This window comes from Rathayibacter sp. VKM Ac-2801 (assembly GCF_009834245.1).
Taxonomy (GTDB): Bacteria; Actinomycetota; Actinomycetes; order Actinomycetales; family Microbacteriaceae; genus Rathayibacter.
On record NZ_CP047183.1, the window covers coordinates 3,273,512 to 3,329,189 of the forward strand.

Genomic DNA, 55,678 nt, shown 5'->3' on the forward strand with positions numbered 1-55,678 from the left:
CCTCGGGCACCTCACCGAGTCGTACGCCCGGACCCTGACGCCCTACCTCAGGGAGGCGCTGGACCCGCTGGTCGGCTGAGCGCGCTCGCGCTCGCCCGCGGACGCATGCAAGACTGTTTATACGAACAGGGATCGGAGGAGCCGATGGGCCACTCTCACGGCGTTCCGGCCGGCTCCGCCGCCGCGCGGCACCGGCGTCCGCTCGTGGCCGCCTTCGTTCTGACCGCGGCGTTCATGGTCGTCGAGTTCGCGGTCGGAGTCGCGACGGGCTCGCTCGCGCTGCTCTCGGACGCCGCGCACATGGGCACCGACGTCCTGGCGCTCGGGATGTCGATCGCCGCGATCTCGCTCGCCGCCCGCCCCGCCGCGAAGGGCCGCACCTACGGGTCCTACCGCCTCGAAGTGCTGGCCGCCCTCGCCAACGGCCTGCTCCTGTTCGCGGTCGCCGCGTTCGTGATCGTCGAGGCCGTCCGCCGCTTCGCCGAGCCGCCCGCGGTGCCCGGCGGCCCCCTCCTCATCACGGCCGTCGTGGGCCTGGCGGTCAACCTCGTGAGCCTGCGCCTGCTGTCAGCCGGTGCGAAGGAGAGCATCACCCTCCGCGGAGCCTCCCTCGAGGTGCTCGGCGACGCGCTGGGCTCGATCGGCGTGATCGTGGCGGCGATCGTGCTGCTCACCACCGGCTGGGCGTGGGCGGACCCGATCGTCGGTGTGCTGATCGGGCTGCTGATCCTGCCGCGCACCTGGTCGCTGACGCGGCAGGCGCTGGGGATCCTGATGGAGTCGGCGCCCGCGCACGTCGACCTCGCGGCGCTCGAGCGCGACGTCTGCGCCGTCCCCGGCGTGCTGGCGCTGCACGACCTGCACGTGTGGACGATCACCTCCGGCATGGAGAGCGCCACCGGCCACGTGGTCGTCGCCCCCGACGCCGACTACCGCACCGCGCTCTCGCGGGTGCTCGCCGTCCTCCGCGAGCGCCACGGCATCGACCACGCGACCATCCAGTGCGAGCCCGAGGCCTTCCCGGAGACGACGCACCGCGTCTGAGCGCGGCGCCGCCGCGCGCGGCCGCCTACGCGCCGACACCGACGCCCGCGCCCACCCCCGCGCCCGCGCCCACGCCTACGCCTACGCCTACGCCTGTCCAAAAGTTGTCGCACTCGGCGTCGACTGCGACAACTCCTGGCACCTCGCGAGCCCGAGCCCGAGCCCGAGCCCGAGCCGTCCGCCCGGCCGCCACTCTCCAGAAGTCGTCGCACTCGGCGTCGACTGCGACAACTCCTGGCTTCTCGCCGGCGCGAGTCCGCCTCGGGCAGCCGATAGGGCGGACGATCCCCCAGCTCACCACCACTCTCCAGAAGTCGCCGTCGTCGCTCGCGAGCACCGCGACTTCTGCATCCTCGGCCCGCCCGCCCTGAGCACCTTCCGATTGTTGACGTGAACATGTACAGTCGGCCGTCAGGGCGCGTTCACGTGAACATGCCCGCATTTCGATGGCGAAAGAGAGACCGCATCAATGTCGATGTCCTTCAGAAGGGTCGCCGCGCTCGCCACGAGCGCCGCCCTGGCCACAGGAGCACTGTTGGCGATCCCCGCCGCAGCGGCCCCCGCTCAGGCCGCGGACGCGTTCCGCATCACGCCGAACCCCGCCGCCGCCGGCGAGGCGTTCGAGGGCTGGGGCACCAGCCTCGTCTGGTTCGCGAACGCGACGGGCAATTACCCCGAGGCCCTCCGCGAAGACCTCTACCAGAAGGTCTTCGGCGACAGCGGCCTCGACCTCAACATCGCCCGCTACAACATCGGCGGCGGCAACGCCTCCGACGTGAAGGACTACCTCCGCCCGGGCGGCGCCGTCGAGGGCTGGTGGAAGCCGAACCCGGCCGGCGACGCGTCGACCTACGGCGGCACCTCCACGAAGCTCGCCGACCGCGACGCGCTCCAGGCGAAGTGGAACGCGGACGACCCCGCCTCCTACGACTGGACCGCCGACGAGACGCAGCGCTGGTGGGTCGAGAGGCTGGCAGAGGAGAAGCAGATCTCGCACTGGGAGGCGTTCTCCAACTCCGCCCCGTACTTCATGACCGAGAGCGGCTACGTCTCGGGCGGCTTCGACGCGAACAGCGAGCAGCTGAAGCCCGCCGCCGAGGAGCAGTTCGCGAAGTACCTCGTGAAGGTCACCGAGCACATGGAGGACGAGTACGGCATCGAGTTCGACACGCTCGACCCCTTCAACGAGCCGAACACGAACTACTGGGGCACGCAGCTCTCCAACGGCGTCCCGACCGGCGGACGCCAGGAGGGCATGCACGTCGGCCCGACGCGCCAGGCGGGTCTGATCCCCGACGTCACCGCCGCGCTCGACGCCTCGACCACCGAGGCCGGCCTCGCCGCGATGGACGAGACCAACCCCGACATCTTCGCCACGAACTGGGCCGCCTACTCCGCCGCGATCCGCGCCGAGGTCGACCGGATGAACGTCCACACCTACGGCACCTCGGGCCGCCTCAAGGTCCGCGACCTCGCGAAGCAGGCCGACACCGACCTGTGGATGAGCGAGATCGAGGGCAACTGGGTCACCGGCTTCGACCCCACCAACATGGAGAACGGCCTCGGCATCGCCGGCCGCATCAACGACGACCTGCGCGAGCTCGAGCCCAAGGCGTGGGTGCTCTGGCAGCCCGTCGAGGACTACTACAACATGCAGCAGCCCAAGCCCAAGGGCGAGAACCTCAACTGGGGCTCCGTCTACATCGACCTGGACTGCAAGCCGTACCAGGAGAACGGGACCGAGGTCTGGAAGTCGGTCCGCCGCGTCGCCGACGCCGGTGGCGACTCCACCAAGGCCCCGGTCTGCGGCGTCGAGACGAACTCGAAGTTCAACACCATCCGGAACTTCACCAAGTTCATCCACGAGGGCGACCACCTGATGCCCTCGAACGACACCTCCTCCACCGCCGCCGTCCGCGGCGACGGCTCGGGCGCGACCGTCGTGCACACCAACAGCACCGCGGCCGAGAAGACCGTCGTGCTCGACCTCTCCCGCTTCGGCACCATCGCCGACACCGCGACGGTCACCCCCTACGTCACCACGAAGGCCTCCTCGGCCGCCGCTCCCACGAGCAACGCCCTGGTCGCGAAGACCCCGGTGGCCGTCGACCGCATCTCGCGCACCGCCACGATCACCGTGCCCGCGAAGTCGGTCACGAGCTTCTCGATCGACGGAGTCTCGGGAGTCGCCGACTCCGCCCCCGCCCTGCGCGACGGCCACCGCTACCAGCTGGTCGGCACCCAGAGCGGCAAGGCCCTGACCGGCAACCCCTCGGGCGCCGCGACCACGATCACCGGTCTCGCCACCGACTCCGCCACGGCCGCCAAGCAGACCTGGACCGTCCGCGAGGTCGCCGCAGGCGAGCGCGAGGCCACCCGCCGTGTCGTCCTCGTCAACGGCGACGGACGCGTGCTCGGAGCCACGACCGCCGGCACCGACCTGCGCTCGCTGACCGTCGACGCGGCGAAGACGACCGCCGCGACCCGCTGGATCGTCAACACCACCGACGGGGTGAACGTCTCGCTCGTCAACGAGTCGATCGCCCAGTCGCTCGACGTGAACGGCGGCTCCAGCGCCGACAACGCGTCGGTCGGCGTCTACACCTCCAACGGCGGAGCGAACCAGTCGTGGTCCCTCCGCGACCTCGCTCCGGCCGCCGGCCAGACGATCGCGATCCGCACCACCGCGGGCGTCGCTCCGACCCTGCCCGCGAGCATCACCCCGCAGTACTCCTGGGGAGCCGGCGCACCGCTCGCCGTCACCTGGCAGCGCCCCGCCGACTCGGCGTACGGCGCGACCGGCCGCGTCGAGGTGCCCGGCACCGCGACCGACCTCTACGGCCAGACGATCACGGTCACCGCGCTCGTCGACGTCGGCGGGCTGACCGCGACCGACCCCGTGTCGGTCACGGCCGCCGCAGGCGCCTCGGTCGCCGGGGTGAAGGCCTCGGCCCCGACCACGGTCCCCGCCCGCGTGGGCGCCTCGGCCAGCACCTTCCCGGTGCCGGTCGTCTGGGACTGGACGCCGCTCACCACCGCCTCCCTCGCCCAGCCCGGGCAGGTGACGGTGTCGGGAACGGCGACCGCCGACGGCGCGACGCTCCCCGCCACGCTCACGGTGCTCGTCACCCAGGGCACGCTCCGCAACTTCAACCCGGACGCCGGCATCGTCGCGACCGCGTCGTCGTCGGAGTCGGGCTACGGACCGGAGCGCACCCGCAACGGAGTCGACGGCGACAAGGGCTGGTCGAACTGGACCAGCGGCACCAAGGCCGCGCAGAGCTCGCTGACCTACACCTTCCCCTCGACCCACCAGGTCGAGAAGGTGTCGGTGCAGTTCCTCGCCGACGGCGGAACCAGCTGGGCGAAGACCTACCAGCTGCAGTACCAGGCCGCCGACAGCACGACCTGGACCGCGGTCCCCGGCTACGAGTCGGCCGTGGCCCTCGCGTCGCCGGCCGGCGGCACGGCTCCGACCCTGGTCGCGTCGTTCGCACCCGTCACGGCGAAGGCCTTCCGCGTCGTGATGAACGCCTACGACAACACGCACCTGATCGTGGCCGAGACCAAGCTCTACGAGTCAGTCGCCTCGCCCGCCGCGGTCGCCACCCTGGGCGCACTGCGCGTCGGCGGAGTCGGCATCGCCGGGTTCGACCCGGCCCGCACCTCCTATGCGGTCACCGTCGAGGGCACGGCGATGCCCGCGATCCAGGCGGTGGCGACCGACTCGGCGGCGACCGTGCGGATCACCCAGCCGACGACGGCCAACGGCGGAGTCGCGACCATCGCGGTCCGCGCGGCCGACGGCTCCGTCACCTCGACCACGACGGTGACGGTGACCCTGAAGGCGCCCGTCGCCCTCGCGGTCGCGGTCACGGCGGCCACCCGCTGCACCGCCGGCACGGTGACGCTCACCGTCGCGGCGAAGAACCAGTCCGGCGTGCCGGTCTCGATGACCATCGCGACGCCCTCCGGGTCGAAGCAGGTCACCGGAGTCGCCCCCGGCGCGAGCGGCAGCGCCGCGTTCACCACGCGCGCGGCCTCGGTGCCGGCCGGCCAGGCCACCGTCACCGCGACGGGCACGGTCGACGGCAAGCAGGTCACCTCGGTGGCGACGGGAGCGTACGCGGCCCGCAGCTGCTGACGTTCCCTCCGACACGGACCGCCTCCGCCCCTCCGGGGACGGGGGCGGTCCGTCGTCCACCGTGGGAGCTGCGCTGCGTGGGCCGCTCGGACGGGGGCCGTGCGTCGCGGGATCTCGATACGCCCGCTGCGCGGGCTACTCGATCAGCAAGAACCTGCGGCTCCCCTGACGGCCGGTCAGCCGCACACCCCTGCCGGTCGAGCAGCCGCGGCACGCGGCGTATCGAGACCCACCGGCTCCGAACAGATCGAGACGCCGCCCATGCCCCTGCCGGTCGGGCAGCCGCCACCCATGCTGGTCGAGTAGCCGCGGCGTATCGAGACCCACCGACTCCGAACAGGTCGGGGCGCCGCGTACATCCGGGCAGCCGCCCACTCCTGCCGGTGGAGCAGCCGCGGCACGCGGCGTCTCGGGACCCCGCCGCTCAGGGCCGAGGCGCGTCAGTGCCCCGAGGCCGCCTTGTCGCGCGTGCGGAGGCGCGAGACGCCCATCACGACGGCCGCGATGACCAGGCCCAGCACGAGGCCGAAGATCATCGACACGAAGGTGTCGGCCAGCCACACGACGACCGGGCCCGCGCCCTCGACCGCGTGGGTGACGACATGCACGAGGTCGTACGGCCCGTGCCACACCGTCTCGGCGAGGTTCGCGACGACCAGGTGCCCGCCGACCCAGAGCATGGCGAGCGTCCCGATGATGCTGATCGCGCGGAACACGGCCGGCATCGAGGCGACGATCCTCGCTCCGGTGCGCCGCACGCCCCGGGCCGCGTTCTTCATCAGGCGCAGGCCCACGTCGTCGATCTTCACGAGCAGAGCGACGGCGCCGTAGACGAGGAGGGTCATCCCGAGCCCGATGACCAGCAGCGCGCCGAGCGTGGGCCAGATCCCGAAGTCGGGGTCGAGGCCGTCGAGCGCGATCAGCATGATCTCGGTGCTCAGGATGAGGTCGGTGCGGATGGCGCCGAAGACGAGCTTCTTCTCGTCGCGCGCCTCCGTCTCGTGGCCGCCGTGCGAGACGCCGAACCACTCCAGCACCTTCTCCGCCCCCTCGAAGCAGAGGAAGGCGCCGCCGAGGATCAGCAGGTACGGCAGCACCTGCGGCGCGAACGCCGAGAGCAGCAGCGCCAGCGGGATGATGATGACGAACTTGTTGAACAGGCTCCCCAGCGCGATCCGCCCGACGACCGGCAGCTCCCGCGCGGGCGTGAGGCCCTGCACGTACTGCGGCGTGACGGCCGCGTCGTCGATCACGACGCCCGCCGTCTTGGCGCTCGCCTTCAGGGCGGCGGTGAGGATGTCATCGACAACCGCGAGCAGGCCGACCGACATGTGCGTCTCCTTGGCTGGGGTGGGGCGCCCCCGCCGAGACGGCGATGAGCGGATTCACAGTATCGCGGCCTAGGCGCGCGGCTCCTCCGTGGCCTCGTCGTAGACGGCGAGCAGCCGGTCGAGGAACGACAGCACCGCGGCGCTCTCGGCCGGATCGAGGCTCGCGACGAGCTCCTCCACGCCCGCGATCAGCGGAGCGACGCGGGCCTGGGCGCGGGCCGCCGAGCGGTCGGTCGCGGTCACGATCAGCTTGCGCCCGTCGGAGGGGTGCCGGTCGCGGCGGACGTGCCCAGCCGCCTCCAGCCGGTTCAGCACGAGCGTCGTGGCGGCCGTCGAGATCCCGAGGCGGCGGGCGAGCTCGGTCGGCGTGAGCGGACCCGCGGCGAGCAGATGCGTCATGGCCGAGAGGCCGGGCGCGTCGACCGACAACGAGCGGCTCAGCGACTGCTCGAAGAGGCGCTGCCGCTCCGTCACCTGGCGCACGCGGGTGCGGATGCCGAGGTCACCGTCCCGGGATTCCGCTGCCATCCCCACAGGATACCGGTGTAGTTTGCCAATCTCATTGATAATCAACGATCGGAGCGACATGCGCGTCCTCATCTCCGGAGCGAGCATCGCTGGCCCGGCGCTCGCCTTCTGGCTGCACCGCTACGGCTGGGAGACCACGATCGTCGAGCGCGCCCCCGCCCTGCGCCTCGGCGGCCAGAACATCGACGTCCGCGGCGCGGGCCGCGAGGTGGCCCGCCGCATGGGTCTCGAGGACGACATCCGCGCCGCGACGACGGGCGAGGTCGGCACCCGCTTCATCGGGCGCGGCGGACGGACGCTGGCGGAGTTCCCCGCGGGCACCTCCGACTCCGGAGGCGCCACCGCCGAGCTCGAGATCCTGCGGGGCGACCTGGCAGAGCTGCTCGTCGCCCGCACGGCGGAGCACACCGAGTACCGCTTCGGCGACAGGATCACCGGCCTGGACCAGACCCGGGGAGGCGTCGTCGCATCCTTCGCGCACGCCTCCGACGAGCGCTTCGATCTGGTCGTCGCCGCCGACGGCATCGGCTCGAGCACCCGCCGACTCGTCGTCGGAGACGAGCCCGAGATCCGCTCGCTCGGCCTGGAGATCTCCTGGGCGACCATCCCGCGCACCGCTGCGGACGACGACTGGTGGCGCTGGTACGTCGCCGGGCGCGGCCGCAGCATCACCCTCCGCCCCGATCCGCACGGCACTCTGCGGGTGGCGTTCTCGTACCTGAGCGATCGGACGGTGCGCCGCGGCGTCGACGAGCAGCGGGCGCGGCTGCGCGAGGTCTTCGGCGACGCCGGCTGGGAGGCGCAGCGCGCGCTCGACGGGATCGACGCCGCCGACGACCTCTACTCCGAGGCCGTCGGGCAGGTGCGCGCCCCCCGCTGGTCGAGCGGCCGAGCAGTGCTCGTCGGCGACGCCGCCTACTGCGCGTCACCGGTGAGCGGGATGGGCACGAGCCTCTCGCTCACCGGCGCCTACGTCCTCGCCGGCGAGCTGGCGGCCCACGTCGATCCGCGCGACGGCCTCGCCGACTACGAGCGCCGCCTCCGCCCGTACGTCGACCAGGCGCAGAGCCTCCCGCCGGGCACCCCGCGACTGGCCCACCCCCGCACGCGCGCCGGAGTCGCCGTGCTCGGAGCCGGCGTGCGCCTCGCAGCGACCCCTCTCGCCGGCCGGCTCGCGGGCCGCTTCTTCACGCCCCCCGCCGAGGCGATCGACCTGCCCGACTACGGCCATCTCGAACAGGCCTGACACCGCAGGATCAGGCCGGCGCCGGTCCGGTGCTCTCGCGGACGATGAGGCGGGTCGGCACGAGCGAGACGCCGGTGCGCTCGCCCGACTCGAGCTCGCGCAGGAGGATGTCGACCGAGCGGCGGCCCGTGTCGCCGAAGAACTGGCGCACCGTCGTCAGCGGCGGCCAGAAGCTCGCCGACTCCTGCATGTCGTCGAAGCCCGCGACGCTCACCTCGCCGGGCACGGCGCGTCCGGCCTCGTGCAGTGCGCGCAGCACGCCGAGCGCCATCTGGTCGTTGGCGGCGAAGATCGCGGTGACCTCCGGATCGGCGGCGAGCCGCTTGCCGAGGCGGTAGCCGGAGTCGGTGGACCAGTCGCCGACCAGCACCTCCGGCACCGGGGCGCCGCGCTCGATCAGGGTCGACTCCCACGCCTCGTGGCGGCGCTCGGCGGAGTAGGAGCGGTCCGGGCCGGCGATGTGGTGCACGGTCCGGTGGCCGAGGCCCAGCAGGTGCTCGACGGCCTGGCGGGCGCCGGACATCTGGTCGGTGTCGACCACCGGGTGCTTCTCGCCCCCCGCGGAGTCGACGACCACCACCGGCAGGTCGGGCGGGAGGACGATGTCGGCCTCGTCGAGCAGGTGCGCCTCGACGATGATGATGACGCCGTCGACCGCCTCCTCGCTCAGCCGGTGGAACGCGACCGAGACCTCGCCCTGGGTGGGGTGGGAGACGGGGATGAGCGTGATCGAGTAGCCCGCATCGGCGGCCGCGATCGCGATGGCGTCGAGGGTGCGCATGTTGCCGAACGAGGACAGCGTGAACATGATCACGCCGATGCTGTGGAAGCGGCCCGTCCGCAACGCCCGCGCCGCGCTGTTGGGCCGGTAGCCGAGAGCGCGCATCGCCTCGAGGACCCGCTCGCGCGTCTCCCCGTCGACGTTCTGCTTGCCGTTCGAGACCCGCGAGACCGTCTGGCCCGAGACGTTCGCGCGCCGGGCCACATCCGCCATCGAGACGCCGCGCCGCGGCCGGGTGGACGGGGACGGGCGGTCGGTCTCGAGTGCCATGGGCTTCCTTTTATAGCGTGCCGCCCGTCAGCTGTGGTGCATCGTGCGCCGAACCGTGACGCAGGATCAGTCGCGGGTGGCGACGTGGACATGCTACGGTGACGATCTGCCATGTTGACGTGAACATGGCAGGCCCGCACTACTCCCCCGAACGGAATCCCATGACGACGACGTCTCCCCCCGTCCCGCTGAGCGAGGTCGCCCCTCCGGCGTCCCCCCTCGCGGCCCCGAAGTCGCGGGCGAAGAGCGAGTGGAAGGGCCTGGCGTTCGTCGCCCCCTTCCTCGTCGTCTTCCTCCTGGTCTTCATCGCCCCGGTCGTCTACTCGATCTACCTCAGCCTCTTCCGCGAGCAGCTGGTGGGCGGCAACTCCTTCGTCGGCTTCGCGAACTACGCCGCGATCTTCACCGACCCGAACTTCTGGGAGGGCTTCGGCCGCGTCCTGCTGTTCCTGGTCGTGCAGGTCCCCGTGATGCTCGTGCTGGCCCTCGTCGCGGCCCTCGCGATCGACAGCGGCCGCCTCCACGGCACCGGCTTCTTCCGCATCGTGGTCTTCCTCCCCTACGCCGTCCCCGCGGTCGTCGCGGTGCTGATGTGGGGGTTCATCTACGGCGACAACTTCGGCCTGGCCGCGAACGTCAACGACCTGCTCGGCTCCGACGTCGTCCAGCCGTTCTCACGCGACTGGATCCTCGCCTCGATCGGCAACATCGTCACGTGGGAGTTCGTGGGCTACAACATGCTCATCTTCTACTCCGCGCTGAAGACGATCCCCGGCGAGCTCTACGAGGCGGCCGAGATCGACGGCGCGGGCCCGATGCGCGTGATCCGCTCGATCAAGCTGCCCGCTCTGCGCGGCGCGATCGTCATCGCCACGATCTTCTCGATCATCGGCAGCTTCCAGCTGTTCAACGAGCCGAACATCCTCCGGACGCTGGCGCCGAACATCATCACCACCTACTTCACCCCGAACATGTACGCATACAACCTGTCCTTCGCCGGTCAGCAGTACAACGCGTCGGCCACGGTCGCCATCGTCATGGGCGTGATCACCGCGGTGATCGCCTACGTCGTGCAGCTCCGCGGCGCGCGGAAGGAGAACTGATGGCCCTCGCGACCGCTCCCCGGACGCCCGCCCGCGCCCCGAAGCGCCCGGCCGCCCGCCGCGGCTCCTCGGTGCAGCCCAAGAAGTCGATCGCCTTCACCCTGCTGATGTCGGTCTTCATCCTCTACAGCCTCGTGCCGCTGGCCTGGCTGGTCATCAACGCGACGAAGACCCAGGCCGGCCTGCTCTCGAGCTTCGGCCTCTGGTTCGACGGCGACTTCGTCTTCTTCCAGAACATCGCCGACACCCTCAGCTACCGCGACGGGATCTTCCTCCGCTGGCTCGGCAACACCCTGCTCTACGTCGTCGTCGGCGCCGGAGGAGCGACGCTCCTGGCCACGCTCGCCGGCTACGGCCTCGCGAAGTTCCGCTTCACGGGCCGCAAGGCGGTCTTCGCCGTGGTGCTCGGAGCGATCGCGGTCCCCGGCACGGCCCTCGCCGTCCCGACCTTCCTCATGTTCAGCCAGCTCGGCCTGACCAACACCCCGTGGGCGATCATCATCCCCTCGCTGATCAGCCCGTTCGGCCTGTACCTGGTGTGGGTCTACGCGGTGGAGTCGGTGCCGACCGAGCTGCTCGAAGCGGCGCGGATGGACGGGGCGGGCGAGTTCCGCACCTTCTTCACCATCTCCATCCGCCTCCTCGCCCCCGGCATCGTGACCGTGCTGCTGTTCTCGGTCGTCGCGACCTGGAACAACTACTTCCTCCCGCTGATCATGCTGAGCGACCCGACCTGGTACCCGCTCACCGTCGGCCTCAACCAGTGGAACGCGCAGGCCACCGGCGTCAGCGCGCAGCCGATCTACAACCTCGTGATCACGGGCTCGCTCCTCACGATCATCCCCATCGTCGTCGCCTTCCTCGGACTCCAGCGCTTCTGGCAGTCCGGTCTGAGCGCCGGCAGCGTCAAGGGCTGAGCCCTCCCCCTACCCATCCCCCGGCCGGAGCGTCCTGCCCCGTCCACAGCACCCGCAGCACGAAGAAGTGAAGGGAAACACCACCATGAAGATCGCCCGTTCCGCCCTCCGGCGGACCCTGACGGTCGCGGCCGTCGCGGCCCTGGCCGCCGGCTCCCTCGCGGCCTGCTCGTCCACCTCCGGTGGCGGCACGACCACGAGCGCCGGCTCCGCCGCCGACCTCGACGCGGCCCTCGAGGCCGGTGGCAAGATCACGTACTGGAGCTGGACCCCCAGCGCCGAGGCGCAGGTCGCCGCGTTCGAGGAGGCCTACCCGAAGGTCGACGTCGAGCTCGTCAACGCCGGCACCAATAAGGACGAGTACACCAAGCTCGAGAACGCGATCAAGGCCGGCTCGGGCGCCCCCGACGTCGTCCAGATCGAGTACTACGCCATGCCGCAGTTCGCCCTGTCGGACTCGCTCCTCGACCTGTCGCAGTACGGCATGGGCGACCTCGAGGACAAGTACTCGGCCTCCACCTGGGGCAGCGTCAACATCGACGGCAAGCTCGTCGGACTCCCGCAGGACTCGGGCCCCATGGCGCTGTTCTACAACAAGACGGTCTTCGACCAGTACGGCATCGCCGTCCCCGCCACCTGGGACGAGTACGTCGCCGCGGCCGAGAAGCTGCACACCGCCGACCCGTCAAAGTACATCACCGCCGACACCGGCGACGCCGGCTTCGCGACCAGCATGATCTGGCAGGCGGGCGGCGAGCCGTTCACCACCGATGGCACCGACGTGAAGATCGACCTCGCCGACGAGGGCACCGCCAAGTGGACCGGCGTCTGGAACCAGCTCGTCGAGAAGAAGCTGCTCTCGGACACCCCCGCCTGGGGCGACGAGTGGTACAAGGGCCTCGCCGACGGCTCCATCGCCTCGCTGGTGACCGGTGCCTGGATGCCCGGCGTGCTGGAGTCCAGCGTCCCCGACGCCTCCGGCGACTGGGCCGTCGCGCCGATCCCGACCTACGACGGCACCGCCGTCAGCGCCGAGAACGGCGGTGGCGGCCAGTCCGTCACCAAGCAGAGCGAGAACCCGGCGCTGGCCGCCGCGTTCCTGCGCTGGCTGAACAGCGACCAGGCCTCGGTCGACGTCTTCCTGCAGAGCGGCGGATTCCCGTCGACCACGGCCGACCTCGACAGCTCGGACTTCACCGGTCAGGAGTCGGAGTACTTCGGCGGCCAGAAGATCAACGAGGTGCTGACCCAGGCCTCGAAGGACGTCCGCTCCGGCTGGTCGTACCTGCCCTACCAGGTCTACGCGAACAGCGTCTTCGGCGACACCGTGGGCCAGGCGTACGCCAACGGCACCAGCCTCGACCAGGGCCTCGCCGACTGGCAGAGCAAGCTCGTCCAGTACGGCAACGCGCAGGGCTTCACCGTCTCGGAGTAGCACCACTGCTCGACGCGGGGCCGGCCGGATCGCTCCGGTCGGCCCCGCGTCGTTCTCACGCTCGGACACACCGGGCACCGATCCTGAGGGGGATCCAGATGACCACCGCTCCCGAGAGCCGCTTCGCCATCGGCGCCGACGACTTCGAGCTCGACGGCCGCCCGCACCGCATCCTGTCGGGGGCGCTGCACTACTTCCGCATCCACCCGGACCTCTGGGCCGACCGGATCCGCAAGGCCCGCCTGATGGGCCTGAACACCATCGAGACCTATGTCGCCTGGAACGCGCACGAGCCGCGCCGCGGCGAGTGGCGCGAGGACGCCGGTCTCGACCTGGGCCGCTTCCTCGACCTGATCGCCGCCGAGGGCATGCACGCGATCGTGCGCCCCGGCCCCTACATCTGCGCGGAGTGGGACAACGGCGCGCTCCCCGCCTGGCTCTTCCGCGACCCCGAGGTGGGCGTGCGCCGCTCGGAGCCGAACTACCTCGCCGCCGTCAGCGACTACCTGCGCCGCGTCTACTCGATCGTGGCCCCGCGCCAGATCGACGTCGGCGGGCCCGTGGTCCTCGTGCAGATCGAGAACGAGTACGGCGCGTACGGCTCCGACAAGGAGTACCTGGCCGAGCTCGTGCGGGTGACCCGCGACTCCGGCATCACGGTGCCGCTGACCACCATCGACCAGCCGACCCCGCAGATGCTCGCCGACGGCAGCCTGCCGGGGCTCCACCTCACCGGCTCGTTCGGCTCGCGGACCACCGAGCGCCTCGCGACGCTGCGCGAGTTCCAGCCCACCGGTCCGCTGATGTGCATGGAGTTCTGGTGCGGCTGGTTCGACGACTGGGGCACCCAGCACCACACGACGGACGCCGACGCCTCCGCGCAGGAGCTCGACACCCTGCTCGCGGCCGGCGGCTCGGTCAACATCTACATGTTCCACGGCGGCACCAACTTCGGCCTGACCAGCGGAGCGAACGACAAGGGCCGCTACGCCGCGATCACGACGAGCTACGACTACGACGCTCCGCTGGACGAGGGCGGCGACCCGACCGCCAAGTTCTGGGCGTTCCGCGACGTCATCGCGCGCTACGCGCCGGTGCCGGAGGAGGTGCCCGCGGTGCGCCCGCCGGCCCCCGCCCTGACCGCTCCGCTCGTCCCCGGCCCGGCGCTGCTCGGCCTCGGCCAGGCGTTCGGAACGGCCGCGCACCTCGACGCGATGGCCAGCTTCGACGACCTCGGCCACGACGACGGCTTCGTGCTCTTCACCACGACGCTCGACGGCGCCTCCGCTCCGGCCCGCCTCGTGGTGGGCGAGGAGGTGCGCGACCGCGCCTGGGTGCTGCTGGACGGCGTGCCGGTGGGCGTGCTGGCGCGCGACCACCACGAGCGGGCGCTGACGCTGCCGAGCGGACGCGGCGAGCTCGCGATCCTGGTCGAGAACCAGGGCCGGGTGAACTACGGCACGCGCATCGGCGAGCACAAGGGCCTGATCGGAGGCGTGACGCTCGACGGCGCCGAGCTGACCGGCTGGGCGGCGCGCCCCCTCGCGCTGGAGTGCCTCCCCGACCTGGCCGTCGCGGCGCCGGCGTTCTCGGCCGGGCCGCAGCTCGCCTCGGGCTCGTTCGACCTCGACGAGCAGGCCGACCTGTACGTGGACACGCTGCACTGGGGCAAGGGTCTGGTCTGGGTGAACGGCTTCCTCCTCGGGCGCTACTGGCGCCGCGGGCCGCAGCGGACGCTGATCGTCCCCTCGCCGGTCACCCGCGCCGGCCGCAACCGCGTCGTGGTGCTGGAGCTGGAGGGCATCGCCGAGCCGGAGATCCGCCTGCTCTCGGGAGCCGAGCTCGGGCACACCGAGATCTGACCTGCGGAACGGGGCCGGGAGCAGCCCGTCGGAAGCGTGCGCCGTCGGTTCGGGGGTCCGGGCCCCGCTGTGCGGGCGACGCCGGGCTGCATTCTGCAGGGGCGCCGGGCCGCCTCGGTTCTGCAGGGGGCGCCGGCCCGCCTCGATTCTGCAGGGGGCGCAGGGCCGTGTCCGTTCTGCGAGTGCCGCAGGGCCGCGTCCGTTCTGCAGGTGCAGCCGGGCCGCGACCGTTCCGCGGGTGCAGCCGGGCCGCGACCGTTCCGCGGGTGCAGCCGGGCCGCGACCGTTCCGCGGGTGCCACCGGGCTGCCTCCGGGACGCAGGGCTCTGCTAGCCTCAGGCGCCCCGGTGCGGTGCCGGCGGGCGAAGGGGGAGACATGAAGGCCAAGGCACTGCTGCGCACGACTCTGATCGGCGGCGCGCTGCTGCTCGCCCTCTCGGGCTGCGCAGGGACCGCGACGAGCGGATCGACGCTCCGGCCGTTCACTCCGACGCTGCCCTCGTCGTCGGCTGCTCCGTCCGCCACCGCGACGGCTGCCGCCCCGGCCGCCGACACCGCTCAGAAGACCGGCGACCAGGTGGCCGCCGTGCTGACCGGCGTGCAGTTCGTGCCCGGCGAGTACGCGAGCATCCAGGAGATGCTCGACTCGATCTACCCCGGCCTCACCGCGACCGACGCGAGCTGCCTCTCGCCCTTCGGCCTGGGCTGGGACACCGCGCAGCCCGCCGCCGGACTCTCGTACGGCACCAGCGCCGACCGCTCCATGACCGCCGTCGTGTCGAGCACCGGCACCGCCGACGCGGCCGCCTCGCTCCTCGCGAGCGCCACCGACGCGACCACGCGCTGCGCCTCCGGCTCGGCGCTCTTCGCCATGCAGGGCGTGCCGGTCGAGACGACCGTCGAGCGCACCGAGCAGACGCTGACCGGCGCCGACGAGACGCTCGGCTGGAAGGTGTCCGGAGCCGTGGGCGGCAAGCCGTTCTCGCTCGTGGGCATCACCGCGCGCGTCGGCGGCGACGCGGTCGCGCTCGTGGGCTGGGACCCGGCGACGAACACGTCCTACGTCCCGCGCGCGACGCAGCTCGTCGTCGACGGGCTGTAGGGCGCTCCGCGCTCTGGCGCTGGGCGCTCGGGCTCGGGGCGCTCGGGCTCTGGGCGCTCTGATCTGGCGCTCGGGCTCGGGCTCGGGCTCGGGCTCGGGCTCTGGCTCTGGGTTCTGTGCCCTGTGTTCTGCGCTCGGCCGTCCTCTCCTCCGCGAGAGCTCACGAGTTGTCGCACTCGACGCTGAGTGCGACAACTTCTGAACAGTGGGCGGAGTGGGGTCGAGCGCCGGGGCTCTGAGCCCGGAGCTCTACGCACTGCGCGTTGCTCTCTGACGTCCGCTGCTCCGCGAGACTCCAGGAGTTGTCGCACTCGACGCCGAGTGCGACGACTTCTGAGCAGTGGGCCGGGGGTCGAGCGCCCGAGCCCGCGCTCAGAGCTCCTCGTGCTGGACTACGACGTCCGTTCCTTCGCGAGAGTCCAGGAGTTGTCGTACTCGACGCTGAGTGCGACAACTCTTGAGCAGTGGGCGGAGGTCGGGGCGGAACGAGCACCCGGACCGGCCACCCGGCGCCCGAGCAGGCCTCAGGCCAGCCAGGAGAGGGTGCCGCCGTGGGCGGCCGCGCTCGCAAGAGGGACGCCGTCGGCGGCGAGGAGGAACGGCGTCGGCTCGGGAGCCGTGCGGTCCCCGCGCGCGGCGACGAGGTGCGGGAGCAGCGCCTCCGCCTCGAGCGTCACCAGGCTCGCGCCGCGATCGGCGACCGTCGCCAGCACGCTCTCGCGCGCGGCCCACGGCAGGTAGACCAGGGTCCCGAGCGAGACGACGATCGTCCGCAGCCCGCGCGGCACCGCGTCGAGCAGGGCGGGCAGCTCGACGGCCGCATCGCCCGCCACGATCGGCGGCGGGTCGTCCTGCAGAGTGTCCACGGCCGAGCGGAGCCGCGCGGTCCGCTCCGGGCGGTCGGACGGGAGCAGCGCCTCCAGCCAGGCGACGTCCTCGATCGAGCGGACGTCGAGCGGCGCCAGGTCGAGCCCCCGGCGCCACGCGACGACCGGCAGCCGCGTCGGCGCCGCGCCTCCGCTCACCGCGCACCGCAGCAGAGGCGCGCCCGACCCGAGCCGCGTCTCGCCGTCGCTCGCCGCGAAGGCGTAGGAGTACCGCTCCGGCCCCAGGCAGAGCCCCGCGGAGGCGCCGATCTCGACGAGCGCCACCGGCTCGCCCGGCTCCGTGATCCGCTCCAGCGCCGCGACCAGCGGAGCGCACCGCAGTGCCTCGTTGGTCTGCGTCCTCCGCTCGGCCGCGACCGGCGCCGCCCGCGCCCACTCGCTCCGGAGCCACGCGGCGAAGCCGGCGCCGTCGACGTCGGGCACGCCGAGCAGCCGCGCGACCGAGAAGAGCAGGGACGGCTGCCGGTGCTGCGCGGGCAGCTCGTCGATCAGGGCGAGCAGGCGCGCGTCGTCCGCGACGGCGAGCGCCCACTCCACCTGCCGCTCGGACGTCTGCGCGAGCTCGACGGCGGCGCGGCGGAATCGGTCGGCGGAGGAGGGCATGCCTCCATCCTGAGGGAGCGGCCCCGCGGCGCACGCAGGCGAGCGGAGGATCCCCCCGGTGGGCGACGATCCCGCCCGGAGATGTCGGTGGTCGCCGGTAGAACGGACTCATGTCCGACACCGCTCCGAGCCCCGCGTCCGCGCCGGTCCGCGAGCGGCGCCTGCTCGACGTCCGGCGGATCTACGCCGAGCCGGCCGCGCTCGAGCTGCCCCGCGGGCAGGAGGTCGTGGCGCGCTGGCCGGGCGCCGAGATCGTGCCCGTGGAGTCGCACTGGCTGATCCCGGAGGTGCACGGCGACGAGGCGAACGTCGCGCGCTGGGTGCGCATCAAGACGGAGGCGCTCGTGCTCGGGGTGAAGAAGTCGCTCGTCACGCGCCCGAACGGCCGCTCGGCCGACTTCATCGCCCCCTCCACCGCCAACGGCTGCGCCATGGCGTGCGTCTACTGCTACGTGCCGCGGAGGAAGGGCTACAGCAACCCGATCACGCTCTTCACGAACATCGAGCAGATCCAGCGCCACCTCGCCCGGCACATCGCGAAGCAGGGGCCCAAGACCGAGGCGAACCAGTGCGACCCGGAGGCCTGGGTCTACGACATCGGCGAGAACAGCGACTGCTCCGTCGACGCGCTGCTGAGCGAGAACGTCCGCGACCTCTGCGAGCTGTTCCGGATGTCGCCCACGGCCAAGGCGTCCTTCGCGACCAAGTACGTCAACCGCGAGCTCCTCGAGTGGGACCCGCTCGGGCGCACGCGCATCCGCTTCTCGCTGATGCCCGCCGAGACGGCGAAGGTCACCGACATCCGCACCTCGCCGATGGCCGAGCGGATCGCGGCGATCAACGACTTCGTCGACGCCGGCTACGAGGTGCACGTCAACTTCTCGCCCGTGATCCTCACCGAGACCTGGCAGCAGGACTGGGCGGAGCTCTTCGATCAGCTGGACGCGGCCCTCCACCCGCGGGCGAAGGCGCAGCTCGCGGCCGAGGTGATCCTCCTGACCCACAACGAGGGCCTGCACGAGGTGAACCTCGGCTGGCACCCGAAGGCGGAGTCGCTGCTCTGGCAGCCGGGCCGCCAGGAGCAGAAGGTCTCCGAGAACGGCGCCGTCAACATCCGCTACCGCCGCGATCTCAAGCGCGCCGCCCTCGACCGCTTCCGCGCCCTCCTCGCCGAGCGCCTCCCCTACTGCCGCGTCCGCTACGCCTTCTGAGCGTCGGTGCCCCCGGCCGAGGCGGCGGCGTGACGATCAGCTCAGGAGCGCACCCTCCCCCTCGGCCCGCACGGGCCGAGACACCGCCCGTCCGGCGACACACCGCCGCGGAGGCGGCACCTCGCGCACGAGCGCGGTGTCTCGACGCAAGAGCCCGCACCGCGCGCAGGGGCGAGCGCCCTCCCCTCCCGCCCGAGCACCCGCCGTCGGCCGCCCTGCCCGCCGAGACACCGCTCGGCATGCGTGACAGCGGCCGCGGAGGCGGCACCTCGCGCACGAGCGCGGCGTCTCGACGCCGCGGCAGGCCCTCTCGCGCGAGCGCACCGTCGCGCCTCCTCCCGCTCCGCTCGCCGAGACACCGCCCGTCCGGCGAGACACCGCCGCGGAGGCGGCGTCTCGCGCACGAGCGCGGTGTCTCGACGCCGCCGAACCGCCCACCGGAGGCACCCCGGAACCGAGCCCCGGAGCCGCCCGGCTGGGAGTCCGCCGGGCGGCCAGGGCGACCGCTTCGCATTACGGATAGCGGCACGTGCCCTCCGGATGAGGGGCGTACTTTCGGAGAACAGCCGGAGGGCCGGCCGACCGTCCGACTCCACGGGCCTGCACAGCAGGCGTCAGCGGAGATCGAAGGCTCGGCGTGACGGCATCCGGGCTCGGCAGCCCGGAGTCGGCACCCCCGGATCGACAGTCCGGGCACCCCCTCCGACTCGGCGGCACGGCACATCCCGGGTCCGCTCCCTGCTCCCCACGAACACCCCCACCATCTCGCACTCCCCCCTCCCGGCGGCACTCGCCGGGGCACCCCACCGTCGCGGCCGGCACCCGCGACACAGCACAGAACGGCGGCACGCACCATGGGCGCTCTCCTCTACGGCACTCCCCCCACCTCGCACGAGATCGACGACCGCGCGCTCGCGCACCTGCAGATCGTCATGATCAACAAGTTCCGCCGCGACGAGGCGTTCGCCTTCCAGCTCGACGCCTCGAGCGCGCACGGCACCGGACGCCAGACGCTGTGGCTGCACCCGACCATCCCCCTCCAGTTCTCCTTCCACGGCAGCCGCATGCCGGCGATCAACGCCACCTGGGTGCGCGCGCTGATGGAGGAGGCCAACAGCGGCCGGGGCCTGCGGATCGTCTCCGAGCCGGCGCAGCAGCCCGAGTCCTCCGCGCTCACGCACGCTGCCTGAGCGCGCCGTGTCCAGGCGCGACGACGACGAGCTGTTCGAGGTCACCGACTTCGTCGAGCTCGCCGGTGCGGTGCCCGACGACGCGGGCTTCGAGTGCTCCTCCACCGTCGACGGCGTGACGGGCGCGCTCTGCGTGCTGCCGGATTCGCTGATGCTGCGGAGCGCCGGCACCGGCGACTCGACCCGCGTCGGCACCCGCGACATCCGCTCCTGGCGGACCACTCCGGCCGGCGCCACCTTCTCGCTCGCCGTGGAAGCCGGAGCGCGGCACACCGTGGTGCTGCTCACGCAGTTCCAGGCGGCGACCGTCCAGGCGATGACGCGGGCCGCCGGACCCGCTACTGGTTTATCCGCTTAACGAATTCCCCGTTCGGGGCACACAGCCAGGGGCGCTCCTCGTGCGACCCTGATCGGGATGAACGAGAAGGACGAGGTCACGCGCTCCGACATCGGCGGGCGTGACATCGAGCAGGCGCGGGCCCTCTTCGAGCAGTCTTACAACGGGCACCGCTTCATCGTCGAACCCGGCGCCGACTTCTCGTACCGCTACACCTCCGTCGGCGACGGCGACGTGACCCTCCGCGGGAGCCAGTTCGCCGGCTCAGTGCAGGGCTCGATCCAGACCGAGGGTGAGTACGTCGTCTCGTGGCTGACCGCCGGGACGGGCGTCACCGATCTCGACGGCGACGCGGTGACCCTCGGATTCGGGCAGCCGGCGATCTTCGTCAACGACCGCCCCAGCCGGTTCGAGTTCCACGACTACCGCCAGAATCTCATCCACTTCGACGGCGCCTACCTCGAGGGCGTCGCGGAGGAACTCGAGGGCACGAGCGGCCCCCTCCTCTTCGATACCACCGCCCGGCCCGAGGGCGCGGCGCTGCGGCGCTGGTCGGCGACGGTCGCGACGGTCGCCCGGGTGATCTACGACGCCGACAGCTCGCCGCTGCTGCGCCGCGAGGCCGACCGCGCGGTCGCGATCGCGCTGCTCGAGACCTTCCCGCACGCGACGCTCGACACCCCCGGCGACCTCGGAGTGCCCCGCTCGGGACGCCTCCGCCAGGCTGTCGAGTACATGTACGCGCACGCCCACGAGCCGCTGCGGACCGAGCAGATCGCCGACGCGGCGGGCATGGGCCTGCGGACGCTGCAGACCGAGTTCCGGCGCGCGTTCGGTTTCACCGCCGTCGACTACCTGCGGCGGATCCGGCTGGACGGCGTGCAGAAGGAGCTGCGGGCGGGCGAGTCCGGAGTCGTCAGCGTCAGCGAGGTCGCGCGGCGCTGGGGCTTCGCGCACCTCGGCCGGTTCTCGGCCTCGTACGCCCACCGCTTCGGCGAGCGCCCCAGCACCACGCTCGACACCTGAGGCCTCAGAGGTCGTCGGTCCCGCCGTCGTCCTCGAGGGGTCGTCCTCCTGCCGTCGTCCTCGCTCCCCTCGCCCTTCGCCGCGCGGCTGCAGGGTCGGCCGAGCGGGCTTGAGCCGTCGCGTCTTCTCGCGTATCGACTCCCCCGCCTCCGGGTCGCCGAGGTCGAGGGCCGGGCCGGTGAAGAGCCGGCTGCAGTACAGCTTCTGCATCTCGCCCTCCCCTGGATCCCGGCCCGCCCCTCCGGTCGGCCCATCCCCCGACCGTGGGACGGCGCCGACCGGACGCCCCACCCCTTGGCGGGGGTGCGGCGGAGGGTGCGTGCCCGCGCCGGAGTCAGCGCCGCGCGGGCAGCCCCAGCGCGGTCGCGAGCGCCTCGACGACGCGGGTCGCACGCACGTCGTCGACCCCCTCCATCCGGTTGGTGAGGAACGCGAAGCCGACTCCCGCGTCCGGGTCGGCGAAGGCGACCTGTCCGCCCGCGCCGTCGTGCCCGAAGCCGCTCGGCGTGAGGTACCGGCGCGCGTCGGTGCCGAGCTGGAAGCCGCAGCCCCAGGCCGGCCACGGGCCCGGCACCGGCCACACCGGCGGGCCGCTGCTGAGCGGAGCGGTGGCCCGCTGGATCGTCGCGTCCTCGAGCAGCCGCACGCCCTCGGTTCCGGTGAACGCCGCCGACCAGATCGCGGCGAGCGCGCGGGCCGAGCCGACGCCGCCCGCTCCGGGGATCTCGGCGGTCTGCAGCACGGGGTCGTTGAAGCCCGTGCCCGGCCCGATGAGCTCGACGGGCAGCGCACCGCCGAGGGTCATCGCCCGCTCACCCCAGTCGACGACTCCCGGAGTGCGCGCCGCGGCCTGCGCCGCCGTGAGCTCGGCGAGGGTGGGGCCGACGAGCATCGCCGCGACGCGGCCCTGCTCGGCGGCCGGCAGACCGATCCACGCCTCCGCGCCGACCGGTCCGGCGATCCGCTCCTGAAACGCGGCGCCGACGCTCCGCCCGGTCACCCGGCGGATCACCTCGCCGATCAACCAGCCGTGCGTGATCGGGTGGTAGGCGTGGCCCGTGCCCGGCTCCCACAGGGGCTCCTGCTCGGCGAGGCGCCCGGCGAGGAGGTCCCAGTCGGCGAGGTCGGCGGTCGTGAGCGGGAGGCGGGGGGCCGAGAGCCCGGCGCGGTGGGCGAGCAGGTCCTGCACGCGCACGTCGGCCTTGCCCGCCGCAGCGAACTCGGGCCAGTACTCGGCGACCCGCGCGTCGTAGTCGAGCAGCCCCTCCTGCACGAGGCGGGCGGCGAGGAGGGAGACGAGGCCCTTCGTGCAGGAGAAGACGACGCTGAGGGTGTCCTCCCGCCACGGCTCCTCAGCCCTCGCCTCTCCCGCCCAGAGGTCGACGACCGGCCGTCCGTGCAGCCGCACCGCGACCGCCGCTCCCGAGCCGGGCCGGACGGCCTCGGCGAAGGCGTCGCGGACCCCCTCGAACCCGGGCTCGACGACTCCGTGAACCGCGGTCACCCCTTCACCGCGCCCTGCAGGAGAGCGGTGATGAACTGCCGCTGGAAGATCACGAAGACCAGGATCGTCGGCACGATGATCAGTAGCGCGCCCGCGTTGAGCAGCGGGATGCTGTTGCTGTACTGCCCCTGGAAGAAGGTGAGCGCCCCGGCGACGGTGCGGTCGAGCGGATCGGAGACGAGCACCACCGGCAGGAGGAACTGGTTCCAGGTCCAGAGGAACAGCAGGATCGCGAGCGCAGACAGGGCCGGGCGCGCGAGCGGCAGCTGGATCCGCAGGAACTCCTGCCAGGTCGTCGCGCCGTCCACGCGCGCCGCCTCGGAGAGCTCGGCGGGGATCCGGACGAAGTGCGCGCGCATCCACACCACGCTGAAGGGCATGTAGAGCCCGATCAGCGGCAGGACGATCGCCCACTGCGTGTTCAGCAGGCCCAGCGACTGGATCTCGTAGTACAGCGGGATGATCAGCGACTCGAACGGGATCGTGAGCCCGAGGATGAGGAACACGAAGACGAACCCGCCGCCGCGGATGCGCAGGTTGCCGAGCGCGTAGCCGGCGAGGGTCGCGAAGAGCAGGCTGATCGGGACGACACCGAGCACGATCAGGGCGCTCGACCCCATCAGCTGCAGGACGTGCCCGGTCTCGAAGGCCTGGGCGAAGTTGCCCCACTGCGGGTCCGTCGGCCAGGTGAGGCCGGTCGGATTCACGTCCGCCGGCTGCAGCGCGGCCGAGAGCATGTTGACCAGCGGGATGACGGTCAGCACGAGCACGACGATCAGGACGACGCGGCCGATGACGACCTCGGACTTGGTGACGATCATCGGTCGCTCACTCTCGAGAGGCGCTGGAGGGGGAGGACGCAGGCGAGCACGAGCACCATCAGCACGATCCCGAACGCGGAGGCGAGGCCCACGTCGCTCTGCGTGAAGCCGATCCGGTAGATCGAGATGCCGGGCACCAGGGTCGAGCGGCCGGGGCCGCCGAGCGTGGTCGTGTAGATGATGTCGAAGCTGCTCAGCGCCGCGATCACGGTGATCGTGGTGAGCACCGAGATCTCCTGGCGCAGGCCCGGGACCGTGATGGTGAAGAACTCCCGCAGCCACGTGCCCCCGTCGAGACGGATGGCCTCGTAGAGCGAGACGTCGATCTTGCCGATGCCGGTGAGGAACAGGACTGTGCAGAGCCCGGTGAGCACCCACGAGCCGATCAGTCCGACGGCCGGGAGGGCGGTCTGGAAGTCGCCCAGCCACGGCCGCGCGAGCGAGCCGAGCCCGACGGCCTGCAGGATCTGGTTGACCGCTCCGGTCTGCGAGTACATCCACGACCAGGCGATGCCGGCCGCAGCGAGCGGGATGATCTGCGGCAGGAACAGGATCGTCTGCGACACGCTCGAGAAGACGCCGGGGCGCATCGAGCGGAGCAGGCTCGCGAGAACCAGGCCCGCGGAGACCGGGATCACCGTGAAGTAGAGGATCAGCACGAAGGCGTTGCCGATGGAGCCGAGCAGGTCGGGATCGGTGAACACGCGGAGGTAGTTCGCGAAGCCCACCCACTCGGAGGGGCCGACGCCGTTCCACTTGTAGAACGAGTACTGCACCCCGGTGATCAGCGGGTAGATGACGAACGCGATGTAGACGAGCAGGGCCGGCACGACGAAGAGCCAGCCGACGAGGGTCGCCCGCCGCACCGCAGTCCTCCTGCGGCGCGGCGCCCCGTTCCGGCCCCCGCGGTCGACGGCGCTCGAGACGAGAGGGCCGGCCGCGGTCATCCGGCGAGTTCCTTCGCGTAGAACTCCTGCACGGCCGTGACGAAGTCCTGGCCGGAGATCTGGCTGGTCACCAGCAGCTGCGACTCCGGGATGATCGCGCCCGCGTAGATGCCCGCGGTCGCGTTCGACATGAAGTCGACCTGGCCGTCCTCCGCGCCGATCTGCGCCGACATGGCGAGCGCCTGCTCGAGCAGCGAGCCCGACTCGACCTCGGGGAGCGCCTGGGCCGGGTCGCCGCCGGGAGCGGCGCCGGTCACGTCGACGACGATCTGGCGGGCGGCCTCGTTCGTGTGGATCCAGTTGAGGAAGAAGACGATCTCGTTGAGATGCGACGACTTCGCGGCGACCGAGAACGAGTTCGCAGCGCCCATGGCCACGTGGTTCCCGCCCTCCTCGGCCGGGGGCACCAGGAAGAAGTCGACGCCGTCGCCCATCTTGGTCTGCGTGTCGGCGGCCGCCCAGTTGCCGTTGAAGGCGAACAGGCCCTCGCCGCCCTGGAAGCGGCTGACGAAGGAGGAGTAGTCGATCGCGTTGATGTCCGAGGGGAAGTAGCCCGCGTCAGCCCAGGTGCGGATGAGCTCCGCGCCCTTGAGGTTGCCGTCGGTCTCGTAGGTGGCGCCGGGGACCGTGAAGATCCAGTCGGCCATCTCCTGCTTGTCGGCGTACTGGTTCATCGCCGCCTGCACGACGAAGTTGACCACTCCGTCCTTGTCGCCGGCCATGATCGGCAGGACGCCGCCGGCCTTCGCCTTCGCGAGGTCCTCCTCGAACTCGGCGAGGGTGGTGGGCGGGGAGTCGATCCCGAGCTGCTTCGCGAGCTCGAGGTTCATGTAAATGCCGGTGACGCTGTAGCCCAGGCCCAGCTGGTAGAGCGAGCCCTTCCCGCGGACGCCGTCGGAGTCGACGCGGAGCGGGGCGAGCTGCGAGGCCGACCAGGCGTCCCAGCCGTAGGCGTCGAACCACGGGTCGAGGTTCGCGAGCAGGCCGTCCTTGACGGTGTCGCCGATGGTGGGCAGGCGGATGAGGTCGGGAGGCGTGTCGCTCGCGAGCAGCTTCGGCGAGTTGGCGGTGAGGTTGGCGAAGGTGTCGCGGTTGATGGTGAAGGTGACGTTCGGGAACTGCTTCGTGAACTCCTCCGTCAGCTTGTCGGTGACGGGGAAGCCGGTCTCATCGGCGATGACGAGCTCGACGGTGTCGCTGGTGAGCTCGGTGCTCACATCGACCGAAGAGCTCGCGGCCGGAGCGGTCGAGCCTCCGGGCGCGCAGGCGGCGAGGGTGAACAGAGCCGCGACCGAGCCGGCGCCGATCAGGACGGTCCTGCGGCCGATCGGCGTGCCGGGGGTGGGGAAAGACATGCGGTGACTCCTTCGTCGTGGGTGCAGGTGCTGCGGGTGCCCGGCCGCCCGGAGGGGCTCGAGCCGCGGCTCCGGAGGGCCGCCTGAAACCTTTGAGTGGGGGACTAAAAGGTTTCAGGTGTGGATATAGTCTGTGCACACGGAAGACTTGTCAAGGGCGAGCGCGGGAGGCGGCGGGCATGGCGAAGAAGCGCGTCACGCTCGCCGACGTGGCCCGAGAGGCGGGGCTGTCGATCTCGGCCGCGTCGATGATCCTGAACGGGAAGCCCGAGACCGGGCTGTCGAAGGACGCCCACGAGCGCGTGTTCGCCGCCGCCGAGGCGCTGCACTACCGGCCCAACGTCGCCGCCCGCGGCCTCCGCACCGACAAGACCCGCACGATCGGCTTCATCTCTGACCAGATCGCTACCACGCGCTTCGCCGGCGGCCTGATCAAGGGTGCGCTCACGGCGGCCGAGGCGGCCCGGCACGTCGTCCTGCTGCTCGAGACCGGCGGCGATCCGGCCCGCGAGGCCGAGGCCGTCGACGCGGTGCTCGACCGCCAGGTCGACGGCATCATCTTCGCCTCGATGCGCTCCCGCGAGTTCTACGTGCCGGAGCTGCCCGCCTCCACCTCCGTGGTGATGCTCAACGCGACGAACTCGCAGCACCCGGCGTCGATCCTGCCCGACGAGTACGCGGGCGGACGCGCCGCCGTGGAGCTGCTGCGCGCGCACGGCTACCGCGACGGGATCGCGCTGATCGGGCAGAACGACGAGGTCGAGCGCGACCGCTTCCGCTCGGCGACGGTGGCCGAGCGCGTCGCCGGCATCCGCGACACCATGGCCGAGATGGGGCTCGCGTTCGTCGCCGAGGAGTCGATCCCCGACTGGGAGCCCGAGCACGGCCACCGCGCGGTCGCCGACCTGCTGGCCCGGCGCGACGACATCCGCCTCCTGCTCTGCCTCAACGACCGGATGGCGTTCGGCGCCTACCAGGCGGTCGCGGAGGCGGGGCTCTCGATCCCCGGCGACGTCGCCGTGGTGTCGTTCGACGACGACGAGCTGGCCGCCTACCTCCGCCCCGGGCTGACGACCGTGGCGCTGCCGCACGAGGAGATGGGCCGCCGGGCGGTCGAGCTGCTGCTGAGCGGCGCGCCGGGCGAGCGGGTGCTGGTGCCGATGCCGCTGGTGGAGCGGACGTCGACGCGGCGGGTCTGAGGGTCGAGGCCGAGGCGGTGAGGCCGGGCGGAGCCGGAGCGGCGGGCGGAGCCGGGGCGGCGGGCGGAGCCGGGTGGCGGCCTGCTGACCGGATCAGTGGCCGCGGCGCTCTCTCAGCCGGCCGATCGGATCCCTCCGACCGGCCCCCAGGTGACTCCGGTGCCGCCCGCGTCGCCCTGGTAATCGTCGGGCGAGAGGGTCATGCCGCTCGCGACGAAGTCGGCGGTCGCCGCGCAGTCGGTGACGACGACGTCGCCGTCGGAGCGCGCGAGCCCGTAGAGGCAGACGGACTCGTCGGCGAGCTCAGCGGCAGAGAAGGAGTCGAGGCTGAGGGTGGCGAAGTAGTCGACTCCGGCGATGCTGCCCAGGTAGCGCGTCGGACCCCAGTGGAAGACGCGGAGGCTCGCGAGAGTCGAGAGCGGGCGCGTGGCGACGTCGTCGGGGACGGACCAGGGCTCGGTAAAGACCTCCAGCGACGGGCGAGGGGCGAGCGCGACGGAGGCGGCCGTGCCGAGGGCGGCGATCCCGAACAGGGCGACGAGCGCGGCGATCACCCCGAGCCGGCGGCGCGGGCGGGGCGGGTCGGAGGCGAGGGAGTCGGCGTCGTCGCCTCCGGTCGTCCCGCCGCGCTCGCCCCAGCCGGGCGCCGCGTCCCGGCCTGTCTCGCCCCGGCCGAGGTGCTCCCGACCGGTCCTGTCGCGGCTCGTCTCGTTCCGACCGGTCCGGTCTCGGCCGGTCTCGTCCTGACCGGTCCGGTCGCGGCCGGTCTCGTCCTGGCCGCTCGCCGCCGCGCCGCCGATCCGACCCTGCGCCGCCCCGGGTCCGGCTGTTGCGGCCAGCCCCGCGACCGCGGCGTCGAGCGCCTCCTCCCGCTCGCGGAGCTGCGCGCGCAGCAGTGCCAGCTCCTCGAGCGCCGCGGGGTCCGCCTCCGCGCTGAACGCCCGACGCTCCAGCGCGGCCCACCGCCTCCGTTCCTCCAGCGATGCCCCGTCGCGGCGCCGCTGCAGGGCGGCCCGGCCGCGACCGCGACCGCCCAGTGCCGTGTCGAGCGCCGCCTCCGTCGCGGGATCGATCTCGTCGAGCAGCCGCGCCGCGCGCGCGGGCGTGACTCCTGTGCCGACGGACGCCGGCACGTCAGCCCCGGTCGCGGACGGCGCGCGCCAGCGACTCGAGGCGCTCCCGGTACTCCGGCCACCACTCCTCGGGCATCGGCGGGAGGTTGTCGCCGGGCGTCCGGAGCCCGACCCGCCCGTCGATCAGCTCGCGGACGATGTCGGCGTGGCCCGCATGCCGGTGCGTCTCGGCGGTGAGGTGGACGAGGATCCGGTGCAGCGAAACGTCGCGGTTCGTCCACCAGGGGACCTGCCCGGGAGCGTCGAGCGGGAGGGCGGCGACCGTCGCATCGGAGTGGGCCCACACGCGGCGGTACAGCGCAACGACGTCGTCCAACGACTCGTCGGCCGTCGCCCACATGTCCGAGTTCGGCTCCGACTCGTCCTCCATCCACGGCATCGGCTCGGGGAACGGCCGCCCGAACACGGCGCCGAGGTAGCCCGCCTCGGTACCCGCCACGTGCTTCACCAGGCCGAGCAGGTTCGTGCCCGTCGCGACGAGCGGCCGCCGCACGTCGTACTCGTCGAGCCCGTCGAGCTTCTGCAGCAGGGCGTCGCGCCCCTCCTGCAGGTAGCGGAGGAGGGTCTGCTTCGCGTCGTCGCTCATCCCCCCAGCCTGCCGCGCCCGCCGGAGCCGCGCCAGAGCGGCGCCCGGACCGCGCCCGCGCCCTGCCGACGCCGCGACATGTTCACAATGCAGGACGGATCTCCCCTCGAGCCCCACGATCCGCGGATCCACGGGCCGCCGAGGCGATCCGTCCTGAGTTGTGAACGCGGTCAGGCCGGGACGCCGGCTCCGCCGGTTCACCCCGTCGGACGGAGCAGTGTCGGGACCGAGCCCGGGGGGGGTGGTCGGGGCCGGGCCGGGGCCGCTCCAAGGAGTGGTCGGGGCCGGGGCTGGGCCGCTCCGCGGGACCGCGTCCGGGAGTCTCCGGGGTCGGGACGGCCGTGCCGGAGCCGCGACGTGTTCACAACGCAGGAAGGATCGCTCCGCGGGCACCACGATCCGCGGATCCACGGGCCGCCGGACTGATCCGTCCTGAGTTCTGAACGGGATCAGGCCGGAACGTCGCCTTCCGCCCGCCGAACCCGGCGCAGGAGCGGTACCGGGACCGCCGTCGGGCACTGCTCGGGCCGTGCCGGAGCCCCGGCGTGTTCCCAACGCAGGAAGGATCGCCCCGCGGGCTCCGGGATCCGCGGATCCACGGGCCGCCCCAGCGATCCTTCCTGCGTTCGGAACGGGATCAGGCCGGAACGCCCGCTCCCGCGCGCTGGACCTCGGTGCCGACGAGGCGCTGCGAGGAGGCGTCGACCGCGGCGGCCGGGCCGACCAGCTCGAGCGCCGCCTCCGTCTCGCGCGTCGCGCAGTCCGGGCCCACCCACAGCTCGACACGGCCGGGCTCGACGATCCGCACGCCCTCGCGGTTGGTGAAGGCCAGGCGTGCGGCCGGGACCTCGAAGCGGACCTCCGCCTCCTCGCCCGCCTCGAGCGCGACCCGCGCGTAGCCGAGCAGCTGCGCCACCGGCCGGGTGACGCTGGCGAAGACGTCGCGGGCGTAGAGCTGCACCAGGTCGGTGCCCGCCCGCCCGCCTGTGTTGCGCACGCGCACGGTCGCCGTGAAGGAGCCGTCCGTCGGGGCGGACTCCTCGGCCGCCAGCTCCGTCCGGGCGAAGGTCGTGTAGGAGAGTCCGTGGCCGAACGGCCGCACCGGCGTGCTGTCGGCGGAGGTCACGTCCGACGGGCCGCCGAGGATCGGGTGCAGGTACGAGAACGGCTGCGCCCCCGCCGAGCGCGGCAGCGAGACCGGCAGGTGGCCGGAGGGGCCGACCCGTCCCGAGACGACGCCCGCGATCGCGCCGGCGCCCTCCTCCCCCGGGAAGAACGCCTGCAGCACCGCGGCGGGAGCCGACGGCCCGTCGAGCGCCCAGCCCACGGCGTAGGGGCGGCCGGTCAGCAGCACGAGCACGACCGGGGTCCCGGTCGCCACGACGGCCTCGACCAGCTCGCGCTGGCGGCCCGGGAGCTCGAGGCTCTCGACGTCGTTGCCCTCGCCGACCGTGCCGCGGCCGAACAGGCCCGCCCGGTCGCCGACGACCACGATCGCCACGTCGGAGTCGGCGGCCGCCCGGACCGCCTCGACGATCCCGGAGGCGTCGTCGCCCTCGACCGAGCAGCCCTCGGCGAGGACCAGCTCGGCCGAGCCGAACTCGTCCGCCAGTGCGTCCGCGACCGTCGGGATCTCGAAGCCGAGCGGAACGTCCGGGTGATGCGCGAGCACGTGGTTGGCGAAGGAGTAGCAGCCCATCAGCGCGGGCGCGCTGTCGGCGTTCGGTCCGATCAGCGCGACGCGGCGCGGCGGAGCGAGCGGCAGGACGCCGTCGTTCGCGAGCAGCACCACCGACTCCTCGGCCAGGCGGCGGGCGATGTCGCGGTGGGCCGGCGAGTCGAGGTCGATCGACTCGGGGGCGTCGTCGAAGCGCGCGTCGAGCAGGCCGAGCCGCTCCTTCTGCGCGAGCACCCGCAGCACGGCCCGGTCGACCAGCGCCTCGTCGGCCTCTCCGGCCCGGATGCGCGCGGCCAGCGGAGCGAGGAACGCATCGCCGGTGGGCAGCTCCACGTCGATCCCCGCGGTGAGCGCCAGCTCGGCCGCCTCGCCCAGGTCGGCGGCGACCGCGTGCATGAGGTGGAGGAACGCGACCGAGAAGTAGTCGGCGACGACGACGCCGTCGAAGCCCCAGCGCTCGCGCAGCACGCCCGTGAGGTAGGCGGGCGTCGCTCCGACCGGGTCCCCGTCGATCTCGGCGTAGGAGTTCATCACCGAGCGGGCGCCCCCGTCGCGGATCGCCATCTCGAACGGCGGCAGCAGCACGTCCGCGATCTCGCGCGGTCCGGCGTGCACCGGCGCGTGGTTGCGGCCGCCGCGGGAGGCGGAGTAGCCGATGAAGTGCTTCAGCGTCGCGTCGACGCCGGTGGACTGCAGCCCCTGCACGTACGCGGTGCCGATCGTGCCGACCACGTACGGATCCTCGGCGATGCACTCGTCGACCCGGCCCCAGCGGGGGTCGCGGATCACGTCGAGCACGGGCGCCAGGCCCTGGTGGATCCCGAGCTCGCGCATCGACCCGCCGATCACGGCGCCGAGCTCGGAGACGAGCTCCGGATCGAAGGAGGCGCCCCAGGCGAGCGGAGTCGGGAACGTCGCGGCCTGCCAGGCGGCGAGCCCGGTCAGGCACTCCTCGTGGACGATCGCCGGGATGCCCAGCCGCGTCTCCTCGACGAGCCGGCGCTGCTCCGCCCACAGCCACTGGGCGCGCTCGAGCGGATCGACGGGGCGCGTGCCGTAGACGCGGGTCAGCTGGCCGATCCCCTCGCGGGTCGCCTCGGCGTACCCGGTCGAGGTGGCCATCTCGCCGGCGAGCGGAGCGACGACCTCGCCGCCCTGGTCGACCCAGTAGCCGACCAGCTGGGAGAGCTTCTCCTCCAGCGTCATCCGGCCCAGCAGCTCGGTGGTGCGGGCGGACGGGGCCTGGGGGTCCTCTGGTGCGTGCGGTGCGGTCACGGTGCGACCCTCTCTGCGGGTGGGGCGGCGGGCGGGGCGGTGGACGGCGCGGGGGACGCGGCGGCGGACGGACGGAGCGATCCGCTCATCCCTTCACCGCCCCCGTCAGCCCGCCGACGATGCGGCGCTCGAAGACGCTGAAGAAGATCAGCGCCGGGATCATCGACAGCGACACGAAGGCGAGCACCTTCGCCGTGTCGACCGAGTACTGCGACGAGAACGCCTGGACTCCGAGCGGGAGCGTGAACGAGTCCTCGTTGTTCAGGATGAACAGCGGCAGCAGGTAGCTGTTCCAGCTGGCGATGAAGGCGAGGATGCCGGTGGTGATGACGCCCGGCATCGCGAGCCGCACGACCATGCGCCAGAAGAAGCCGATGCGGCTGCAGCCGTCGATGAAGGCCGCCTCCTGGATCTCGTCGGGGATCGCGCGCAGGAACGGCACCAGGATGATGATCGTCGTCGGCAGGCCGAAGGCGATCTGGGGCAGCACCACTCCGGCGAGCGAGTTCATCAGGCCGAGGCTCTTGATCACGAGGTAGAGCGGAGTGATCGCCACGGTCATCGGGAACATCAGCCCCGCGGCGAAGAGCGCGTAGAACACGCCCCGGCCGCTGAAGGTGTAGCGGGCGAGCACGTAGCTGGCCATGAGGCCCAGCACCACGACGCCGAGCGTCGTCGCGAGAGCGGCGACGGCGGAGTTGCCCACCTCGCGCCAGAAGATGCCTCCCGTGATCACGTCGAGGTAGTTCTGCACGTTCCACGGCGAGGGGAAGCCCGCCGGGTCGGTCGTGATCTGCGCGTTCGTGCGGAAGCCGCCGATGATGATGTACGCCACCGGGGCGAGCATCAGCGCGATCACGACGACCGCGACGATGTAGGCGATGATCGTGCCGCGGCCGAGAGGGCGCTTCCGCGGCTTCTGCCGCTTGAGCGCGAGCGGGGACGGAGTGCCGGGCGGCACGGCGGTCAGGGTGGTCATCGCTTGTCTCCCGTGAGTGCGCCGTCGGTGTCCCGCCGCAGCACGAAGCGCTGGTAGAGCAGCGCGACCACGAGCGAGACGAGGAAGAGGACGACGGCGACGGCGTTGCCGTATCCGTAGTTGCCGGCGTTCCGCCCGTTGGTGACCAGGTAGGTCGCCATCGTCGAGGTGCCGGCGGTCGAGGACACGTACTGGCCCCAGATGATGTAGACGAGGTCGAACAGCTGCAGGGCGCCGATGATCGACAGGAACGCCCAGATCCGCAGCGTCGGGGCGAGCAGCGGGAGGGTGATCCTCCGCTGCACCTGCCAGTAGGAGGCCCCGTCGATGGAGGCGGCCTCGGACAGCTCCTCGGGGATTCCCTGGAGCCCGGCGAGGAAGAGGATCACGGCGAAGCCGATGTACTTCCACGTGATGATGAGCATCAGGGTCCAGATGGCAATGGCCGGATCCGACAGCCAGTCCTGCTTGAGGGCGCCGAGGCCGATGTTCTCCAGGAAGCCGTTGACCGCGCCGCTGGTCTGGAGCATCAGGCTCCAGCCGGTGCCGACGACGACCTCCGAGATCACGTACGGCACGAAGATCAGCACGCGGATGATCGACTGCCCGCGCAGCTTGCGGTTCAGCAGCAGCGCGATGAGGATCGCCGCCGGGCCCTGGAGGACCAGCGAGAGGACGACGATCGTGCCGTTGTGGGTGAGTGCCTCGTGGAACGTGGGGTCCTGCAGGATCGTCAGGTAGTTCTTGAAGCCGACGAAGTCGGTCGGGACCCCGTAGCCCTGCCAGCTGAAGAAGCCGTAGTAGGCCGCCATCACGACCGGGAAGATCACGAAGGCGAGGAAGACGATCAGGGCGGGGCCGACGAGGATCGCGACCTCGAGTCGGCCCGCCCAGCCGAGGCTCCGGCGGCGCCGGCGCACCGGGGGCGCCGCGACGGCGCCCCCGGTGGTCGGGCGCTCGCGGGACTGGTCCGCTCCGAGGAGCGGGCTCTCGCGGAGCGCCACGGTCTAGGCCTTGGCCGCAGCGGCGTTGACGGCCTCGACCAGCTGCTCGGGGTCGCTCTTGCCGGCCAGGAGGTCGACGACTCCGACGTTCAGCGCGTTGCCGACGTTGAGGCCGTAGACGGTGTCGAGCCACTGCGAGACGTACGGGGCCGAGTTGTACGCGGCGAGGATGTCCTTCAGGTAGGGCTCGGTGACGGCCTCCTGCGCGACGGTGTTCACCGGCGGCGCGTTGAAGGCCGCGTAGTACTCCTTCTGCACGTCGGAGGTGGCGAGGTAGTTCAGGAAGTCGACGCACTCGTCGGGAGCGCCGGCCGAGCAGGAGTAGCCGTCGACGCCGCCCATGATCGAGCCGGGCTCGCCCTGGCCGCCGTCGATCTCGGGGAAGGGGAACCAGCCCAGGTCGGGCAGCGGCTTCTCGTCAGGGGTGAGGGAGGCGATCACGCCGGGGTTCCACGCGCCCATGAGCTCCATCGAGGCCTGGTGGTTGGCGAGGAGGCCCGCCGAGCTGCCGGCGCCCTGCTGGGCGGCGGTGGTGAGGAAGCCCTCGTTGAACGGCTCGGTGCCGGCGAAGTCCTGCAGGTCCTCGCCCGCCTTGAGCCAGCAGTCGTCCGAGAAGTCCTTGGTGTCGGCCGCCTCGGCCATGGTGTCGGCGCTGCACTCACGCAGCGCGAAGAAGTAGAACCAGTGCGCGGCCGGCCAGGCGTCCTTCGCGCCGAGCGCGACGGCCTGCGCGCCGCTGCCCTTGATCTTGGTGACCGCGGAGTCGAGCTCGTCGATCGTCTTCGGGGTCTCGGCGACGCCGGCCGCCGTGAAGAGGTCCTGGCTGTAGAAGACTCCGCCGGGCAGCACGGCGACGGGCATCGCCCACACCTTGTCGTCGAGCGTGTTCGCCGAGAAGGAGCCCTCGGGGATCTCGCTCTTCGCCTGGTCGGAGATGCCACCCGTGAGGTCCTTGACCTGTCCGCCCGCGACCATGGCGGCGAGCTTGCCGCCTCCGCGCTGGAGGAAGATGTCGGGGGCGTCGCCCGAGTTGAGCGCCGTCTGGAGCTTGCCGTCGAGGTCCTCGTTCTGGATGGCCTGCGACTCGATGGTCACTCCGGGGTTCGCGGCCTCGAAGTCCGCGATCGTCTTCTCCCAGAACTCCTGGCCGGGGCCGGTGGTCGAGTTCTGCCAGAGGGTCATCGCGACGGTGCCGTCGCTCGATCCCGAGTCCTGGGCCGAGCACCCGCTGAGGGCCGCGACCGTGCCGAGCAGGGCTGCTGTCGCCACTGCGATCTTCCTGAACTTCATCGTCCAACCGTTCTCTTCATCGAGGGCGCCGCCTGGTGCACCGGCGCCGTGGGGGTTCCCGCCTTCGCGGGTGGAGTCAGTGTCCGCAGTGCTTGCGAAAGTGGTCAAACGTTTTCGAAATGGTTTTCCAAGCAGGGGCTACAGTCGGCGGCATGACCACCCGACCGACCATCCACGACGTCGCCGCTGCCGCCGGCGTCTCGGTGGCGACGGTGTCCAAGGCCGTGAACGGCCGCTACGGCATCGCACCGGCCACCGCCACCCGCGTGCTCGAGGTCGTGCGCGAGCTCGGCTACGAGTCGAGCCTCGTCGCGAGCAGCATGCGCTCTCGGCGCACCGGGGTGATCGGCGTGCTGGTCGCGGGGTTCGAGCCGTTCAGCGCGGAGATCCTGAAGGGCGTGGGGTCGGTGCTGAAGGAGTCGCGGTTCGACCTGCTCGCCTACTCCGGCTCGCACGAGGGCGAGCAGGAGGGCTGGGAGCGGCGCTCGCTCAGCCGGCTCAGCGGCACCCTCATCGACGGCGCGATCATGGTCACGCCGACCGTCGTCAGCGCCCCCTCCGACATCCCGCTCGTCGCCGTCGATCCGCACACCGGCCGCGCCGACCTGCCGACCGTCGAGTCCGACAACTTCGGCGGCGCGCTGCTCGCCGCCCGGCACCTGATCGCGCTCGGGCACCGCCGCATCGGCTTCGTCGCGGGCCGCGGCGACCTCCGCTCGGCGCGGCTGCGCGAGGCCGGCTACCGGGCTGCGCTGGCGGAGGCGGGGATCGCCTTCGACGAGCGCCTGCTGCGGGTGGGCAACTACCACCGCGACACCGCCCGGCGACCCGCTTCGTCGCTCCTGTCGCTCCCGGACCGGCCGACCGCGGTCTTCGCCGCCAACGACGTCTCGGCGCTCGCGATCATCGAGACCGCCGCGCATCTCGGGCTGGCCGTGCCGCGCGACCTCTCGGTGATCGGCTTCGACGACGTGCCCGAGGCCGCCCGCTTCGACCCGCCGTTGACGACGATCCGCCAGCCGATGCAGACCCTCGGCGCGACCGCGGCCGAGATGCTGATCGCGCTGATGGCCGGGCGCGAGCCGCGCTCGCTGCACGTGCAGCTGCCGACGCAGCTCGTCCGTCGGGCGACGACGGGACCGCCGGCGTGATCGCCGACGCCGACGCCGGTCCGGGCGACGACCTCGAGGACGACGGCCCGACCGCCGTGCACGCCGCTCTCTTCGACGCGCTGGAGCTGGTGGACCTGCCCGCGCTCGAGGCCCTGCTCGACGAGCGCTTCGTGATCGAGCACCCCACCGGCCTCGTGCAGTCGCGGGAGGAGTGGCTCGCCGACATCGACGAGGCGCGCAAGGAGTACCACGCGATCGACCACGTCGAGAGCGCCCTCTCGGGCAGCGCCGCGCACCCCGTGCTCACCTCCCGCACCATCACCGAGGCGACCATCGGCCGCCTGCACGCGACCTGGCGCCTCCAGCTGACGAGCCGTCTCGTCCGCCGCGACGCCACCTGGACGATCACCCGCACCACCATCACCCCCTGGTAACCCCCCTATCTCGCGAAATTTCGCGAGATCCCCCCATGCGGTCGAGATGCCGTGGCAGGTCACCCCACCTCGACCGCCGAGCGGCATCTCGCGAGCACGATGGGGCAGAATCGGCTCGTGCCCTCCTCGATCGAGGTCGTGACCCGCTCCCCCCGCTCCGTCGCCGAGATGTTCGACCGGGCGCGCGACATCGACCTGCACACCGCCTCGCAGGCCGGCGCCCGCGAGCGCGCGGTCTCAGGGACGACCACCGGGCTGATCGGGCTCGGCGAGCACGTGACCTGGAGCGCCCGGCACTTCGGCGTCCCGCTCTGGCTGACCAGCTCGGTCACCGCGCTCGACGCCCCGTGCTCCTTCGTCGACGAGCAGACCCGCGGGCCCTTCGCGACCTTCCGGCACGAGCACCGCTTCGAGCCCGACGGCTCCGGCTCCGGCTCCGGCTCCGGCTCCGTGATGATCGACCGGCTGGAGTACTCCGCCCCGTTCGGCGTCCTCGGGCGGATAGCGGAGCGCCTGGTGCTCGACCGGCACCTGCGGCGGCTGCTGGAGGAGCGCGGCGCGTTCCTCGCCGGAGGCGACCGGTGAGCGTCGTCGCCCGGACCGCACCGGTGCTCCTCGCCGTCGCCGGGGCCCTCTCGCTCGCGACGACCTCGGTCCTGTTCGCCCTGTCCTCCCTCGACACCGGCCGGGACCCCGGCGAGCTGCTCGTCCCGCTGGCCCGAGCGCTTCTGGCGACCGCAGCCACGGCGGCCGTCGGCGGGCTCCCCTACTCCGCGGGACGGGGTCGAGCGCCCTGGCCGGTCCTCTGGATCGCAACCACGGTCTGCGTCCTCGCGATCGCCTGGATCGTGGTCTCGATCGCGGCGTGGGCCGACGCGGGCGACGGGACGGACGCCGTCGTCGCACTGCTGACCGTGGTGCCCTCGGCCTGCTGCTCGATCGCCGCGGTGCCGGTCACCGAGCTCCTCCTCCGAGCGAGGGCGCGCATGAGCGGCGCCCGCTAGCGGACCCGCGCTCGCCGCTTGACGTTGACGCGGCGTCAACCCGTACCGTCGCTTCCATCGCCGCCGAAGCCCCGGCGACGCGGAGACGGAGGGCGCTGTGAAGCAGGAGTGGACCGTGCACGAGGTGGCGCGGCTGGCCGGCACGACCAGCCGGACGCTGCGGCACTACGGAGCAGAGGGGCTGCTGCCGCCGAGCCGGGTGGGCGCGAACGGCTACCGCTACTACGACGCCGCCGCGCTCGTGACGCTGCAGCGGATCCTGCTGCTGCGCGACCTCGGTCTCGGGCTGCCCGAGATCGGGCGGATCCTGCGGCGCGACGCGGAGCCGGTGGCCGCTCTCGAGCGGCACCTCGACGTGCTGCACGAGGAGCGCCGACGGCTCGACCGCCGCATCCGAGCGGTCACCGGGACGATCACCACGATGAGGGAAGGGAACGGGCTCATGGCCGAGGAGATGTTCGACGGGTTCGACCACGCGGAGCACCGCGAGGAGGTGGAGCGCCGCTGGGGCGCCCCGGCGTACGCCGACGGCGACCGCTGGTGGCGCTCGATGAGCGCGGAGCAGCGCGAGCAGTGGCAGCGGAGGCAGGCGGACCTCGCCGACGCCTGGACCGCCGCGGCGGCGAGCGGGGCGGATCCGACCGGGGAGGAGGCGCTCGCTCTCGCCGAGCGGCACCGCGCCTGGCTCGCCGACGTGCCGGGCACGCCCCGCGACGCGTCCGGCGGCCCGAGCGACGAGTACCTGCTCGGGCTCGGCGAGATGTACGTCGACGATGAGCGGTTCGCCGCGCACTACGGCGGAGTCGCCGGCGCCCGGTTCGTGCGCGACGCGCTGCGGGCGCTGATCGAGCGGCGGGGCTGACGGAGGTTCCGTCGGCCGGGCCGGGACCCCGCTGCGAAGCGGCATGATCGCCTCATGGGACGCATTCGATTCAGCAGTCCGGGGTGGGACGAGGACACCGATCGGGGGCCTTCGCCCGATCCCGACCGCGCCCGGTACTCCCGGGACGACGGGGCGAGGTTCACCGCGATCACGCTCACCTGCCTGGCGGTCCTCCCCGCGATCGTCCTCACGGCCGCGTTCTTCCTCGTGCGGCTCCCTCCGCTCGACCGCGACGACCAGCCCGACTGGACGGCGCCGGGCGCGGACGTCCTGGCTCCGGGGCTGCTGCTGTTCCTGCTCCCGCCCCTGGTCACGGGACTGCTCAGCCGCCTGGTCGGCGGGCGGGACTCCTGCCACGGGTTCGGTCGCTCCGCCGCGGTCTGCCTCCTGGTGATGGCGCCGTTCCTCGCCCTCTCGGCCCTCTCGCTCCTCGGCTAGGCGCTGCCGCTGCTCCTCACGCCTGCAGGACCACCGCGCCGTAGTGCGTGCCCGCGCCCGTGCCCACCAGCAGCACCGACTCCCCCGGCTGCACGCGCGAGCGGTGCAGGGCCAGCGGGATCGCGCTGCCGATCGTGTTGCCGACCTCGCCGAGCGTGATCGTCATCCGGTCGCGGCCCCACAGGCGTGCCATGCCCTCGAGCCCGGCCGCGCTGGTCTGGTGCGGGACCACCCGGTCGATGCCGGGGAGCCCGGTCGAGAGGCCGGGCCGCACCTCCTCGAGGAACGCCGGGAAGTGCCGCAGCGCGTCGACGAGCAGCGCCTTGCCCTGCATGTCGAAGCGGAAGTCGGCGAGCCGGTCGGGCGCCTCCTCGATGCGGATCCGCGAGCCGAAGCCGCGCAGCTCCGCATGGCGCACGCCGCTCGGGCGGGTGCGGAAGTGCGTGGTGACCAGGCCCTGGCCCGGAGTCTCGGCGCGGCCGATCAGGACGGCGGCGGCCGCGTCGCCGAAGAGCAGAGCGCTCTCGGGCTGGCCCGGGTCGATGCCGCGGCTGCCGCAGTCGGTCGAGACGATGAGCACGGTGTCGGCGCGGCCGGTGGCGAGGAGGAAGCCCGCCTCCTGCAGTGCGAACAGGAACGACAGGCAGGTGGCGCCGACGCTGTACGCCGAGACGTCGTCGAGGCCGAGGCCAGCCGCGAGCAGCGCGCCTCCGTCCGGGATGGCCTGCAGCTGCGTGCCCGAGGCGTTGAGCACCACGTCGACCGTGTCGAGCCCGGCCGCCGCGAGCGCCCGGCGGGCGGCGAGCAGGCCGAGCTCCAGCGGGTCCTCGTCGTCGGCCACCCAGTGGCGGGTGCGCACGCCGGAGCGGCGCTCGGCCTCGTCGGCGGGCAGGCCGCAGAGCGCGGCGACCTCGGCGGTCGTGACGATCCGCTCGGGCAACGCTTCGCCCGTGCCGAGGATGCGGAGCGGGAGGAGGTCGGGCACGCGGGCCCCTTCCTGCCCCGGGACGTGCGGAGCGAATCCCTGTATAGCGCGCCTCTGCACCTCCGCGCGCACTGTTCGGCGCGGTTTGACGGCGCGGGCGCCCGCCGACACCATGGTCCCGGAGCGGGGGACGGATGGACGCGCGCGGATTCTGGGTGGTCGTGCCCTTCCTCGACGAGGAGAAGCTGCTCGGCGGCGCCCTCGACGCGCTCGCCCGCCAGACCGATCCCGACTTCACCCTCCTGCTCGTCGACAACGGCAGCACCGACGGCTCGCGCGCCGTGATCGAGGAGTTCCGCCGTCGGCGCCCGGAGCGCCAGGTCGCCGTGATCGACGAGGCGCAGAAGGGCACGGGAGCCGCCTCCGACACCGGCTTCCGCCACGCGATCGCCGAGGGCGCGTCGGCCGTCGCCCGCACCGACGCCGATTGCCTGCCGAACGCCGACTGGGTGGCGCGCCTCAAGGCCGACCTCCGCGGCGGCGCCCGCTTCGTCGGCGGCCGCCTGTCCCCACGGCGGGACGAGGCCGTCTACCGCTGGTACGACGGCGTGCTCGGCACCGCGCTGATCCGCCTGATGGAGCACGCGCCGGCAGTCTTCTACCGCCGCCCCGGCCAGCGGTACCGGATGTTCATGGCCGCCGGCTGCAACCTCGCGATCGACGCCGCGCTGTACCTCCAGGTCGGCGGCTTCCCGCGCTCGAGCATCGACGACACCGACGAGGATCTGGAGCTGCACCTCAAGGTCTGCCAGGTGATCGGGCGGAGCGAGGCGCTGCTCGACAAGCACGCGGTCGTGCTGATGTCGATCCGGAAGGGCAAGGCGCTCGGCTACCTCGGGATCCTGCTCTGGTACTGGGGCCGCAAGCGTGGTCTGGAGGTCGTCGATGTCCGCTGAGCGCCGCGTCCTGATCACCGGGGCGACGGGCTTCCTCGGCGGCTACGCGGTGCGCGAGTTCCTGGCCGCGGGCGACGACGTGCTCGCCACCGGTCGCGCCCCCGAGGCGCTGGCGCGGCTGGAGGAGGAGGGCGCCACGGTCCTCCGCGCCGACCTCGCCGAGCTCAGCGCGCTGACCGTCGAGGCCGACGTGCTCGTGCACGCGGCGGCGCTGTCGAGCCCGTGGGGCACGTGGAGCGAGTTCGAGCGCGCGAACGTCGCGGGGACGGAGGCGATGATCGCGCTGGCCGAGCGCTGCGGGATCCGCCGGTTCGTCTTCGTCTCGTCGCCGAGCATCTACTCCGCCCGGCGCCACCAGTACCTGGTGCGGGAGGAGGAGGTCGACACCGGCAGCCGGATGAGCCTCTACATCCGCAGCAAGATCGAGGCCGAGCGGCTGCTGCAGGAGGCGCACCGCGCCGGCCGGATCCCCGAGCTCGTGATCCTGCGCCCCCGCGGCCTGATCGGCGTCGGCGACCCCAGCCTCCTCCCCCGCTTCGTCGCCGCCAGCCGCCGTCGCGGCATCCCCCTCTTCGACGGCGGCCGGAACCCCGTCGACATCACCTGCGTCGAGAACGCCGCGCACGCGCTGGTGCTCGCCGCCGACGCTCCCGTGGCCGACGGCCGCGTCTACAACATCACCAACGGCGAGCCCGCTCCGCTCGGCGACCTGCTCGAGCGCTTCTTCGACGCGATGGGCGAGCAGCCCCGCTTCATCCGGGTGGACCTGCGCGTGCTGACCGTGCTCGCCGAGATCCTGGAGCGGGTGTACCGGCTGCTGCCCGGCCGTGAGCCGCCGTTCACCCGCTACACCGTGGCGACCCTCGCCTACGCGCAGACCCTCGACATCTCGCGGGCGCGGACCGAGCTCGGCTACGAGCCGACCGTGCCGCTCGAAGAGGGCATCCGCCGGGTCGGCGAGCACCTGAGGAGGACGCGTGGCTGAGTCGTCGCTGCAGGTGATGGCCTGCGGGAGCACCGTCTTCCCGCTCTCCCAGGTGTTCCGCGGGAAGGGACTCCCCCGCCGCGTCTTCCCCTCGAACGTCTTCCTCTACACGCACGAGAGCGGCCGCCGGGTCCTCGTGGACACGGGCTACCCGCCGACCTTCCGCGGGACCGGCCTCGTCGGACGGCTGTACGAGCAGATCCTGCCCGCCACGGTGCCGGACGACGAGACCGTGGACCAGCGGCTGCACGCCCTCGGGCTGACCACGGCCGACGTGGAGTTCGTGGTGCTCACACACCTGCACCCGGACCACGTGGGCGGAGTGCGCTGGTTCCCGGACGCGACGTTCGTGCTGTCCTCGGGCCAGGTCGCCTCCGTGCGGCGGAACCGCGTGCGCGAGGGGATCTTCCGCGCGCTGCTGCCGCCGTGGTTCGCGGCCGGGATCGTGGCGGACGGACAGCCCGCGACGACGATCAAGGGGCTGAGCGGATTCGACCTGTTCGACGACGGATCGCTGCTCGTGGTGCCGCTGCCGGGGCACGCGCGCGGGCACCTGGGGGTGCTCGTCGAGGGGCGCGTGCTGGTGGCGGGGGACGCGGCGTGGGGGCGGGAGTTCCTGGGCTGGTCGGCGCGGCTGCGTCGGCTGCCGCGGTTCATCAGCGACGACGCGCGGGCGCACGAGCGGACGTCCGAGATGCTGGAGCGGGTGGAGGCCGCGGGGGTGCGGCTGTGCTTCTCGCATGACGCGTATGCGGAAGGGGAGGTGCGGCTGGGTGGGGCGGCGGCGAGTGGCGGACAGGACCTCATCGACCTCGACGGTGAGAGCTCCCGTCTCCGCTAGACGGGAGGCGACTCAGGTTCACGCGGTCCTCGGCGGATCAGCCGTTCGAACGTCCCGCGAGAGGCCCTGTCATCGGGCAGGTCATCGGGCAGGTCTTTCGGGGCGCCGCGGGCCGCGCCTCGGCGCGGAGTCCTGACGACCACGCCGTCAGCTTCGGTGTGCTGGCCTACTCCGGCAACGGCTTCCGGCTCCCGTCACCCGTCGGCAGAAAGTCGCTGACCGGCCGGCGAGACGGCTCACGTCGTATCCTCTCGTCCATGACGGACTACGCCCGACCGGCTGTCGCGGACCGCGTCTTCATCGGCGAGGACGGCCGACCCATCCCTTACGGCACTCGCTGGCAGGGTGAGTCACCTCCGGACGACAGCTACTCCGTCACGAGCAACATCGAACGATTCCAGCCCGTCCACACGATCGCGGACGCCCTGCTCGAGCACCTCGAGCGCACGTACGACGTCACGGTCGAGGACGACCCGGCCCTGGCCTCTCGAGACGAAGCGGAGATCTCCTGGGCCGCCCGCGCCGTCCGTGTGACTCCCCGGTCGGTCGACGCCGCACCTCTGACGATCGCCTGGACCGTCTTCCCCGGCGTCCTCCTCCACGCCGGAGCACTGCACCGCTTCAACTACCCCGTCTGCGGATGCGACGCCTGCGACGACGACTGGACCGCCCTCGCGGACGACCTCGAGCGCACCGTCTTCGACGTCGTCGCGGGCCGCTACGAGGAGAGCATCACCGCCAGTGACGACGGCATCACCGTCGGGTACCGCATCGGAGGCGGTGGTGAGCTCGGCCTTTCCAGCGGCTACACCAACCACGAGGGCATGCACCAGGTGACCAGCCACGATGGGCAGCAGCTCTCCGCACCGTGGAGCCGAGCGTGGGAGGCCTGGCCGGCACGCCGACGCTGATGCCTCTCCCAGCTAGAGCTCTGAAGACGCGCCCGGTAATCCATCCCCATACGGGACGCTACGAAGTGCCCGCCGCTTAACAGCGCACAGGATTAGCCAGACGCCGTCGCGAGTCGAAACGTCTCAGGGCAGGGGCCACCCCAGTGAGCGGCCGATCACTACTTCGATGCATCACCGCCCAATGTGTCGCCCTAGTGGTACGAAGTGTATTACTGTGCAGATACACCTAGGGGGTAACCACATGTTTCTGATTCAGCTCATGCAGTTCGGTCCGGCAGCTGCTGGGCTTCTTCTTGCGGCTGGAGCCCACTGGCTGACTCGCCGCGACGTCGTGGCGCTTCCCGCGCGCGTCAAGGCATCAACCGCTGTTGGCATGATCCTCACAGTGATTGCAGCTGTCGTTTTCTCGGCGTGGTGGGTGTACCCCTGGTGGGTTCCGGCGATGGTCGACTGGTTGGTCTACGTCCAGCTGTCACGCTTCCTGATCCCACTCGTTCTGACCGTCGTCCCTCTCGCCTTCCTCGCAATTCCCGCACGGTCAGAGAAGAGAGTCGGCACTGCCGAGCTCGCCCCGCGAACGGTGATGACCTTCACCTCGCGGCGGCGGCTGATCGGCACCGCGATCGTGACGCTGCTCGCAGTCGTCGTGGCGATCGTCGCGGGGGCCGTATCGACGACCGATGAAGCCGGCCGACACGTGATGTTCGAACTGCCGATCTCGGAGAACACCACCGCCAGCACCACGATCTACGGCTGGTGGTACTCCCTGCCGTGTCTTGCGGTTCTCCTGCTCCTCCTGCTGCTGACAGCGCTCGTCCTGCGACGAATCTCGCTCCCGCCACTCTCAGCAGATCGCGTCGCTGACAGCGCTCAACGCGCTACACGAACACGCAATGTTCTCGCGGCGCTGAGTGGTGGACTTCTCCTGCATCTGGGCGTCGTCCTCGTGTCGCTTTACGGGACATCGACCATGAGGGCGGAACTCAGCGCAGGTGCTTCCGGGCAAGTGCAGTTCGGAACCTCATTTGCTGCGCTGGGCTCGTTTTTTCAGGTCAGCGGCTACGCCTGCTTCGTGCTCGCATTCGCCTTCTGGGGGAGTGTCCTCCTCTCCACTCTTGCTGTGAGCAGCCGTCGCCTCGCTACATCCTCGGCACGATGATCATCACGCTCACTGAGACCGGCGCTCCCTTCACCGATCAGATTCAGGACCAGATCCGAGGATTGATCGCGACCGGCGTCCTCGCCGCCGATCAACGACTCCCCTCGGTACGGCAACTGGCTGCCGACCTCGGCGTTGCTCCTGGCACAGTCGCCAAGGCCTACAAAGCGCTCGAGGGCGAGAAAATACTCGTCACGCGGACCGGAAGCGGAACACGGGTTAGCGACTCCGTCTCCGCAACACCACGAGCCGTGCTCACCGCAGCTCACCGACTCGTGGCCGAAAGCAAGCACGAAGGTCTCAGTCGCTCCGAAACGATGCGCGTACTGGGCGCCATCTGGCCTGATTGACCGCGCACGAAACCCCGGCATGCGCTCGCTAATCCACGAGCGGAAGCGAGACCATGCGACCGAACTGCATGAGCTCGTGGCGACGTTCGCGCCGACGTCGATCAGGTGCTCCGCGTGGCCGAGAAGATCACCCGACTCGCCAGAGCAGCTGGCGGCGCTGCACAGGTTCCCAGTGGCCCAGTAACGGTCGAAGGACGATCCCTCTGCGGAACAGTTCGGCGGCGATCGCGTCAGTTGTGCAGGGGACCTTGAGCATCTGAATGTTCACGGTCGTCTGCACGAGTGCCGGGGTGGCGCGATGCGTTGTGCAGGCGTCTGCGAGAAGCGACAGCTCGGCAGACTCTCCGGGGCGGCGCGGTGGACGACCGGCTATCGGGCGCTGGGGACAGCACCGGGGTCTTGGGCTGAACCACCGTGACTATCGCTACAAGTGGTGCACTTTCGAGGTTAGCTACGTTTGCACTTGACCCCAGATGTAGTGCGTCGTACTCTTGGTGCAACAGCCGCATTTGCGGCAATAGCACTGGATTGGGAAGCTCACTATGGACACATCAATTGCGCGTGAACTCATTGCAGCGACCCGGCAGCTGGCGGACGCGCTTGAAGCATCGCTCGATGCCGATGAGGTCGGTTCGAGACCGACGGTCGACGCTGATCGCGCGAGTGAGACGCCCTTCTCCTTCGACCCCCAGCGCGACCGCATCCCGTTCGAACCGAAGGTCGTCGGCACGCGGCGCGAACAGGATCTGTGCTGTCTGATCATGTTCGGACGGCTTTACGCCATCAACGTCCGACTGGGGAGAGGGGCGACTCGCACTGAGTTGCGCGAGATCGCACAGGCGGCAGGTTACGCGGACGCTCGTGCGTGGGCAGGTTGGGGCAAGTACGCCACTGAACGCGATGCAGACGGTCAGATCTGGGCAACCGAGGGTGGCCACACGGAATGGATCACGAAGATAGCGGAGCGCCTGAACTTCATCCTGCCCGACGACATCGCAACGTGGACCCCGCGCGCCTGAACCAGGGAGGAGCTCGTGCTCAGGGCCCGGCAGAGGATCCCGTTACGGGACGCGCACAAGGGGCTCGGGTTGGCGAGACTAGACCGGTGTCGAAGCAGAAGAAGATCCGGGAAGTGCTGCTCTCAGCTTGGGCGGGGAACGAGGCCGTCCGGATCTGGCGCGGCTCGAAGAGGGACGAGTCGATCGAAGGGTTCGTCGTGGGAGTCGGTCGCCGTTGGACGCTCGTCGCACCGATGACGACCGGAGGCTTCTTCGACGGCTATGCCGCGGTCCTCCTGTCCGACATCACTCGCGCGCGTCCCTACGACACGTGGGAGCACCGCTTCCCTCGAACACGGCCCGAGTGGCCGCCGCGATCGCCGGCAGGAATGCCGGCGATCGATCTGGACAGCACCTCGGGCATGTTGGCGACCTTCCTCGAGCCGGGCGTCCTGCTCTCCATCGAACGCAGGAAGCCGCGGAACGTGCTCTGGGTGGGCGTGCCGAACGAGCTCACCCGGAACTGGTTCTACCTCTGGGAGGTCAACTCGAAAGCCGTGTGGGACCCTGCGCCAAAGGGCTACAGACCTCGAACCATCACACTCGTCCGGACCGGCGACCGCTACCTCCAGGGACTAACCGTTGTCGCGGACCCTCCTCCGTCCGAGGACCTCCCCCACCACTGGACAGCCCGTTCGAAGACCGGGAGTCGGCAGCAGTGAAGTGTGGCCCGCTCAGCGATCGTCTATCGAGTCGCCCTCCGGCAAACGTGCGCAACCGGCCGTCGCCGCGCGCTCTACTCTGACGAGATGGACGACTGGACCCGAAGATCGCTTGGAACGGTGACGCTGGTTCTGGGCGCGCCGATCGCTCTCTTCACTTTCGGGACCGGCTGGATCCAAGAGGGGTGGGATCCGCCCGTCGTTCAGTGCCAGCACAGCGATTACCCACCGGGGGCACCTCTCGAGGGCGGTCACGTATCGGGCAAACGGATCTACTACCCACTCGGCCTGTCCTGCACCTACGGGTCCGGCGCGCAAGAGATCACCGTGTCGCATTACAACTGGGGCTCAACAGCCACCTTCACCGCATCCGCCGCAGCGGCTCTCATCGGAGCCGCCACGCTCATCACGTCAAGCGCCGGCAGACGTGCCCGCGCAGAAGATGTGACGGAAAGCACCGGTCTCTGACGACCCGCGGCGTCCGTCCAACCGTCGGCTATCGAGACTGAAATTCCTACAGCCTTGGTCCGGAGTCGGTTCCCCCGCATCGACCGCGACCCCTACTGACAGGATCGTGGTCATGCCCTCAGTTCGTTCGGCAAAGTTCCAGGCAGAGTCGTCGGTGGACGCCGTGCTCCTGCGGGCACTCGCCGGGCACGAGTCGAAATCGGTTCGCATCGCTGTTGCCGAGAACGCTGCCGCGGATGACCTGACGATCGGGCGTCTCCTCGCTGATGACGTCGACGCCGTGCGCCTCGCCGCCGCCACCAGCCTCCGTGAACGCCCGCAACTCCACGAGATCGCGGCGAGATCAACGGACAAGTGGGTCCGTGCGATCCTTGCCCACCTGTACGCGGACGACGACCAGAGGTCGCTCACTCTCGCGGTACAGAGAACACTAGCGGCGGATCCCTTCGGGGAGACTCGTGGCCGGACGGCGCAGACCACCGACGACCCGGAGATCTTCGAGTCGCTTCTCACCGACCCGTCACCGATGGTCCGCGGCATGTGCGCGCGCAACCCCCGCATCTCCCTGACACAGATGGAGCGTCTCGTCACCGATCGGGATCGCGCCGTCCGTGCCGGAGCCGCAGAGGGCGGACTCCAGTACCCCGACGACGAGCAGTTGCTCCGGCTGGCGCGCGACCGGTCGGTCGAGGTGCGCTGGGCAGTGCTGTTCCGCGCCGACCGACCCAGACGGGCAATCGAACTCATCGCCGAGGACAGCGACGAGATGAACCGACACCACGCGCGGATCGCCCTCCACGACGAGCGCGACATCATCGCGCCGGCGGTGACGCAGCATGCACGCGCAGAACGTCGACGGGCACAGCTTGTTCGCTCATTCGGTGAGCGACCGGCGGGGAGCGAAGCGCGCCTTGTAAGGCACGCGGTCTCGGTAGACGATCCCCATACGGAATAGTCTCCCGGTCTTGCTCCCAACGTCTTCCGCTACGGCGTCCCGCCACACGGTGGCTCCGATCCGGGGCTGTCGTACTCGATCATGCTGATCGGGGCAGGGCCTACTTGCGCGAGTCCACCTGACTCCTGTGCGGACCGACGCGCCCGTTGCCCCATGGCTCGGGGTCTAGAGCCACCGCTTCGCGGCGACTCGACTCGCAGCGGCGGTCGTCAGCGGGGCAGGTGCTCGTAGGGGACGCGGCGGCTCAGCCAGGCGAGCAGCCCGGCGGCGAGCGCCGCGATCGCGGCGGGGACGAGCAGCAGCCAGAGGGCCGAGGTCACGGCGACGAGGACGAGCGCCACTGCGGCGACGCCGGCGCCGATCGCGAAGTTCCAGCGGACATCCGTCGCCACTCCGCCCTCCGGACGCGCCCACAGCACGACCAGGGCCGTCGCGATCGGCCCGAGCAGCAGCCCCAGCACGAACCAGCGCCAGCGCGAGCGGCCCTTCTGCTCGGCGAGACCGGCGGTGACGATCGCGAGCCCGAACCAGATCCAGCCGGAGTCCTGGGTGAGTGTCATGCGTGGAGCCTAGGGCGCGGGCAGGATCACCCCGGCGAGGTCGCCGGTCGGGCACGGGGGCCTGTCGCCCGTGTCTCCCGCTCAGCGGTCCCCGGCACGGCTGCCGTCTTCCTCCGCTACCCGGGCACCACCACGAAGGCGACCCCGACGACGACGCCCAGCACGAGAGCCACCGAGCCGAACCCGATCAGGAGGGCGAACGTCAGCGGACGGGTCTCCCGGAAGCTCATCGTCCCGGGGATCAGCTCGTTGATCTCGGCAGGGCTCAGCGTCTCCTCCGCGGCGGGCGGCGCCTCGATCTCCGGCCGACGAGCGACTCCGGTCAGCAGGCGCGCCCACACGCTCCGCCCACCGGCAGGCACTCCCCGAGCCGCCGGCAAGAGCGGCGTCTCCACGGCGGAGACGACGGCGCGCAGATCCTCGATCTCCCAGTCCGCCCCGCGGAGGCGGAGCGACCGGCTCCCGTCCGACAGGAACAGGATGAGCGACGGAGGCAGGTTGATCCCCTCGCTGTTCGGTCCGGCCGGCACCCACGCGAGCAGCGCCGTCACCGACGGGTCGGTGCGATCGAATGCCACGACCCTGCCTCGAGCGTCCGTGCACTCGATCGCCCGGTCCGAGATCCGGACTGACGCGGTGGCGAGGAACCGCCGGTTGCGGAGCCCCAGCACTCCGACGATCACCAGAGCCACCACAGCGGCGAAGCCGAACAGCCCGAGGTAGACGGCCAGCGCCGCCCCCCGGTCGTCGGCGACCACGACTCCCCAGACGCTCCCCGCCAGCAGGACCAGCGCGGGGAGCACGGCGACAGGCCTCAGCCGTCGCGACTCGTTCTTCTGCCGGGCCCTCGAGGGCCGGAACTCGCGCACCGGCTCCGAGCGGTCCGTTCGTCGCCGCTCCATCAGACGGACGCGATAGTCGGGGAGCCGGTGCGGTCGCGGTTCCGAAGAGGCTCGTCGAGGCTGCGGCGCATGGCGTCAGGGTAGCGTCGGCGCTCCGCCGGGCCGCCCTCGCGATGGGGGCCTTGGGTTCTTCGCGCGGCTGCACCTCAGCGACCGCCGAAAGAGAAGACCGGCGCACCTCACCGCTCCTTCTGGGCCCGGCGACGCCGATAGATTTCGCCGGTGACCTCCTCGACTCGCACAGTGGACCTCGGCCGCGCACGCCTCCGGATCGGAGTACTCGCGTTCGTCCACCTCGTGGTCGCCGTGAACCTGGTCCCGTTCGGACTGCTGAGCTACGCCTCGGAGAACTATCCGGCCGTCTATGAGTGGTCCGACCTGTCGACGCTCGGGCGGGCCGTCCAATGGGCGGCCTTCGCCCCATGGGTGCTCGTCGTCATCACTCCCGTCGTCTCGTTCATCGTCGTCCGCCGGCTCTCCGACCCCCTGAGGAGCTTCTGGATCACGCCGGTCATCGGCATCGCCGCCACCGTTGCGATCCACTTCGTCTCCTACCTCTTCTTCGACACCCCTCGCCCAGTCACCGGCGGGTGACGCAGCACTGCATGCCCGTCGATCCGCGGGGAACGTCTCCTTGGACCGGGCGACCACTCTCGAGGCGCTGCCGCCGACCGTGATCATCCGAGCGAGGGCGCGTCCGGATCGACAGACTGGGCTGGTGTCCTCTCCGACGAAGATCCGCGCAACGCTGACCTCGGCCCGGCGTGAGGAGACCCGCCTCCGGCTCCGTCTCGCGGAGATCAGGCCAGCGCGAGGCCTCGCGGCTCTCGGCCTCCTCAGGACCTGCCGTACGACCCGGCCGCGCGTTCGACGCACGCTCGACGTCGGGCGCAGCGGCAGGACGCCGGGCCGACCGCGCCCTGACGCGACTCCCACGCCCTCGGCGACACGACAGCCCCACTCGACGCCCGCAGGTACTCACTCCAGACAGGACACGCCATGACCTCCTCCTCCTCCCTCTCCCTCCCGGCGAGCCGCTGGGCTCTCGACCACATGCCCCTCACCGCGCAGGCCGTCCGGGAGCTCGCCCCGGTGCTCTCCGGGAAGAAGCTCGCGATCTGCCTCCACGTCGAGCCCAAGACCGCCGCCCTCGTGTCGCTCCTCGTCGAGGCCGGGATGGACATCGCTCTGACGGGCTCGCCCGGAACCACGAAGGACGACGTCGCCGAGGACCTGCGCGCTCTCGGCGTGCACGTCCACACGAAGCAGAGCGACGGCGAGGCGGAGCACCTCCGCAACATCGAGAAGGTGCTCGAGCACGATCCCGACCTCACCCTCGACAACGGCGCCGACCTGACTCTCCGGCTGATCAATTCGGGCGTCCCGGACCACTACCTCGGCGGCACCGAGGAGACCACCACCGGCGGCATCCGCCTGCGGGAGAACAGCGCGACCCTCCCGCGGCCGGTCGTCGTCATCAACGACTCCCCCCTCAAGCTGATCGTCGAGAACGAGTACGGCGTCGGCCAGAGCGTCGTGCAGGGCTTCATGAACGCCACGAACCTGATGATCCCCGGCACCCGCGCCGCGGTCATCGGCTACGGCCCGTGCGGACGCGGCGTCGCCGACACCCTCGCGCAGCTCGGAGCGCGGGTCTCCGTCGCCGACGTCGACCCGATCCGCTCGCTGCAGGCGATCCTCCGCGGCCACCGCGTCGGACCCGTCGCCGACGTCCTCTCCGACGCGCAGTTCGTCTTCACCGCCACCGGAGCACCCGGCGTCATCGGTGCCGCGGAGATCGACGCGTTCGCCGACGGCGCCGTCATCGCGGGAGTCGGCCACTTCCCGTGGGAGATCGACGAGGACGCCCTCGCGGCGGCCACGGAGTCGACCACCGAGTTCGCCGACGGGCAGCGCCGGCAGGGCATCCGCCTGAAGAACGGCAAGCAGATCATCCGCCTCGAGAACGGCCGGATGATCAACCTCACCGCCGCCGGCGGCAACCCGATCCAGGCGATGGACCTCGGCCTGACCCTCCAGGCCCGGAGCCTCGCCGCCGTCGTCACCGCGGACCTCGACGCCGCCGTGCAGCCCGTCCCGGCCGACGTCGAGCACCGCATCGCGACCGACCTCGTCGCCCTCCTCAGCCGCTGAGGGGCGAGCGGAGAGTCCCGGCGGCGATCCGCGGGGCGGCGGCGGTGCACCTCAGAAGACGGCGATCGGATTGACCGGAACGCCGGTGACATCACCGCCGGGCTCGCGGAGCACGACGTGAGCCCGGTGCAGTTCAGCGTCCTCTCCTGCCTCACCGGCGGAGCGCAGCTGACCTCGGCCGAGATCGCCCGCGCGGTCTTCGTCCGCCCGCTGACGATGTCCGAGGTCCTCGCCGGCATGGAGCGGCGAGGGCTGATCGAGCGTGTCGGAGTCCGCGGGAAGGGCCGACGCACCCCCGTCCGAACGACCGCTGACGGGGAGCGCGTCCTCACCGCGGCGCGCGCGGTCGCTCTCGCGACCAACGACCTCAGCGACGTCGGCCTGAGCGCCCCCGCCGCCCGGCAGCTGAACGACCTCCTGCTCACCGTCCTCCGGAACGCCGACGAGCCGACGGGAGCCGGGTTCGGGTCCTGACGAGGTCGAAGCCGGGCTTCGGAGCATCGCCGACGCCGGACCTCGTCCAGACGGTGTTCACAACGCAGGAAGGATCTACTCCAGGGCCTCGCGATCCGCGCGGAACGGGTGCCGGAACCTCATCCTTCCTGAGTTGTGAACAGGATCAGCCGAGCGGGGCCGACGAAGGACGCCCGCCGGGCGCCCTCTTCCGGACATGGCCGGAAGAGGGCGTTGCCCACGGCGCTCGCGCCTGTCACGGTCGCAGGACGACCGACGACGGCCGACCCGACCGGAAGACCTCCATGCGCCTCCGAAGCACTGTCCGCCCGCTCGCGCTCCTCACCGGAGCCCTCCTCCTCGGGACCGGCCTCGCCTCCCTCGATGGGCCGCTCACCGGCACGGCCGCCGCGGCTCACGCGGCCGACGCTCCCGTCGCGGGCGGGCGCGTAGTGAGCTGGGGATACGACGAGGACGGTCGGGCGAGCGCCCCCGCGGATCTGACCGACGCCGTCTCCATCGCGGCCGGCCAGTACTACGGCATCGCGGCGAGGAGCGACGGCACAGTGGCCGTCTGGGGTGACAATCTCGAGGGCGGCCCCTTCCCGGCGGACGACCTCCGCGACGTCGCGGCCGTGTCCCCCTCTCTGGCGCTTCTCGAGGACGGCGCCGTCGCGCCGCTCTTCCCCCCGGAGGACCGGTACACCGAGCCGCCGGCCGGGCTGAGCGGCGTCACCGCGATCGACTCGAGCGGCACCCACAGCGTCGCGCTCCGCGACGACGGGACAGTGGAGATCTGGGGATACGACCAGGGACGAGTGCTCGAGACGCCTCCCGGTCTGGACGACGTCGTGGCGATCTCCGCCGCTTCCTTCCACACCCTCGCCGTGAAGAGCGACGGCACCGTCGTGAGCTGGGGCTACGACGGCCCCGAGACCGCCTTCGCGGACTACTCCGACATCATCGCGGTCGCAGCAGGGCGGAACCACGACCTCGCCGTCCGCGCCGACGGCAGCGTCGTCGCCGAGGGGAGCGACAGGCTCGGAGAGATCGACGTGCCCGCCGGGCTGACCGGTGTCGTCGCGGTCTCCGCCGGGTACGAGCACAGCGTGGCGCTCCGCAAGGACGGCACCGTCGCCGCCTGGGGCGACGACTCGGTCGGCCAGTCCACGGTTCCTGCAGGGCTGAAGGGAGTCACCGCGATCGACGCCGGCTACGGCTTCACCCTCGCCACCGGGACCCGTCCCGTCCTCACCGCTGCCGCGCCTCCCACGGCGACGGTCGGCACTCCGTTCTCCTTCGCCTTCGGAGGGGATGCGCGCCTCGCGGACCACACCCTCTCCAGCGGGACGCTCCCGCCCGGACTGACCCTCACTCCCGCAGGTGTCGTGACGGGCACACCCGCAGAACCCGGAACCTCCGACGTCACCGTCACCGCGACCAACTCCTTCGGGACGACCACCACCGCCTCGCAGCGGATCACCGTCGAGGCCGCCGCGCCTGCACCTGTCGCGCCGACGATCAGCGGAACCGTCGCGGCCGGCGTCGTCGGCTCGGCCTACGACTTCACCTTCGCGGTCGGCGGAACCCCGGCGCCCGCCGTGACCGTGTCGTCGGGGGCCCTGCCCCCGGGTCTCACGCTCGATCCGACGGGGCGTCTCACCGGCACTCCGACCAGGACCGGCACCTACGGCTTCACCGTGCAGGCCGCCAGCACCGCCGGAACCGCGACCGCGCAGAGCACCCTCACCGTGTCCCCTGCGTCCGCGACCGCGAAGGCCGACCTGCGCGTCGACGTCGCCGCTCCGACCACCGCGGTGAAAAGCAGGACGTTCACGTACACGCTCATCACGAAGAACGCCGGACCCTCCACATCGACGTCCGTCTACTCGAAGGTGATCCTCCCGGCGGGGGTGCGGTTCGTCTCCGCGACGGGGACGTACACCCGCATCGGCAGCGTCGTGGTCTTCCAGCGCTCGAGCCTCGGCAACGGGCGGACGGCCACCGAGAAGATCACCGTCACGGCCGCGAGCGCGGGCACGGGCACGGCGCTCGCGACCACCTTCTCGGTGAGGACTCCGGATCCGTCGATCCGCAGCAACGCCGACACCGCAGCCACCACCGTCCGCTGAGGAGCGGCGCGGACCGTGGACGGGCGCGGGCGACGAGACCCGTCCGCCCGTCCACGGGGCATCACGCCGGGCGCAGCCAGTCGGTGATCGCACCGACGACGCGGTCGAGGTGGGACTCGAGCAGGAAGTGCCCGCCGTCGACGAGCTCGATGCGCGCGTGAGGGGCGTCGCGGAGGAACGCCTGGGCACCGGCGGGGGCGAAGATCTCGTCGTTCCGGCCCCAGACGGCGAGGACGGGGACCCGGGACTCGCGGATCCAGGCGTGCACGGCGGGGTACAGCTCGCGGTTGGTGGTGTAGTCGCGGAAGAGCGCCAGCTGCACGGCGTCCTGTCCGGGGCGGGCGAGGAGCGCGAGGTCGTGCTCCCAGGCGTCCGGGTCGACGGTGGTGGGGTCGGGGACCCCGTGGGTGTACTGCCACTCGACGGCCTCCCGGCCGAGGGCCGGCCGGAGAGCGTCGCGCGTCTCGTCGGTCCGCTCGGCGGCGTCGGCCCAGATCGGGTCCCAGAAGCCGGGCACGAAGCCCTCCTCGTAGGCGTTGCCGTTCTGCGAGATCACGGCGACGACCGCGGAGGGATCGGCGAGGGCGAGGCGCCAGCCGGCGGGGGCACCGTAGTCCTGGACGTAGATCGTGTACCGGGTCACCCCGATGATCTCGAGGAAGCGGCCGGTCACCGCGGTCAGGGCCGCGAACGTGTAGTCGAAGTCGTCGACAGAGGGCGCGGACGAGCGCCCGAAGCCGATGTGGTCGGGGGCGATGACGCGGTAGTGCCCGGCGAGGGCCGGGAGGAGGTGGCGGAACATGTGCGAGCTGCTCGGGTACCCGTGCAGCAGCAGGAGGACGGGTGCGTCGACCGGCCCGGCCTCCCGCCAGAAGACCTCGAGCCCGTCGACGGAGACGGTGCGGTGATGGACGACGACCATTGCTAACCCCTTACAATTGTTTTACTGGTTAGCCGGACGCTAGCATGGATCGAACGGGCCGCACGGTGCGGGAGGACGGGGAACGATGGATCGGGACGAGGAGCTGCTCCTGGCGGTGCTGAACAGCGCGCCGGTGGTGGACGGACGGCCGACCGACGACCTCGACGACGCGTCCGGTCCCGAGCTCGCACAGCGATGGGGCGGAGTCGGCACCGAGGACGAGCTCGAGCGGTTGCGCACTGCTCGCGACGCGCTCCAGGCCGTCGTGCGCTCGGGTGCGCCCGCGGCCGTCGCGGAGCTGACGGGCCTGGTCGCCCGGACCGTGCGCACCCCGCGCGTCACCGGCGAGGGCGTCGCATGGGAGCTGAGCGCGCCCGAGCCGGATCGCCTCGCGGTGGAGGCGGTCCTCGCCTGGTCCGCCGTGAACGCCCGGTTCCCCGGGCGCCTCCGCGCCTGCGCGAACCACGAGTGCAACCTCTTCCTCCTCGACCGCAGCCGCCCCGGCACCGCCAAGTGGTGCTCGATGGCGACGTGCGGCAACCGGATGAAGGCGCGCGCGCACGCGAGCCGGTCCCGGGGCTGAGGGCGACCGGGCGGCGGGGATCCCGCTTCAGCCTCCCGCGCGG

The 55,678-nt window shown here is 71.7% G+C and carries 53 protein-coding genes (1 of these 53 only partly in view); 35 read left to right on the top strand and 18 right to left on the bottom strand.

Features of this window, described 5'->3' with window-relative positions; translation table 11 throughout:
- From GSU45_RS15240 to GSU45_RS15250, 3 genes are all read left to right on the top strand, one after another.
- A protein-coding gene (locus tag GSU45_RS15240; RefSeq protein WP_159916187.1) for an acyltransferase family protein crosses the window boundary here: on the top strand, positions 1–79 show its 3' end. The gene continues 2,009 nt to the left of window position 1, outside the view; the window shows 79 of its 2,088 coding nt (coding positions 2,010–2,088); its start codon lies beyond the left edge, outside the window; it ends in the stop codon at positions 77–79.
- A 65-nt stretch (positions 80–144) separates the two neighbouring features.
- Entirely contained in the window at positions 145–1,044 is a 900-nt protein-coding gene (locus GSU45_RS15245) for a cation diffusion facilitator family transporter (protein WP_104226358.1), read from the top strand.
- Between the two features lie 469 nt (positions 1,045–1,513).
- Positions 1,514–5,188, top strand: a complete 3,675-nt coding sequence (locus GSU45_RS15250; RefSeq protein ID WP_159916189.1) for a glycoside hydrolase — start codon at positions 1,514–1,516, stop codon at positions 5,186–5,188.
- A 440-nt stretch (positions 5,189–5,628) separates the two neighbouring features.
- Here GSU45_RS15250 and GSU45_RS15255 read toward each other — a convergent pair whose 3' ends face one another.
- Both GSU45_RS15255 and GSU45_RS15260 read right to left on the bottom strand, forming a co-directional pair.
- Complete coding sequence (locus GSU45_RS15255; protein WP_159916191.1) at positions 5,629–6,519, bottom strand: DUF808 domain-containing protein; 891 nt, start codon at positions 6,517–6,519, stop codon at positions 5,629–5,631.
- Positions 6,520–6,588: 69 nt separating this feature from the next.
- Entirely contained in the window at positions 6,589–7,047 is a 459-nt protein-coding gene (locus tag GSU45_RS15260; RefSeq protein ID WP_159916193.1) for a MarR family transcriptional regulator, read from the bottom strand.
- A 58-nt stretch (positions 7,048–7,105) separates the two neighbouring features.
- Between GSU45_RS15260 and GSU45_RS15265 the strand changes: the two genes are divergently transcribed.
- Positions 7,106–8,293: an FAD-dependent monooxygenase gene (locus tag GSU45_RS15265; RefSeq protein ID WP_159916195.1), complete on the top strand. Its 1,188-nt coding sequence runs from the start codon at positions 7,106–7,108 to the stop codon at positions 8,291–8,293.
- A 10-nt stretch (positions 8,294–8,303) separates the two neighbouring features.
- On the opposite strand, the gene GSU45_RS15270 is transcribed toward GSU45_RS15265, so the two are convergent.
- Positions 8,304–9,344 (bottom strand): LacI family DNA-binding transcriptional regulator, encoded by a 1,041-nt coding sequence (locus GSU45_RS15270; protein ID WP_159916197.1) that lies wholly within the window; start codon positions 9,342–9,344, stop codon positions 8,304–8,306.
- Between the two features lie 161 nt (positions 9,345–9,505).
- Here GSU45_RS15270 and GSU45_RS15275 point away from each other — a divergent pair, with 161 nt between their 5' ends.
- From GSU45_RS15275 to GSU45_RS15295, 5 genes are all read left to right on the top strand, one after another.
- The gene (locus GSU45_RS15275) at positions 9,506–10,447 is read left to right on the top strand and encodes a sugar ABC transporter permease (RefSeq protein ID WP_104223405.1); all 942 of its coding nucleotides are present in this window, start codon (positions 9,506–9,508) and stop codon (positions 10,445–10,447) included.
- Positions 10,447–11,364 (top strand): carbohydrate ABC transporter permease, encoded by a 918-nt coding sequence (locus tag GSU45_RS15280; RefSeq protein WP_104223406.1) that lies wholly within the window; start codon positions 10,447–10,449, stop codon positions 11,362–11,364. The genes GSU45_RS15275 and GSU45_RS15280 overlap by 1 nt, the downstream gene beginning before the upstream one ends.
- 85 nt (positions 11,365–11,449) lie before the next feature.
- Positions 11,450–12,799 (top strand): sugar ABC transporter substrate-binding protein, encoded by a 1,350-nt coding sequence (locus GSU45_RS15285; RefSeq protein WP_159917180.1) that lies wholly within the window; start codon positions 11,450–11,452, stop codon positions 12,797–12,799.
- A gap of 98 nt (positions 12,800–12,897) precedes the next feature.
- Positions 12,898–14,661 carry a beta-galactosidase family protein gene (locus tag GSU45_RS15290; RefSeq protein WP_159916199.1) on the top strand — a complete coding sequence of 588 codons (1,764 nt, stop codon included), beginning with the start codon at positions 12,898–12,900 and terminating at the stop codon, positions 14,659–14,661.
- A 376-nt stretch (positions 14,662–15,037) separates the two neighbouring features.
- Entirely contained in the window at positions 15,038–15,763 is a 726-nt protein-coding gene (locus GSU45_RS15295) for a hypothetical protein (protein ID WP_159916201.1), read from the top strand.
- Between the two features lie 524 nt (positions 15,764–16,287).
- Here the strand turns inward: GSU45_RS15295 and GSU45_RS15300 are convergent.
- Positions 16,288–17,253, bottom strand: a complete 966-nt coding sequence (locus GSU45_RS15300; RefSeq protein ID WP_159916203.1) for a DUF2332 family protein — start codon at positions 17,251–17,253, stop codon at positions 16,288–16,290.
- A 110-nt stretch (positions 17,254–17,363) separates the two neighbouring features.
- Between GSU45_RS15300 and GSU45_RS15305 the strand changes: the two genes are divergently transcribed.
- From GSU45_RS15305 to GSU45_RS15320, 4 genes are all read left to right on the top strand, one after another.
- Complete coding sequence (locus tag GSU45_RS15305) at positions 17,364–18,464, top strand: spore photoproduct lyase family protein (protein ID WP_159916205.1); 1,101 nt, start codon at positions 17,364–17,366, stop codon at positions 18,462–18,464.
- Between the two features lie 854 nt (positions 18,465–19,318).
- A complete protein-coding gene (locus GSU45_RS15310; RefSeq protein WP_159916207.1) occupies positions 19,319–19,654 on the top strand; it encodes an ATP-dependent DNA ligase in 336 nt (111 codons plus the stop codon).
- A gap of 7 nt (positions 19,655–19,661) precedes the next feature.
- Positions 19,662–20,012 (top strand): hypothetical protein, encoded by a 351-nt coding sequence (locus tag GSU45_RS15315; RefSeq protein ID WP_159916209.1) that lies wholly within the window; start codon positions 19,662–19,664, stop codon positions 20,010–20,012.
- A 57-nt stretch (positions 20,013–20,069) separates the two neighbouring features.
- On the top strand, positions 20,070–21,017 hold the full coding sequence (locus GSU45_RS15320; RefSeq protein ID WP_159916211.1) for an AraC family transcriptional regulator: 948 nt from the start codon (positions 20,070–20,072) through the stop codon (positions 21,015–21,017).
- A 334-nt stretch (positions 21,018–21,351) separates the two neighbouring features.
- Here the strand turns inward: GSU45_RS15320 and GSU45_RS15325 are convergent, their stop codons facing one another.
- The 4 genes from GSU45_RS15325 to GSU45_RS15340 are packed head-to-tail and all read right to left on the bottom strand — an operon-like array spanning position 21,352 to position 25,644.
- Positions 21,352–22,521 (bottom strand): serine hydrolase domain-containing protein, encoded by a 1,170-nt coding sequence (locus tag GSU45_RS15325; protein WP_159916213.1) that lies wholly within the window; start codon positions 22,519–22,521, stop codon positions 21,352–21,354.
- On the bottom strand, positions 22,518–23,342 hold the full coding sequence (locus tag GSU45_RS15330) for a carbohydrate ABC transporter permease (RefSeq protein ID WP_159916215.1): 825 nt from the start codon (positions 23,340–23,342) through the stop codon (positions 22,518–22,520). Before GSU45_RS15330 ends, GSU45_RS15325 begins: the two co-directional genes overlap by 4 nt.
- Positions 23,339–24,289: a sugar ABC transporter permease gene (locus tag GSU45_RS15335; protein WP_159916217.1), complete on the bottom strand. Its 951-nt coding sequence runs from the start codon at positions 24,287–24,289 to the stop codon at positions 23,339–23,341. Before GSU45_RS15335 ends, GSU45_RS15330 begins: the two co-directional genes overlap by 4 nt.
- Positions 24,286–25,644, bottom strand: coding sequence for an extracellular solute-binding protein (locus tag GSU45_RS15340; protein WP_159916219.1), 1,359 nt, complete (start codon positions 25,642–25,644; stop codon positions 24,286–24,288). Before GSU45_RS15340 ends, GSU45_RS15335 begins: the two co-directional genes overlap by 4 nt.
- A gap of 179 nt (positions 25,645–25,823) precedes the next feature.
- On the opposite strand from GSU45_RS15340, the gene GSU45_RS15345 reads away from it, so the two are divergent.
- Positions 25,824–26,843, top strand: a complete 1,020-nt coding sequence (locus tag GSU45_RS15345) for a LacI family DNA-binding transcriptional regulator (RefSeq protein ID WP_159916221.1) — start codon at positions 25,824–25,826, stop codon at positions 26,841–26,843.
- Positions 26,844–26,956: 113 nt separating this feature from the next.
- Here the strand turns inward: GSU45_RS15345 and GSU45_RS15350 are convergent, their stop codons facing one another.
- The 6 genes from GSU45_RS15350 to GSU45_RS15375 form a co-directional block, all read right to left on the bottom strand.
- Positions 26,957–27,976, bottom strand: a complete 1,020-nt coding sequence (locus tag GSU45_RS15350) for a hypothetical protein (protein WP_159916223.1) — start codon at positions 27,974–27,976, stop codon at positions 26,957–26,959.
- Between the two features lies 1 nt (position 27,977).
- Positions 27,978–28,562 (bottom strand): DinB family protein, encoded by a 585-nt coding sequence (locus tag GSU45_RS15355; protein WP_159916225.1) that lies wholly within the window; start codon positions 28,560–28,562, stop codon positions 27,978–27,980.
- Positions 28,563–29,199: 637 nt separating this feature from the next.
- Positions 29,200–31,446 carry a glycoside hydrolase family 3 N-terminal domain-containing protein gene (locus GSU45_RS15360; protein WP_159917181.1) on the bottom strand — a complete coding sequence of 749 codons (2,247 nt, stop codon included), beginning with the start codon at positions 31,444–31,446 and terminating at the stop codon, positions 29,200–29,202.
- Between the two features lie 154 nt (positions 31,447–31,600).
- On the bottom strand, positions 31,601–32,494 hold the full coding sequence (locus GSU45_RS15365; protein WP_159916227.1) for a carbohydrate ABC transporter permease: 894 nt from the start codon (positions 32,492–32,494) through the stop codon (positions 31,601–31,603).
- Positions 32,491–33,414 carry a sugar ABC transporter permease gene (locus tag GSU45_RS15370; protein WP_244248311.1) on the bottom strand — a complete coding sequence of 308 codons (924 nt, stop codon included), beginning with the start codon at positions 33,412–33,414 and terminating at the stop codon, positions 32,491–32,493. The genes GSU45_RS15365 and GSU45_RS15370 overlap by 4 nt, the downstream gene beginning before the upstream one ends.
- Positions 33,415–33,501: 87 nt before the next feature.
- Positions 33,502–34,788 carry an extracellular solute-binding protein gene (locus GSU45_RS15375; RefSeq protein ID WP_159916231.1) on the bottom strand — a complete coding sequence of 429 codons (1,287 nt, stop codon included), beginning with the start codon at positions 34,786–34,788 and terminating at the stop codon, positions 33,502–33,504.
- A 152-nt stretch (positions 34,789–34,940) separates the two neighbouring features.
- Here GSU45_RS15375 and GSU45_RS15380 point away from each other — a divergent pair, with 152 nt between their 5' ends.
- The 6 genes from GSU45_RS15380 to GSU45_RS15405 all read left to right on the top strand — a co-directional run bounded on the left by GSU45_RS15380 (position 34,941) and on the right by GSU45_RS15405 (position 38,659).
- Positions 34,941–35,939 (top strand): LacI family DNA-binding transcriptional regulator, encoded by a 999-nt coding sequence (locus GSU45_RS15380; RefSeq protein ID WP_159916233.1) that lies wholly within the window; start codon positions 34,941–34,943, stop codon positions 35,937–35,939.
- Positions 35,936–36,334 carry a nuclear transport factor 2 family protein gene (locus tag GSU45_RS15385; RefSeq protein WP_159916235.1) on the top strand — a complete coding sequence of 133 codons (399 nt, stop codon included), beginning with the start codon at positions 35,936–35,938 and terminating at the stop codon, positions 36,332–36,334. The genes GSU45_RS15380 and GSU45_RS15385 overlap by 4 nt, the downstream gene beginning before the upstream one ends.
- A 117-nt stretch (positions 36,335–36,451) precedes the next feature.
- Positions 36,452–36,919, top strand: a complete 468-nt coding sequence (locus tag GSU45_RS15390; protein WP_159916237.1) for an SRPBCC family protein — start codon at positions 36,452–36,454, stop codon at positions 36,917–36,919.
- Complete coding sequence (locus tag GSU45_RS15395) at positions 36,916–37,338, top strand: hypothetical protein (protein WP_159916239.1); 423 nt, start codon at positions 36,916–36,918, stop codon at positions 37,336–37,338. The genes GSU45_RS15390 and GSU45_RS15395 overlap by 4 nt, the downstream gene beginning before the upstream one ends.
- A gap of 97 nt (positions 37,339–37,435) precedes the next feature.
- Positions 37,436–38,200, top strand: a complete 765-nt coding sequence (locus GSU45_RS15400; RefSeq protein WP_159916241.1) for a TipAS antibiotic-recognition domain-containing protein — start codon at positions 37,436–37,438, stop codon at positions 38,198–38,200.
- Positions 38,201–38,254: 54 nt separating this feature from the next.
- Positions 38,255–38,659, top strand: coding sequence for a hypothetical protein (locus tag GSU45_RS15405; RefSeq protein ID WP_159916243.1), 405 nt, complete (start codon positions 38,255–38,257; stop codon positions 38,657–38,659).
- 16 nt (positions 38,660–38,675) lie between these two features.
- Here GSU45_RS15405 and GSU45_RS15410 read toward each other — a convergent pair whose 3' ends face one another.
- Positions 38,676–39,644 (bottom strand): 3-oxoacyl-[acyl-carrier-protein] synthase III C-terminal domain-containing protein, encoded by a 969-nt coding sequence (locus GSU45_RS15410; RefSeq protein ID WP_208543454.1) that lies wholly within the window; start codon positions 39,642–39,644, stop codon positions 38,676–38,678.
- A 134-nt stretch (positions 39,645–39,778) separates the two neighbouring features.
- On the opposite strand from GSU45_RS15410, the gene GSU45_RS15415 reads away from it, so the two are divergent.
- From GSU45_RS15415 to GSU45_RS15460, 10 genes are all read left to right on the top strand, one after another.
- Positions 39,779–40,540, top strand: a complete 762-nt coding sequence (locus GSU45_RS15415; RefSeq protein ID WP_159916247.1) for a glycosyltransferase — start codon at positions 39,779–39,781, stop codon at positions 40,538–40,540.
- Positions 40,530–41,525 carry an NAD(P)-dependent oxidoreductase gene (locus GSU45_RS15420; RefSeq protein ID WP_159916249.1) on the top strand — a complete coding sequence of 332 codons (996 nt, stop codon included), beginning with the start codon at positions 40,530–40,532 and terminating at the stop codon, positions 41,523–41,525. The genes GSU45_RS15415 and GSU45_RS15420 overlap by 11 nt, the downstream gene beginning before the upstream one ends.
- Positions 41,518–42,366 (top strand): MBL fold metallo-hydrolase, encoded by an 849-nt coding sequence (locus GSU45_RS15425; protein WP_159916251.1) that lies wholly within the window; start codon positions 41,518–41,520, stop codon positions 42,364–42,366. Before GSU45_RS15420 ends, GSU45_RS15425 begins: the two co-directional genes overlap by 8 nt.
- Positions 42,367–42,623: 257 nt before the next feature.
- Positions 42,624–43,277: a DUF6226 family protein gene (locus GSU45_RS15430; protein WP_159916253.1), complete on the top strand. Its 654-nt coding sequence runs from the start codon at positions 42,624–42,626 to the stop codon at positions 43,275–43,277.
- Positions 43,278–43,518: 241 nt separating this feature from the next.
- Positions 43,519–44,436 carry a hypothetical protein gene (locus GSU45_RS15435; RefSeq protein ID WP_159916255.1) on the top strand — a complete coding sequence of 306 codons (918 nt, stop codon included), beginning with the start codon at positions 43,519–43,521 and terminating at the stop codon, positions 44,434–44,436.
- Entirely contained in the window at positions 44,433–44,786 is a 354-nt protein-coding gene (locus GSU45_RS15440) for a GntR family transcriptional regulator (protein WP_104255881.1), read from the top strand. The genes GSU45_RS15435 and GSU45_RS15440 overlap by 4 nt, the downstream gene beginning before the upstream one ends.
- A gap of 542 nt (positions 44,787–45,328) precedes the next feature.
- Entirely contained in the window at positions 45,329–45,805 is a 477-nt protein-coding gene (locus tag GSU45_RS15445) for a hypothetical protein (protein ID WP_159916257.1), read from the top strand.
- Between the two features lie 86 nt (positions 45,806–45,891).
- Positions 45,892–46,506: a hypothetical protein gene (locus tag GSU45_RS15450; protein ID WP_159916259.1), complete on the top strand. Its 615-nt coding sequence runs from the start codon at positions 45,892–45,894 to the stop codon at positions 46,504–46,506.
- An 87-nt stretch (positions 46,507–46,593) separates the two neighbouring features.
- Positions 46,594–46,974, top strand: a complete 381-nt coding sequence (locus GSU45_RS15455) for a hypothetical protein (protein WP_159916261.1) — start codon at positions 46,594–46,596, stop codon at positions 46,972–46,974.
- Positions 46,975–47,086: 112 nt separating this feature from the next.
- Positions 47,087–47,929, top strand: coding sequence for a hypothetical protein (locus tag GSU45_RS15460; protein WP_159916263.1), 843 nt, complete (start codon positions 47,087–47,089; stop codon positions 47,927–47,929).
- A gap of 209 nt (positions 47,930–48,138) precedes the next feature.
- Here GSU45_RS15460 and GSU45_RS15465 read toward each other — a convergent pair whose 3' ends face one another.
- The gene (locus GSU45_RS15465) at positions 48,139–48,489 is read right to left on the bottom strand and encodes a hypothetical protein (protein ID WP_159916265.1); all 351 of its coding nucleotides are present in this window, start codon (positions 48,487–48,489) and stop codon (positions 48,139–48,141) included.
- A gap of 116 nt (positions 48,490–48,605) precedes the next feature.
- Positions 48,606–49,391, bottom strand: a complete 786-nt coding sequence (locus tag GSU45_RS15470) for a hypothetical protein (protein WP_159916267.1) — start codon at positions 49,389–49,391, stop codon at positions 48,606–48,608.
- Between the two features lie 222 nt (positions 49,392–49,613).
- Here GSU45_RS15470 and GSU45_RS15475 point away from each other — a divergent pair, with 222 nt between their 5' ends.
- The 4 genes from GSU45_RS15475 (at position 49,614) to GSU45_RS15490 (ending at position 54,130) form a co-directional block, all read left to right on the top strand.
- Positions 49,614–49,985 (top strand): hypothetical protein, encoded by a 372-nt coding sequence (locus GSU45_RS15475; RefSeq protein WP_159916269.1) that lies wholly within the window; start codon positions 49,614–49,616, stop codon positions 49,983–49,985.
- A 405-nt stretch (positions 49,986–50,390) separates the two neighbouring features.
- Positions 50,391–51,545 carry an adenosylhomocysteinase gene (locus tag GSU45_RS15480; RefSeq protein WP_159916271.1) on the top strand — a complete coding sequence of 385 codons (1,155 nt, stop codon included), beginning with the start codon at positions 50,391–50,393 and terminating at the stop codon, positions 51,543–51,545.
- Positions 51,546–51,662: 117 nt separating this feature from the next.
- Entirely contained in the window at positions 51,663–52,019 is a 357-nt protein-coding gene (locus GSU45_RS15485) for a MarR family winged helix-turn-helix transcriptional regulator (protein WP_159916273.1), read from the top strand.
- A 284-nt stretch (positions 52,020–52,303) separates the two neighbouring features.
- Positions 52,304–54,130, top strand: a complete 1,827-nt coding sequence (locus GSU45_RS15490; protein WP_159916275.1) for a putative Ig domain-containing protein — start codon at positions 52,304–52,306, stop codon at positions 54,128–54,130.
- 61 nt (positions 54,131–54,191) lie between these two features.
- Here the strand turns inward: GSU45_RS15490 and GSU45_RS15495 are convergent, their stop codons facing one another.
- Positions 54,192–55,052 carry an alpha/beta hydrolase gene (locus GSU45_RS15495; protein WP_159916277.1) on the bottom strand — a complete coding sequence of 287 codons (861 nt, stop codon included), beginning with the start codon at positions 55,050–55,052 and terminating at the stop codon, positions 54,192–54,194.
- Positions 55,053–55,137: 85 nt separating this feature from the next.
- Between GSU45_RS15495 and GSU45_RS15500 the strand changes: the two genes are divergently transcribed.
- Positions 55,138–55,635 (top strand): CGNR zinc finger domain-containing protein, encoded by a 498-nt coding sequence (locus tag GSU45_RS15500; RefSeq protein ID WP_159916279.1) that lies wholly within the window; start codon positions 55,138–55,140, stop codon positions 55,633–55,635.
- The last annotated feature ends 43 nt before the right edge of the window (positions 55,636–55,678 follow it).

What these genes read in the sequence shown, in the direction of transcription:
- GSU45_RS15430 (WP_159916253.1), top strand. Translation starts at nt 42,624, where the DNA reads ATGACGGACTACGCCCGACCGGCTGTCGCGGACCGCGTCTTCATCGGC.
- GSU45_RS15460 (WP_159916263.1), top strand. Translation starts at nt 47,087, where the DNA reads ATGCCCTCAGTTCGTTCGGCAAAGTTCCAGGCAGAGTCGTCGGTGGAC.
- GSU45_RS15480 (WP_159916271.1), top strand. Translation starts at nt 50,391, where the DNA reads ATGACCTCCTCCTCCTCCCTCTCCCTCCCGGCGAGCCGCTGGGCTCTC.
- GSU45_RS15265 (WP_159916195.1), top strand. Translation starts at nt 7,106, where the DNA reads ATGCGCGTCCTCATCTCCGGAGCGAGCATCGCTGGCCCGGCGCTCGCC.
- GSU45_RS15335 (WP_159916217.1), bottom strand. Translation starts at nt 24,289, where the DNA reads ATGACCGCGGCCGGCCCTCTCGTCTCGAGCGCCGTCGACCGCGGGGGC.
- GSU45_RS15455 (WP_159916261.1), top strand. Translation starts at nt 46,594, where the DNA reads ATGGACGACTGGACCCGAAGATCGCTTGGAACGGTGACGCTGGTTCTG.
- GSU45_RS15260 (WP_159916193.1), bottom strand. Translation starts at nt 7,047, where the DNA reads ATGGCAGCGGAATCCCGGGACGGTGACCTCGGCATCCGCACCCGCGTG.
- GSU45_RS15465 (WP_159916265.1), bottom strand. Translation starts at nt 48,489, where the DNA reads ATGACACTCACCCAGGACTCCGGCTGGATCTGGTTCGGGCTCGCGATC.
- GSU45_RS15500 (WP_159916279.1), top strand. Translation starts at nt 55,138, where the DNA reads ATGGATCGGGACGAGGAGCTGCTCCTGGCGGTGCTGAACAGCGCGCCG.
- GSU45_RS15365 (WP_159916227.1), bottom strand. Translation starts at nt 32,494, where the DNA reads ATGACCACCCTGACCGCCGTGCCGCCCGGCACTCCGTCCCCGCTCGCG.
- GSU45_RS15345 (WP_159916221.1), top strand. Translation starts at nt 25,824, where the DNA reads ATGGCGAAGAAGCGCGTCACGCTCGCCGACGTGGCCCGAGAGGCGGGG.
- GSU45_RS15360 (WP_159917181.1), bottom strand. Translation starts at nt 31,446, where the DNA reads ATGACGCTGGAGGAGAAGCTCTCCCAGCTGGTCGGCTACTGGGTCGAC.
- GSU45_RS15375 (WP_159916231.1), bottom strand. Translation starts at nt 34,788, where the DNA reads ATGAAGTTCAGGAAGATCGCAGTGGCGACAGCAGCCCTGCTCGGCACG.
- GSU45_RS15495 (WP_159916277.1), bottom strand. Translation starts at nt 55,052, where the DNA reads ATGGTCGTCGTCCATCACCGCACCGTCTCCGTCGACGGGCTCGAGGTC.
- GSU45_RS15245 (WP_104226358.1), top strand. Translation starts at nt 145, where the DNA reads ATGGGCCACTCTCACGGCGTTCCGGCCGGCTCCGCCGCCGCGCGGCAC.
- GSU45_RS15445 (WP_159916257.1), top strand. Translation starts at nt 45,329, where the DNA reads ATGGACACATCAATTGCGCGTGAACTCATTGCAGCGACCCGGCAGCTG.
- GSU45_RS15330 (WP_159916215.1), bottom strand. Translation starts at nt 23,342, where the DNA reads ATGATCGTCACCAAGTCCGAGGTCGTCATCGGCCGCGTCGTCCTGATC.
- GSU45_RS15305 (WP_159916205.1), top strand. Translation starts at nt 17,364, where the DNA reads ATGTCCGACACCGCTCCGAGCCCCGCGTCCGCGCCGGTCCGCGAGCGG.
- GSU45_RS15295 (WP_159916201.1), top strand. Translation starts at nt 15,038, where the DNA reads ATGAAGGCCAAGGCACTGCTGCGCACGACTCTGATCGGCGGCGCGCTG.
- GSU45_RS15415 (WP_159916247.1), top strand. Translation starts at nt 39,779, where the DNA reads ATGGACGCGCGCGGATTCTGGGTGGTCGTGCCCTTCCTCGACGAGGAG.
- GSU45_RS15340 (WP_159916219.1), bottom strand. Translation starts at nt 25,644, where the DNA reads ATGTCTTTCCCCACCCCCGGCACGCCGATCGGCCGCAGGACCGTCCTG.
- GSU45_RS15310 (WP_159916207.1), top strand. Translation starts at nt 19,319, where the DNA reads ATGGGCGCTCTCCTCTACGGCACTCCCCCCACCTCGCACGAGATCGAC.
- GSU45_RS15290 (WP_159916199.1), top strand. Translation starts at nt 12,898, where the DNA reads ATGACCACCGCTCCCGAGAGCCGCTTCGCCATCGGCGCCGACGACTTC.
- GSU45_RS15300 (WP_159916203.1), bottom strand. Translation starts at nt 17,253, where the DNA reads ATGCCCTCCTCCGCCGACCGATTCCGCCGCGCCGCCGTCGAGCTCGCG.
- GSU45_RS15440 (WP_104255881.1), top strand. Translation starts at nt 44,433, where the DNA reads ATGATCATCACGCTCACTGAGACCGGCGCTCCCTTCACCGATCAGATT.
- GSU45_RS15250 (WP_159916189.1), top strand. Translation starts at nt 1,514, where the DNA reads ATGTCGATGTCCTTCAGAAGGGTCGCCGCGCTCGCCACGAGCGCCGCC.
- GSU45_RS15380 (WP_159916233.1), top strand. Translation starts at nt 34,941, where the DNA reads ATGACCACCCGACCGACCATCCACGACGTCGCCGCTGCCGCCGGCGTC.
- GSU45_RS15270 (WP_159916197.1), bottom strand. Translation starts at nt 9,344, where the DNA reads ATGGCACTCGAGACCGACCGCCCGTCCCCGTCCACCCGGCCGCGGCGC.
- GSU45_RS15280 (WP_104223406.1), top strand. Translation starts at nt 10,447, where the DNA reads ATGGCCCTCGCGACCGCTCCCCGGACGCCCGCCCGCGCCCCGAAGCGC.
- GSU45_RS15470 (WP_159916267.1), bottom strand. Translation starts at nt 49,391, where the DNA reads ATGGAGCGGCGACGAACGGACCGCTCGGAGCCGGTGCGCGAGTTCCGG.
- GSU45_RS15255 (WP_159916191.1), bottom strand. Translation starts at nt 6,519, where the DNA reads ATGTCGGTCGGCCTGCTCGCGGTTGTCGATGACATCCTCACCGCCGCC.
- GSU45_RS15320 (WP_159916211.1), top strand. Translation starts at nt 20,070, where the DNA reads ATGAACGAGAAGGACGAGGTCACGCGCTCCGACATCGGCGGGCGTGAC.
- GSU45_RS15405 (WP_159916243.1), top strand. Translation starts at nt 38,255, where the DNA reads ATGGGACGCATTCGATTCAGCAGTCCGGGGTGGGACGAGGACACCGAT.
- GSU45_RS15420 (WP_159916249.1), top strand. Translation starts at nt 40,530, where the DNA reads ATGTCCGCTGAGCGCCGCGTCCTGATCACCGGGGCGACGGGCTTCCTC.
- GSU45_RS15490 (WP_159916275.1), top strand. Translation starts at nt 52,304, where the DNA reads ATGCGCCTCCGAAGCACTGTCCGCCCGCTCGCGCTCCTCACCGGAGCC.
- GSU45_RS15435 (WP_159916255.1), top strand. Translation starts at nt 43,519, where the DNA reads ATGTTTCTGATTCAGCTCATGCAGTTCGGTCCGGCAGCTGCTGGGCTT.
- GSU45_RS15275 (WP_104223405.1), top strand. Translation starts at nt 9,506, where the DNA reads ATGACGACGACGTCTCCCCCCGTCCCGCTGAGCGAGGTCGCCCCTCCG.
- GSU45_RS15355 (WP_159916225.1), bottom strand. Translation starts at nt 28,562, where the DNA reads ATGAGCGACGACGCGAAGCAGACCCTCCTCCGCTACCTGCAGGAGGGG.
- GSU45_RS15285 (WP_159917180.1), top strand. Translation starts at nt 11,450, where the DNA reads ATGAAGATCGCCCGTTCCGCCCTCCGGCGGACCCTGACGGTCGCGGCC.